Source organism: Hugenholtzia roseola DSM 9546 (assembly GCF_000422585.1).
GTDB classification, from domain to species: Bacteria; Bacteroidota; Bacteroidia; order Cytophagales; family Bernardetiaceae; genus Hugenholtzia; species Hugenholtzia roseola.
Map to the genome: position 1 here is coordinate 50,205 of NZ_KE383881.1, position 57,671 is coordinate 107,875.

39 protein-coding genes (1 of these 39 only partly in view) are annotated in these 57,671 nt (G+C 41.3%); 14 read left to right on the forward strand and 25 right to left on the reverse strand.

Annotation, left to right across the window (positions count from 1 at the left end; genetic code table 11):
- Window positions 1-247: 247 nt before the first annotated feature.
- The 8 genes from G500_RS0113830 to G500_RS0113875 all read right to left on the reverse strand — a co-directional run bounded on the left by G500_RS0113830 (window position 248) and on the right by G500_RS0113875 (window position 10,070).
- Window positions 248-1,150 (reverse strand): DUF2167 domain-containing protein, encoded by a 903-nt coding sequence (locus G500_RS0113830; protein ID WP_027002987.1) that lies wholly within the window; start codon window positions 1,148-1,150, stop codon window positions 248-250.
- A gap of 11 nt (window positions 1,151-1,161) precedes the next feature.
- The gene (locus G500_RS0113835; protein ID WP_154657163.1) at window positions 1,162-1,725 is read right to left on the reverse strand and encodes a SiaB family protein kinase; all 564 of its coding nucleotides are present in this window, start codon (window positions 1,723-1,725) and stop codon (window positions 1,162-1,164) included.
- Between the two features lie 203 nt (window positions 1,726-1,928).
- The gene (locus G500_RS23555; protein WP_051203624.1) at window positions 1,929-2,753 is read right to left on the reverse strand and encodes a lysophospholipid acyltransferase family protein; all 825 of its coding nucleotides are present in this window, start codon (window positions 2,751-2,753) and stop codon (window positions 1,929-1,931) included.
- 107 nt (window positions 2,754-2,860) lie between these two features.
- Complete coding sequence (locus G500_RS0113845) at window positions 2,861-3,841, reverse strand: AAA family ATPase (RefSeq protein ID WP_027002989.1); 981 nt, start codon at window positions 3,839-3,841, stop codon at window positions 2,861-2,863.
- Window positions 3,842-4,013: 172 nt separating this feature from the next.
- Window positions 4,014-5,057 carry a type II toxin-antitoxin system antitoxin DNA ADP-ribosyl glycohydrolase DarG gene (gene darG, locus G500_RS0113855; protein ID WP_027002990.1) on the reverse strand — a complete coding sequence of 348 codons (1,044 nt, stop codon included), beginning with the start codon at window positions 5,055-5,057 and terminating at the stop codon, window positions 4,014-4,016.
- A 4-nt stretch (window positions 5,058-5,061) separates the two neighbouring features.
- Entirely contained in the window at window positions 5,062-5,766 is a 705-nt protein-coding gene (darT, locus tag G500_RS0113860; protein WP_051203625.1) for a type II toxin-antitoxin system toxin DNA ADP-ribosyl transferase DarT, read from the reverse strand.
- Window positions 5,767-5,769: 3 nt separating this feature from the next.
- A complete protein-coding gene (locus G500_RS0113865; protein ID WP_027002992.1) occupies window positions 5,770-6,573 on the reverse strand; it encodes a hypothetical protein in 804 nt (267 codons plus the stop codon).
- A 281-nt stretch (window positions 6,574-6,854) separates the two neighbouring features.
- Window positions 6,855-10,070, reverse strand: coding sequence for a type ISP restriction/modification enzyme (locus G500_RS0113875; protein ID WP_027002993.1), 3,216 nt, complete (start codon window positions 10,068-10,070; stop codon window positions 6,855-6,857).
- Window positions 10,071-10,408: 338 nt separating this feature from the next.
- Between G500_RS0113875 and G500_RS26485 the strand changes: the two genes are divergently transcribed.
- Complete coding sequence (locus G500_RS26485) at window positions 10,409-16,075, forward strand: DUF7948 domain-containing protein (RefSeq protein WP_051203627.1); 5,667 nt, start codon at window positions 10,409-10,411, stop codon at window positions 16,073-16,075.
- Between the two features lie 294 nt (window positions 16,076-16,369).
- Window positions 16,370-18,502, forward strand: a complete 2,133-nt coding sequence (locus G500_RS0113895) for a 7TM diverse intracellular signaling domain-containing protein (protein ID WP_154657164.1) — start codon at window positions 16,370-16,372, stop codon at window positions 18,500-18,502.
- A 37-nt stretch (window positions 18,503-18,539) separates the two neighbouring features.
- Here the strand turns inward: G500_RS0113895 and G500_RS0113900 are convergent, their stop codons facing one another.
- Both G500_RS0113900 and hemF read right to left on the reverse strand, forming a co-directional pair.
- Window positions 18,540-19,331, reverse strand: a complete 792-nt coding sequence (locus G500_RS0113900) for an alpha/beta fold hydrolase (RefSeq protein ID WP_027002995.1) — start codon at window positions 19,329-19,331, stop codon at window positions 18,540-18,542.
- 592 nt (window positions 19,332-19,923) lie between these two features.
- Window positions 19,924-20,865 carry an oxygen-dependent coproporphyrinogen oxidase gene (gene hemF / locus G500_RS0113910; protein ID WP_027002997.1) on the reverse strand — a complete coding sequence of 314 codons (942 nt, stop codon included), beginning with the start codon at window positions 20,863-20,865 and terminating at the stop codon, window positions 19,924-19,926.
- A 436-nt stretch (window positions 20,866-21,301) separates the two neighbouring features.
- Between hemF and G500_RS0113915 the strand changes: the two genes are divergently transcribed.
- From G500_RS0113915 to G500_RS0113935, 5 genes are all read left to right on the forward strand, one after another.
- On the forward strand, window positions 21,302-21,814 hold the full coding sequence (locus tag G500_RS0113915; RefSeq protein WP_051203629.1) for a DUF4920 domain-containing protein: 513 nt from the start codon (window positions 21,302-21,304) through the stop codon (window positions 21,812-21,814).
- 232 nt (window positions 21,815-22,046) lie between these two features.
- The gene (locus G500_RS0113920; protein WP_027002999.1) at window positions 22,047-23,075 is read left to right on the forward strand and encodes a 2Fe-2S iron-sulfur cluster-binding protein; all 1,029 of its coding nucleotides are present in this window, start codon (window positions 22,047-22,049) and stop codon (window positions 23,073-23,075) included.
- A 323-nt stretch (window positions 23,076-23,398) separates the two neighbouring features.
- Window positions 23,399-24,421 carry an agmatine deiminase family protein gene (locus G500_RS0113925; RefSeq protein WP_035757554.1) on the forward strand — a complete coding sequence of 341 codons (1,023 nt, stop codon included), beginning with the start codon at window positions 23,399-23,401 and terminating at the stop codon, window positions 24,419-24,421.
- A gap of 59 nt (window positions 24,422-24,480) precedes the next feature.
- The gene (gene upp, locus G500_RS23565; protein ID WP_051203631.1) at window positions 24,481-25,146 is read left to right on the forward strand and encodes a uracil phosphoribosyltransferase; all 666 of its coding nucleotides are present in this window, start codon (window positions 24,481-24,483) and stop codon (window positions 25,144-25,146) included.
- 11 nt (window positions 25,147-25,157) lie between these two features.
- Window positions 25,158-27,338: an ATP-binding protein gene (locus G500_RS0113935; protein WP_027003001.1), complete on the forward strand. Its 2,181-nt coding sequence runs from the start codon at window positions 25,158-25,160 to the stop codon at window positions 27,336-27,338.
- Between the two features lie 10 nt (window positions 27,339-27,348).
- On the opposite strand, the gene G500_RS0113940 is transcribed toward G500_RS0113935, so the two are convergent.
- The 9 genes from G500_RS0113940 to G500_RS0113990 all read right to left on the reverse strand — a co-directional run bounded on the left by G500_RS0113940 (window position 27,349) and on the right by G500_RS0113990 (window position 38,628).
- Entirely contained in the window at window positions 27,349-28,071 is a 723-nt protein-coding gene (locus tag G500_RS0113940) for a tRNA1(Val) (adenine(37)-N6)-methyltransferase (protein ID WP_027003002.1), read from the reverse strand.
- 185 nt (window positions 28,072-28,256) lie between these two features.
- Window positions 28,257-30,179 (reverse strand): transcription termination factor Rho, encoded by a 1,923-nt coding sequence (gene rho, locus G500_RS0113945; protein WP_027003003.1) that lies wholly within the window; start codon window positions 30,177-30,179, stop codon window positions 28,257-28,259.
- A 912-nt stretch (window positions 30,180-31,091) separates the two neighbouring features.
- Complete coding sequence (locus tag G500_RS23570; protein ID WP_035757488.1) at window positions 31,092-32,066, reverse strand: fatty acid desaturase family protein; 975 nt, start codon at window positions 32,064-32,066, stop codon at window positions 31,092-31,094.
- The gene (locus G500_RS0113965; RefSeq protein ID WP_027003005.1) at window positions 32,047-32,949 is read right to left on the reverse strand and encodes an alpha/beta hydrolase family protein; all 903 of its coding nucleotides are present in this window, start codon (window positions 32,947-32,949) and stop codon (window positions 32,047-32,049) included. The genes G500_RS23570 and G500_RS0113965 overlap by 20 nt, the downstream gene beginning before the upstream one ends.
- 148 nt (window positions 32,950-33,097) lie before the next feature.
- Window positions 33,098-33,943 carry a transketolase gene (locus G500_RS0113970; RefSeq protein ID WP_027003006.1) on the reverse strand — a complete coding sequence of 282 codons (846 nt, stop codon included), beginning with the start codon at window positions 33,941-33,943 and terminating at the stop codon, window positions 33,098-33,100.
- Window positions 33,944-34,106: 163 nt separating this feature from the next.
- A complete protein-coding gene (locus tag G500_RS0113975) occupies window positions 34,107-35,663 on the reverse strand; it encodes an AAA family ATPase (protein ID WP_027003007.1) in 1,557 nt (518 codons plus the stop codon).
- A 169-nt stretch (window positions 35,664-35,832) separates the two neighbouring features.
- Complete coding sequence (locus G500_RS0113980; RefSeq protein ID WP_154657165.1) at window positions 35,833-37,053, reverse strand: glycosyltransferase; 1,221 nt, start codon at window positions 37,051-37,053, stop codon at window positions 35,833-35,835.
- 93 nt (window positions 37,054-37,146) lie between these two features.
- On the reverse strand, window positions 37,147-37,929 hold the full coding sequence (locus tag G500_RS0113985; RefSeq protein WP_027003009.1) for a 2OG-Fe(II) oxygenase: 783 nt from the start codon (window positions 37,927-37,929) through the stop codon (window positions 37,147-37,149).
- Between the two features lie 15 nt (window positions 37,930-37,944).
- On the reverse strand, window positions 37,945-38,628 hold the full coding sequence (locus G500_RS0113990; protein WP_161626141.1) for a methyltransferase domain-containing protein: 684 nt from the start codon (window positions 38,626-38,628) through the stop codon (window positions 37,945-37,947).
- Between the two features lie 197 nt (window positions 38,629-38,825).
- On the opposite strand from G500_RS0113990, the gene G500_RS0113995 reads away from it, so the two are divergent.
- Window positions 38,826-40,094, forward strand: a complete 1,269-nt coding sequence (locus tag G500_RS0113995) for a M16 family metallopeptidase (RefSeq protein ID WP_027003011.1) — start codon at window positions 38,826-38,828, stop codon at window positions 40,092-40,094.
- Window positions 40,095-40,122: 28 nt separating this feature from the next.
- Here the strand turns inward: G500_RS0113995 and G500_RS23575 are convergent, their stop codons facing one another.
- The gene (locus G500_RS23575; RefSeq protein ID WP_051203634.1) at window positions 40,123-40,860 is read right to left on the reverse strand and encodes a helix-turn-helix domain-containing protein; all 738 of its coding nucleotides are present in this window, start codon (window positions 40,858-40,860) and stop codon (window positions 40,123-40,125) included.
- A 139-nt stretch (window positions 40,861-40,999) separates the two neighbouring features.
- Window positions 41,000-41,914, reverse strand: a complete 915-nt coding sequence (locus tag G500_RS0114010) for a glycerophosphodiester phosphodiesterase family protein (RefSeq protein ID WP_027003012.1) — start codon at window positions 41,912-41,914, stop codon at window positions 41,000-41,002.
- A gap of 181 nt (window positions 41,915-42,095) precedes the next feature.
- Between G500_RS0114010 and G500_RS0114020 the strand changes: the two genes are divergently transcribed.
- The 4 genes from G500_RS0114020 (at window position 42,096) to proS (ending at window position 49,004) form a co-directional block, all read left to right on the forward strand.
- A complete protein-coding gene (locus tag G500_RS0114020; RefSeq protein WP_027003013.1) occupies window positions 42,096-43,115 on the forward strand; it encodes a sugar phosphate nucleotidyltransferase in 1,020 nt (339 codons plus the stop codon).
- Window positions 43,116-43,190: 75 nt separating this feature from the next.
- Window positions 43,191-43,610 carry an STAS/SEC14 domain-containing protein gene (locus G500_RS0114025; protein ID WP_027003014.1) on the forward strand — a complete coding sequence of 140 codons (420 nt, stop codon included), beginning with the start codon at window positions 43,191-43,193 and terminating at the stop codon, window positions 43,608-43,610.
- 71 nt (window positions 43,611-43,681) lie between these two features.
- Window positions 43,682-47,356: an AAA family ATPase gene (locus tag G500_RS0114030; protein WP_027003015.1), complete on the forward strand. Its 3,675-nt coding sequence runs from the start codon at window positions 43,682-43,684 to the stop codon at window positions 47,354-47,356.
- Window positions 47,357-47,519: 163 nt separating this feature from the next.
- Window positions 47,520-49,004 (forward strand): proline--tRNA ligase, encoded by a 1,485-nt coding sequence (proS, locus tag G500_RS0114035; RefSeq protein WP_027003016.1) that lies wholly within the window; start codon window positions 47,520-47,522, stop codon window positions 49,002-49,004.
- Between the two features lie 48 nt (window positions 49,005-49,052).
- Here the strand turns inward: proS and G500_RS26035 are convergent, their stop codons facing one another.
- The 4 genes from G500_RS26035 to G500_RS23585 form a co-directional block, all read right to left on the reverse strand.
- Window positions 49,053-49,250, reverse strand: a complete 198-nt coding sequence (locus G500_RS26035; protein ID WP_161626142.1) for a hypothetical protein — start codon at window positions 49,248-49,250, stop codon at window positions 49,053-49,055.
- A gap of 304 nt (window positions 49,251-49,554) precedes the next feature.
- Window positions 49,555-52,389 (reverse strand): excinuclease ABC subunit UvrA, encoded by a 2,835-nt coding sequence (gene uvrA / locus G500_RS0114050; protein WP_245574491.1) that lies wholly within the window; start codon window positions 52,387-52,389, stop codon window positions 49,555-49,557.
- A 252-nt stretch (window positions 52,390-52,641) separates the two neighbouring features.
- Entirely contained in the window at window positions 52,642-53,862 is a 1,221-nt protein-coding gene (locus G500_RS23580; RefSeq protein WP_051203638.1) for a DNA cytosine methyltransferase, read from the reverse strand.
- On the reverse strand, window positions 53,856-54,818 hold the full coding sequence (locus tag G500_RS23585; RefSeq protein ID WP_051203639.1) for a PmeII family type II restriction endonuclease: 963 nt from the start codon (window positions 54,816-54,818) through the stop codon (window positions 53,856-53,858). The genes G500_RS23580 and G500_RS23585 overlap by 7 nt, the downstream gene beginning before the upstream one ends.
- A gap of 394 nt (window positions 54,819-55,212) precedes the next feature.
- Here G500_RS23585 and G500_RS0114070 point away from each other — a divergent pair, with 394 nt between their 5' ends.
- On the forward strand, window positions 55,213-56,544 hold the full coding sequence (locus G500_RS0114070) for a hypothetical protein (protein ID WP_027003018.1): 1,332 nt from the start codon (window positions 55,213-55,215) through the stop codon (window positions 56,542-56,544).
- Between the two features lie 516 nt (window positions 56,545-57,060).
- Window positions 57,061-57,671: the 5' end (the start) of a S8 family serine peptidase gene (locus tag G500_RS23590; RefSeq protein ID WP_051203641.1), read on the forward strand. Its footprint extends 1,180 nt past the window's final position; 611 of the gene's 1,791 nt are visible here — the first part of the coding sequence; its start codon is at window positions 57,061-57,063; its stop codon lies off the right edge, out of view.

Consider the following 57,671-nt stretch of genomic DNA (forward strand, 5'->3'; position numbering starts at 1 on the left):
AAAGGCAAGCTCGAAGCCCGTCGTGAATTAGCAATCTCTTGTTTAAAAAGAGGACTTTCTATAGAAATGACCGCCGAACTCACGAAACTATCCATCGAGGAGATTCGCAAATTGAGTAAAGAACTGTAAGTTTATTAGGTGTATCCCCTTCTGTTGTTTGTATTGTTTCGATACCCAAAAAACCGCCCAAATGTTAGGCTTGGTCGCAGACGAAGCCTTTTCAATTCAAATAGCTTTTTAAATAAGGCTAAATCTTTTTCAAAATCTTGTCAAGCGTTTCGAATCGGATAAGATTTTTCTGTTTGAGCCAATTAGCCTTGATATTGCGCAAGGCGACTACTATCAGAAAAAACCAGCGCAACCATTTGAAGGAGAATGAAAAAATGCCCGCCTTCGTAAGGTATTTGCTTGCAAAGACACCCGCTGCGCCTGCGGCGGCGATTTTATCCATAGCAGGGTCGAAATCTTGATAGCGATAGCCCTCATTGAACTGTATCGCATAACAGAGTTTATCTAATTCCGAGCGCACAAAGGCAAGGCTTTCCGAAGGAGCAATGACCTGCAAATCGAGCGTGCCATATCTGCCCAAAAGTCGCACCTGATAGCGCAAAAACAAGGAATCTTGGTAGTGCAAACGCTCCGCCCAAAGAATACGGTAGGTCTGTCCTTCGTATGTAGGACGAAGCCACCAGCCCAAAATTGCTGCCTTTTCAAGGGAGTCTTCCTGTGGTGCGTGTTTTGGTAGGGGTAGGGGCGCGATATTTTTTTGCTTTTCTTTTAAATCATCTTGTAAAATGGCAAGCCAATCTTGCGCCTCTAATTTTTCCATCTCTGCCAAATTGACATGCCCGATAGGGCGATAGTGCAAAAAGATGCGGTAGCTGTGTGTAGAATCGTCTGCATTGCGCTCTAAAATGCCCAGCGCACCCATCGAAGCCCAATAGGGCTGATAGTGCGTTGCTTGTGTGCTATCTTGCTGAAAATCAATGAAATGATAGCCACGCGGTACTTGCAACCTGCCTGCGCCCTCTGCCAAGCTAATCGTACCTACCTGCCAAAGCTGCGTGATAGGGGTTGCTAAAACGAAGTGGATACAAAACAAAGTTGAAAAAAAAACAAAAGAGAAGTTGAAAAAATAAAAGCGTTTCATAAAAGAAAAGATTAATTAGGCACTACTTTTTTCCACTCTTTTTCTATTCGAACTGAAATGCTAAAAAAGTATAGACCCGAAGGGGATTCCTCGAAGCGTACCGCTAAGGGATTGCCTGAACGTCTGACCATATCGATAAGTCCTACGTGTGCGCCCTGTGTTTTGCCTTTGGCAAACTTGCGCTCCTGTCGATAATATTCGGCTAAGGCTTCCTTATCGAGGTGATTGATGTAGGCAGTGCGTTGTTCGAGTTTTTCCTTTTGTGCTTTCGTAACCCAATTTCCACCAGAAACCATAAAAGAGTCGGCACTTTGTGTTATCATCACGATTCTTGCTCCGATTGTTTGCCCCTCTGCCATCTGCTTTTCGGCAGAGTGGTGGTAGATATTCTGTGCCACTTCTATAAAAACGGCAAAGACCTTGTTTTTCACCGCTTCGGGGATTTGGGTACGCTCTTTAAAACCCTCTGCGATGTCGGCTAAAAGTTCCTGCGAAATAGCACCTTTGAAAATAGCCCAGACTCCGTCTTTTTGTAGGCATTGGTGGTATTCGTATAAATCGAGTGCGAAGTCCATTTGTTTGCGAAGTGTGTGGATTGGGTAGGGAAACGAAAAAGAGGAGGGCAAAAAGTTTGTACTTTTCCCCGTTTGGATATTAAAGGCTAAAAATAAGTTTTTTTTTAGATTTCGCCAAAAAAAAGAAGGCGAAAAAGAAAAAGAAGCGAAAAAAATTGCGTTTTCGCTTCTTAGACCGTTTTTAGGGCTTGAAAGTTGGGCGTTTATGCCAAGACCAGTGCGCCAAGTTGTTTTTGAATCGCCTCCTGACAAAGCTCTATAATTTGCGTTTCATTCTTGCCGTTTGGCTCGATAAAGGGCAGAATCGTAACCGAAAGCGGCATCGCAAACGGAACGGGTTTGAATTTGAAACGCTCGATTTGCCAGAAATTTTCCAAAGCGATAGGCACGATTAGCGCGTCGGGCATGTATTTGAGCATCATTGCCAAACCTGCGGGCTTGAAGGCACGCATAGAGCCATCGCGTGAGCGTGTGCCTTCGGGGAAGATGCAGCCTGCGTATTTATTTTTGCCCAAATAGATGGCAAATTCTTTCAAGGCAGTAAGGGCTTGTAGGCGATTGTTGCGGTCTATGACCGCCGAGCCGCCGTTGCGTACATTAAAGGAAATGGCAGGGATGCCCTTAGATAGCTCTTTTTTGGTTACGTATTTGGGGTGATGGTGGCGAAAGAACCAGCCAATGGCAGGAATGTCGTACATGCCTTGATGGTTGCTTACCAAAATTAGCGGTCGGTCGGTGGGTAGCTTGCCTGCTAAGTTGTGGTAGCGAACTTTGCTTCCGATACAGCGAAGTGCGCCCAAAAGCCAAATACAAAGCCAATCGACGGTTTTTTTGTGTGCTTGATAGCCAAAAAAGCGAAAGGCAACAACCTGACAGAGGTGATTGAGCAACAAGACCCCAAAAAAGGCAGTGGCAAAGAGTGGCGTAAAGAGCCAACCTAAGAGGCGATTGCGTGCCGAAACAGGGCTTGGCGAAGGGAAAGACTGATTTTCGAGCATCATAGCAGCATCATAGAAAAAGGGGAGCAATGGCAAAACGTTTGACAGAAAAGGGCTTAAAGAGAGAGAGGCAGTATCGAATCCTAACCAAATAGACTTTTTAGAATTTAACTATACTGCCCCTATGCACGTTGTTTTTATTTGTTGATAGCCACTTTTTTGAGCATCGTATCGATGATATTGCGCGAGGTAATGCCTTCGGCTTCGGCTTCGAAGTTGAGGATAATTCTATGATTAAAGACATCGGGAACGATACTTTTGATGTCTTCGGGTAAGACAAAATCGCGTCCGTCCATGAAAGCGACTGCCTTCGCCGCACGATTGAGGGCAATGCTGGCACGTGGCGAAACCCCAAATTGGATATAACGCGCTTCCTCTTTCAGACCGTAATCTTGGGGGAAGCGGGTAGCAAAGATAAGCTCGATGATGTATTCCTCCAAAGAAGGATTGATTTTGACATCATTGATAGCACCTGCAATGGCACTAATTTCGGCTTTGCTCAACACAGGCTCTACGCCCCCTTTGTAGTCCAGATTCGACATGCGGCGCATAATCTCTAATTCTGCACTTTTGGCAGGATAGGAAACATAGACCTTCATCATAAATCTATCCACTTGCGCTTCGGGTAGCGGGTAAGTTCCCTCCTGCTCGACAGGGTTTTGGGTCGCTAATACCAAAAAGGGCTTGTCTAATTTGTAGGTCTGCTCGCCAATCGTAACCTGACGCTCTTGCATGGCTTCTAAAAGTGCCGACTGCACCTTGGCAGGGGAACGGTTGATTTCATCTGCTAAGATAAGATTTGAAAAAATGGGACCCTTCTTGACTTCAAATTCGCCGCGGCTTTGGTTGTAAATCATCGTACCGATAACGTCGGCAGGAAGAAGGTCAGGCGTAAATTGAATCCTCTGAAATTGAAGTGCTAAGACGGTAGATAAGGTATTGACCGTCAGGGTCTTTGCCAAGCCGGGGACACCTTCCAAAAGCACGTGTCCGTTGGTAAAAAGTCCGATAAGAAGGCGATTGACCATCTGGTCTTGCCCTACAACTACCTTTCCGACTTCCCGATACACACGTTGGATTTTGAGTTGTAATTCCTGAATATCAGCAGCTTGTTCCATCAAGGGGACAGATTTGGGGTGAATATAAATAATTGTGTCTAATGACGATAAGGGGAAGCGGCACAAGTGCCTGCTTTGTGGCTTTTTTGCAAAACAAGGGGCAAGATGCGAAAAAAAAGTGGGCTTTCCAAATTTTTAACAACTCTTATAGCCAACGCCAAAGAGATGCGCCTTATGAGCAGGGCAGCGACTGTGATTTGAGGTGGTTTAAGCCAATTTGAATAAATTTGGGGTTATTGAATAGTGTTTTTTTTCGGTCGCTCCAATTTTCTAATTCTCTTTTGATGGCTTCTTCGGTATCTACCTTTTTTTCCAACCTAATAAAGTCTATGGTAGAAAGCAGTTCCAAACCGAAGGCTGAATAAAAGCCCGCCAGAAATAGTTTTGTGTTTTCTACAATAAGTTTATTTTTTGATTGTGCAGGGTCGTCTAAAAAGGCAATTATTTCCCTTTCTGTTTCGGCAATAAGTTCTAAGGTTTCAAAAGGTTTTTTGTCTTTCGAGCTATATCCTACAAGATAACTCCCATTGAGATAGTGCAAAACATGTCTTACTTTGCCCGAATAAGGACCATAAAAATTAGGCTTAAAGTCGAGTTTAAAGACTTCTGCTGCCCCAAATCTTTGCAAAAAATAAGCAACTTTTTCTGCCGCAAATTCTGATACAAATTCGCCCTGATGAACCAAATCGTGCAGAACGGCGAGCAACATGGCTCTTGCAGGGGTTAGGCTGACGCGCTCTTTTTCGAGGGCTTCAACTATTTGGGTTTGAGGCTGATAGATGTAAATTTCACAATTTAGGTCGCCTAAATATTTTTCTAATAATTGCTTTATATTTTTCCATTCTAAACCGCCCTGTCCCGCCCCAAGCGGTGGAATGGCAATAGACTTGATACTACTTTCTTCTATTGTCTTGACAAGTGCCGCCAGCCCTGCTTCTATGTAAGGATATTCGGAGGGGAGTCGCCAATGCGTTTTGGTGGGAAAGTTGATGATGATTTTCTCGCCTGATAGCAAAGATTTATCTTTTGTAACTAATAATTGACCAATACGAAGTTCTTTGTTTTTACAAACTTGTGCATATTTTTTAAAATTATTAGGAAACATTTTTTTAAACTGCAAAGCAATTCCCTTGCCCATCACCCCGACAAGATTAACGGTATTGACCAACGCCTCTGCTTCGCTTTCTAATAAGTTTCCTGTTTTATAGTGTATCATATTTTTAAAAATAATATTCTGGTTTTACAACGACTTTATCGGCTGACGCGCCAAAGCCTATCATTTTTTCGCAGGCTTTTGTGTTATAGACAACATATCCCAAAACTGCTTTTGGAGGAAGGTCACCCAAGATTAAAAATTCGGCTTCTTTCCTACGCTTTTTGTCCAAATCTTGTTCGTCCTGCCAATATTTGGCTCGAATGGCGGCGTAGTCTATAAGCATCTCAATATTTCCTATGTCTGCCCTTGTGTATTGCGAACTGAATTTATCCACAGCATGCCCATCTGTAAAGATAAAATCTAAGTTCAAATTGATAATTTCTTGAATGGTAGTTACACAATAAACAATATCGCCTACGGGGATAGCTTCTATTCCATTAAAGCCTTTTTGAATGACATAGAGCATTGGCATGCGATAGCCAAAGTAAAAAGGAACGTAGTCCCCTAAACGTCTGCCATTTTCTAATAACGTAAGGTTTCGTCGCACAATCAAACGTTTATCACCGATAGGGACAAAATCAGGATTCGACTGCGTCGAGGTTGAATGGGTAATGCCATTTTGGAGAATATGCGGAATATTCTCTATATGGGTCATTCTAAACAAATACTTTTTATCCAGATTTGGCATTTTAGGTAGGTCTAACGTCAGAAAACCACTTTGCAAGCTACCAAATCCCGACGAAATTGCCAAATTTTGTAGCCAAAACATTTTTTAAGGTTCTGCCTTGCCCAAATCTTGATGAAAACGCGCTATCAAGTTCCAGATATGATTTTTTCTGTATGTTTTTTCTTTTGTCGTAAAAGCTGGTTTAGAATATAAAATTTTGTTTTTGTATTTAATTTGTATGATTCTATTTTCTATGCCCAAATAATTGCCGCTTCGGATAAAATCGGGCTGACGGGCATTGAAGTTGGTATTTTCAAAAAAGACCCTAATTTGGGGAAAGGCACTGCGAACCCAGATGCGTGAAGTCGTTATATAAAAATCGCCTGCTGTGTCTTCTATGATAATTTGCAGTTTGATGCCTGTGTTGGCAAAAGTGGCGATAAGATTTACAAAATCCGAATGATAATCGTATAAAAATTGATGATTCCAATTTGTTACTGCCTCCAAAACCGAAGGAAAAACCGCCTCGTGCGGACTGTATTCTATTAGTGCAATCTCTTTTCCCAACGTAAAATAAAGGGGCAGACGGCGCAAAAGAGAAGGGAAAAAGTGTTTGAAATTAGAAAAATGCCGCTTGCGATTGGGCTGATAATTTCCTAAATACCAAACTTTATTTTTTTGGTGCAAAATAAGTCCTGATTCATACCTAATTTCATAACTGCCTACTTTATTGAGCAGCACCAAACCAAAGGGCTGACGGCGGCAGATAAGTTTTGCCAAAAAACATAGCGTCGCAGGATTGGGAAAACTGTAAGCCGCTATATTTTCGCCTACATTATTCACCAACTCGCGCTCGGCTATCTCGATAAGAAGGGACTTTATCTTTTTAAAGGGCAGTTTTTGTAACATGTAGATTCAAATGTAGGGACAAGGCAATGCCTTGTCCGCTTGGCAAGATTGAAAAAATTTGTTGTTTTATTTGGATATAGTTTGGATAATGGGGTAGGTTTTTTCTACGAAAATATACGTGATTGAAAAACATGGTTTGGACAACGCGGTGCGTTGTCCCTACAAAAGTGCAGGTGTAGGGACAAGGCATGCCTTGTCCGCAGGGCAAAATTGAAACAAAAAAAGGATTTAGCCCAAATTTTATTTCGTTTCTAATTTGAAAAAAGGCTTAGAATTTAGAACTACTCCAAACTCCGCACAAGCCGCACCGTTTCCACACTTAGATAAATTACCTTTAATAGCAATTCGATAACTTCTTCCTTGTAGGCAAAGAAATCGTAGGTATCGAAATGCGCGGCGATACTCTCATCACGACTTTTCGAGGGCTTGTATTGATTCAAAACCCACTCCACTGCCGTCCGATTGCCCAACTTGTATTCCCAAACTTCGGGCGCAATGTTTGAAATGCTCGTTAGCTCGTCTATTTCTATTACGCCGTCTTTTACGCGAAGTTTGATGTCGGGTTTGATTTTTTGTAGTAATTTTTGGTCTTCTAATGCTATTTTATTATTATCGAAAATATCTGTTTCGGTCTTTTTGCGCTTCGGCAAAAGTGTTTCCAAAGGTTTGCGATTTACTTTTGCCACTTTATCAAGGGGCAGCGTTTCATAATGCAAATGCAGCTCCATCAACTTTTCGCCCCAATGTGCCCACTGCCAAAAGTTTTCATAAAGGGGGATTCGCGGAAAATCGCGCTTCAAATCTATCTCGTATTTTTTACGATAGGCGGGCTTGTGCAATACGGCATAGACGTAGTGAAAAATAGCTAACTTGCTGATTTTCTCGTCTTTATATTCCTTTTGAAACAACGCCAATGCCCAATCGGTGATGTTTTCCTTTCTTTCCCCATTTTCATAGCGGTAAAGAGGAAGGCATTGCGTACCTCCATTGCCCATTTTTAAATAACTTAAATCAAATACTTTATTAGCTCCTAAAACAACTAACTGTTCAGCACTAACACATCTAAAACCAATTACTTTATTTTCAAATTGATTTTTAAAACCAAATATTTTGCTATTCTGATAAATTCTATGCGTATAAATCTTATCAAAATAGAAATACTTTTTGACAAAAGGACGATAAAGAGAAGTAGTAATATTTTTACGATTGTACTTGAAATTCAAATACTTTTGTAAAACTTCTTTCATTTTGCGTATTTTCTCTCTTTTCCCATTCGGTGGCAGGCTTTGCAAATAGGCTAATTCTTCTTCCAATTCTGCAAATTTTACCAAATGAGCCTCTAATTCGGAAGTCCATTTAATATTTCTATTCACAAAATCGTTGCTTGATTGTGTTTTATCAGACTGTTTCCAACGTTCTTTCTCTTGATGAAAGAAATCAATAAAAAACTTCGCTTTGGCTTCTAATTGCTTTTTGTCAAAATCGTAGCTCCAATCATCACGACTTGTTACAACACCAAGAGAATATAACTCAAAAATCGTATTTTCTCCTTCTTTTCCTAATTTTCCTTCTTTGTTACAAACAGGTATTAACTCCTCAAAATCGCTTTTGCTTATATTGAGCCAATTTCCTTTTTCGTCGGGTCTTATCCTTTCAAAAGGGATTTTTTCAAAATCATTAGCCCTTAGCCAATCCAATTTTTCCTCTTTTCGCATTTCGTCGGTGAGCGTGTAATAGAATATTTTAGCTTTCTTTTCTGCATTTGTTTCTTTTTTAATCAAAAACATGATTGCCACGCCTGCTTGTATGCCAAAAATATTATGCGTTGTGCCTGCAATTTTTGGATTTTGCCTTACGTCTGATTTCGTATCTAAAATATAAATTTCATCAAATTCACGCTGCACAATTTTTCTAAAACCGTCGAAAGTACGACTATCTATAAAACTGCGGTTGGTAATAAAGGCAATTACCCCATTTTTATCAATTCTATCCATTGCCCAGCGGTAAAAACGGGCGTACATATCGTATAGTTTTGTTTTTTGTGCGGTACTTTCTTTAATAAAAGTATCTTTAATTCGTTTGTCTAATTCCTTATATTCTCTATTTTTATTGTTGTCGTTTTCGTTTTGTTGGTTGGCATTATAGGGCGGATTTCCGATAATAACGGAAATTTTGTGGTCGTTTTGCGCCTTGATGCGCTGCGCATTTTCGGCTAAATTTCCAAACATGCCCGTCTGTTTTCCTGCATATTTCAAGACTTCTACATTGTCGAGGGTATCTACCCAACAAAGGTTATCGAAGGTATGATACGTGCCGACTTTCCTTTGGTAGGTATATTCGATGTTTAGATAGGCGATATAATAGGGCAGAATCGCCACTTCGTTGGCATGAATTTCGTTTTTATACTTTTTCTTAAACTTTTCTACATCAAGGGCAGGCAAATACTCCAATAAATCGGTGATAAAAGTGCCTGTTCCTGTGGCAGGGTCTAAAATATGCACATTTTCATCAATCAAACTTTTATCAAAATGTTTTTCTAATAAAAAATCGGTAGCCTTAATCATAAAATTGACCACTTCGGAAGGCGTATAGACAATACCCAACTTATCGGCGTTTTTGGGGTTGTACGCCTTGTAAAATTCTTCATACAAATACTTTAAAAAGTTTTGCTTTTCCACATGCGTATGCAGCCCCGAAGCATGGTCTTTGATGACCTCGTAATAAGGGCGCATTTTTTGTACAATTTCCCTTTTAAATTCGCCTATAAAAAAGGTTTTTTCTATGGCAATTAAAGACTGTGCAATGTTGTTTTCTTCATGAAATTGGGTATCGGCAAAGACATTTTTAAAAATATCTTCGGTCAGGATATGTTGGATAATCATTTCGTTTATATCACCCAATAAAATATGCGGATTGATACAAACTTTACAAAGTTCGTGAAAATTTTTCCTTTTTTGTATAAATTCAGTTTCATTGTTTTTCTCCAAATTTTGCATCATATTTTGCAAAACTTGTATAATTTCGGGAACGTCTTGCGTAAATTTAGAAAGTGCCTCTTTAAAACTTCGCGCCTCTTGGCTTTCGTAATTGACAAACTTGGTAATAATGGTATGCAGGGCTTTGGCATCAAGCATATCGCAGGTTTCCCTTTGGTCGTCTTGGTACAAAACGGCAGTATTCGAATCCTCGAAAAGGATATTAAAAGTAGGGTAGCCGTCTTTTATCTTCTTTTCAATTTCTTTTTCCAACTTATCGCCCAAATCTTTCGCCTCCCAATAGCCGACGACAAAATGCCCTTCCGCCACTAAGCCGCCATCTGCTATCCGACTGGTGTTTTTAATCGCAAACTCGTCTATGAGCCTCAACTTTTTGTTTTCGGCATAAAAAGAGAGCAAATCTGCAAAGTAACGTCTGATAGAAGACTCTTTCTTTTTGCCGCCAAAGGCAGGAATTTCCGCCACTTTTCTGTAATACTCGTTTATTTTTTGGATAGACATAGAAACTAAGGCAAAGATTTAGGGTTATGAAAAATAAGAAGGCAAATATAATAAAAAAAATGCTTTGTTGGAAAAGGCTAAAAATGCACCCCGCCCCTATAATGCAAATGTAGGGACAAGGTCTGCCTTGTCCGCTTTTACAAAAGATTTAGGATTTAGGTGTTTTGATTTTTTATAACCTTTGCAGCATCTCATAGGTTTGAAACGTTTGGAAAGACAATGAAATCGCTTATATTTGTAAAATCTTGAACGCCTAACCGACTCTGCCCTTTCAAACGCAAGGCAATCTGAAAGTCCTTTTTGTTTGGAAAACATTTTACTAAGCCCATTTTGATAAAATGAAAAATACCTACTTTTTTACGCTCCTCTGTTGGCTTGCCTGCTTTGCCCTTGCTGCGCAAAATACGGCTCACCTTCACGACCATGACCATGACCACTCACATACAGACGCGCCTCTTGTGGCAGGCGAACCCTTCGCGCCCCTGCGTGCGCCCCACAAAGAGGCACAGCCCTTGCGTTTTATCGAAAACAAAAAACAATGGGAGCAGGGCGTTTTGTATCGTGCCGAATTGCCGTCGGGCTTTCTCTTTATAAGGGAAAACGCCTTGCAATATTCGTTTTATAGTGCCGAAGACCTCGATAGGGTGCATCAGCTCTCGCATGGGGGGGCAGCCGAAAAAGCCGAAGCTCAACAGATTCGCGCCCATTCCTTTTTGGTGCGCTTTGTAGGGGCAAATGCCAATCCTATCCTCAAAACGGGCGAAAAACACCCGACTGCCTACCACTACTTTTTGGGCGACGACCCCGCCAAATGGGGAACAGAGGCGGCTGCTTACGACCAAATCGGCTATCAGGCACTTTATCCGTACATAGATTTGACTTTGTATCTGAAAAATTGGCAACTCAAATACGATTTTATTGTCAAGCCCAAAGGCAATCCCGACCAAATACAGATGCACTACCAACATGCCGACAAACTCGCCCTCGAAGAAGGTAATTTGGTCATCACCACTTCGGTAGGAAAGGTTACGGAATTAAAGCCTTATTCCTATCAAATTATAGCAGGAAAAGAAGTAGAAGTGCCTTCGCGTTTTGTTTTGAAGCGCGGCAATCTGGTGAGCTTCGAATTTCCGAAAGGATACGATAAAAATTATGATTTAATCATAGACCCTGTCTTGGTCTTTTCTACCTTTTCTGGCTCTTTTGCCGACAACTGGGGAACTACCGCCACACACGACGCAGCAGGCAATCTCTATGCAGGGGGAACGGCTTTTGGGGCTGGTTTCCCTACTACGCCCGGTGCTTTTTCGCTCAATTTTTCGGGTGTAGCCGATGTTAGCATCTTGAAATTCAATCCCACAGGCACTGCCCTACTCTATGCCACTTATCTTGGTGGAGCTTTGCCCGAAGTGCCGCATAGTTTGATTGTGGATAATAGCAATCAGCTTGTTATCTTAGGTACGACAGGCTCTAACAACTTTCCCGCCCTGCCTTCGAGTTACGACAACTCTTTCAATGGCGGCGTGCCTTCCCAACAGATGAACGTCTATGCCTTTCAGCAGGGTACGGATATTTTTATAGCCAAACTCAATGCTTCGGGTAGTAATCTCTTGGGTTCGACTTTTTTTGGGGGTTCAAATAATGACGGTCAGAACGTCTTGGGCGAAGCACTTTGTTACAACTACGGCGACGAATTTAGGGGCGAAGTAGCCCTCGATGCACAAGGCAATATCTATATCGCCTCGATGACGCGCTCTAACAATTTTCCACTGCAAAACGCTTCCCAAACAACTTTTCGCGGCAATCAGATGGGCATTGTAGCCAAATTTAGCCCCAACTTAAATAATTTGCTTTGGAGTACCTATATTGGGGGCAATGGCGTAGATGCAGCTTATTCTTTGAAAGCAGGCTCGAATGGAAACCTTTATGTAGCAGGCGGAACAACCAGCGTGGAATTTTTCCCCGCCTCTGCCAATGCCTTCCAAACGATAAATGCAGGCGTTACTGATGGTTTTTTGGCGCGTTATGATGCAAATTCGGGCGTGTTACAAAATGCGACCTTTGTAGGAACGCAATTTTACAACCAAGCCTACTTTGTAGATTTAGACGAAAACAACAACCCTTACATTTTGGGTCAGACGCGCGGACCTTATCCTATCTCGCCAAACCGATACGGAAACCCTGGTAGTGGTATTTTTATTCAGCGTTTTCGCCCCGATTTGACAGGCTCTATTTGGAGTACAGTCGTGGGTTCGGGCAGGCTCACGCCTGATATTTCGCCTACGGCTTTTATGATAAACAGTTGTGGCAATATTTATTTGGCAGGTTGGGGGGGCGATATCAACAACCTACCCGGCTATGGCGGCGCAAGCAGCACGCAAAATATGCCGACAAGTACAGACGCTTTTCGCACCCAAACCGACGGCTCGGATTTTTATATGATGATTTTGAGTACCGAAGCCTTTAACCTCATCTTTGCCTCTTATTTTGGCGACTTTGGTGGCAGAGGCGACCACGTAGATGGCGGCACTTGTCGTTTTGATAAGCAAACGGGTACGATTTATCACTCGGTTTGTGCCTGCGGAGGGAGCAATTTCCCTACTACGCCCGGTGTTTGGTCAAGTACCAACAATTCCAATAATTGCAACAATGCCGCCTTTAAGGTCAATTTGGGGCAACTTGTGGCAGCCTTTACCACAAACCCCTCGCCTGCACAGGGCTGTACGCCTTTTACCGTCAATTTTATCAATCAGAGTCAAAACGCTTCGAGCTTTACTTGGGACTTTGCAGGTTTGGGTACTTCTACCGCTACCAATCCTACCTTTACCTTCACACAGCCCGGCACCTATACCGTAACGCTGACGGCGCGAAACCCTGCCCTTTGCGACCAAGAAGAAACCGTTTCGATGGACATCGAAGTCTTTGAAGCCAATTTCGACGTATCCGACGCAGAAACCATTTGTAAGGGCGAAAGTGTGCAGCTTCAAGCCTCTGGCTCTACTTCCTACCAATGGTTTCCTACCACAGGACTTTCTAACCCTACTATCGCCAATCCGATAGCCTCGCCCGAACAGACGACGACTTATTCGGTTTCGGTACGAAATGCAGGCGGCTGTACCGATACCCTTTCCGTAACGGTTACGGTTTTGCCCGAAATAGAACCCGATTTTGACATCAATTTCCTCAATCCTTGTGATGAGTTCCCTACGGTTCAAATTGTGAATAATACCCAAAATGCCAATTCCTACCTTTGGGACTTTGGAAACGGACAAACCTCGACGGCACAAAATCCGCCGCCTTTCCAATACAATGCACAAGGCACTTATACCATCACCCTAACGGTAACGAATACGAATTGTAACCAAACCAAAACCGTTTCTGAAACGATTACGATTCTGCCCAATAATTTCACCACCAGCGACAACGCAAGCATCTGTTATGGCGAAAGTGTGCAGCTCTCTGCCACAGGCGGCACTGCCTACCAATGGACTCCTGCCTTTGGGCTTTCCAATCCGAATATCGCCAATCCGATAGCCTCGCCTTTGGTTACGACTACTTATACCGTCAGCATTACAGGCAATAGCGGCTGTGTGGAAGAACGCCAAATTACCGTAACGGTAAGCCCTGAACTTATCCCCGATTTTGATGTCGAACTGATTGCCGTCTGTGGCGAACCTACGATTGTGCAGATTTTGAATAATTCGGTAGGCGCAACTACGCATCTTTGGGACTTCGGAAATGGCATTACTTCTACACAAGCCAATCCGATAAATTTTAGCTATGACGAGGTTGGCACTTATACCATTACCCTGACCGTAGGGCAGGGCGATTGCCAACGCACCCTTTCCAAGACGGTAAATATTACCGAAAGCGGCTTCGATGTGCAAGTGCCGCCTGCCGTCTGTGCAGGGCAGCAAGTGAGCCTTTTTGCAAGTGGAGGCGTGAGCTATGAATGGACACCTGCCGCAGGGCTTTCCAACCCCAATATCGCTACCCCGACGGCTACCCCTACCGAAACGACGACGTATTCGGTTACGATTATTGGTCTGAATAATTGTAGGTTTGATACCACCGTAACGGTAGAAGTGTTCCCCGAAATTTTGGCAGATTTTGAGGTCAATTATCAGGGCGATTGCGACCAAGTGCCTACCCTGACGCTGGTCAATCAGAGCGTTGGCGCAACCAACTTCCTTTGGGATTTGGGCAACGGACAAACTTCTACTTCGCCAAATCCTCCCACCTACACCTTGCCACAAGGCGGCACTTATACCATCACCCTGCGTGCTTGGAACGAAAACTGCGCCGATTCTACCGAAAGAACCATCACCGTAACGCCCACAGGCTTCAACATTTCGCCTAACCAAAAACTTTGTGTAGGGCAGAGTGTCCAACTGCAAGCCGACGGCGGTTCGTCCTATATCTGGACTCCTGCCACAGGGCTTTCCGACCCCAACGTTTCAAATCCTATCGCAAGCCCTACCCAAACGACGACTTATTCGGTGCGCATCTTAGGGCGTGATGGTTGTGAAAAAGATACCACCGTTACAGTGGAAGTGTTCCCCGAAATAGAGGCGGATTTTACCCTGACTCTTTCCGACCCCTGCGACAACAATCCTTCTGTTACGGTGCAAAATAATTCCGTAGGCGCGACGAATTTTCTTTGGAATTTTGGCAATGGCACTACCTTCAACGGTGCAAATCCGCCTACTTACACCTACACGCGCCCTGGCACTTATACTGTTACTTTGATTGTAAGTAATGATAATTGTGTCGATTCTTTAAAGAAAGAAATCACCATCTTTAATAACGAATACAGTATCGTACCCGACATAACGATATGTAAAGGGCAAAGTGTGGCTTTGGGCGCACGCGGTGGCGTGAGCTATGAATGGTCGCCTGCCGAAGGATTGAGTGCTACCAATATTGCAAATCCAACGGCAAGTCCCGACCAAACCACGACTTACACCGTCCGCATTACAGGTGCAAGCGGTTGTGTGGTAGAACAGACCGTAACGGTAACGGTGCTACCCGAACTAACGGTAGATTTTTCGGTAGAAATTACGGAGCGTTGCGATAGGTTGCCTATTGTCGTGATAACCAACAATTCCGTAGGCGCAACTTCCTATTTTTGGGATTTTGGCAATGGCGATACCTCGACGGCTGAAAATCCGCCGCCTTTTTCCTATGATGAAGAAGGGCGATATGTCATTACCCTGCGTGTGGCAAATAGCCTTTGCGAAGACTCGCTCAAAATTCCGCTCGATATTTTCATCGACTCTTTTGACGATTTTATCCAAAATGTAAGCATTTCTGATAACCTTTCTATCTGCAATGGCGATACGGCACAGTTAGCCGCTACGGGGGGCGAAATTTACCTTTGGCAGCCTGCCGCAGGGCTTTCCGACCCCACTATTGCCAATCCTTTGGCTAACCCTACCGAAACTACTACCTACACCGTCCGCATTGCCAACAAAGACGGCGGCTGCTTTGTAGATAGCTTAGTAACCGTTACGGTAGTGCCTAAGATTGTCATTGATTTCGAGGTGCTTATCTCTTCGGACTGTGGCAAGCCTTCCGAAGTTAAGATTGTGAGCCGAAATGCAGGTTTAGATGCCTTTATTTGGGACATGGGCAATGGCGATACCCTTCGCACGCGCGACCTTACCGAGTATGTCTATAATGAAAGTGGCGAATTTGAAATAACGGTCAGTGGCAGCAATGGCGTTTGTGATGAGAGTCAATCGGTGCGCGTTGCCGTTGATAACTTTTTGCCGCCCAATGTCATCTCGCCAAATGGTGATGGCAGAAATGAGAATTTTGTCATCAACAAAGGGCGTAGCGGTTGGAAATTAGCCATCTACGACCGTTGGGGCAAACTGGTTTATGAATCCGACGACTATCAAAACGATTGGGGTAGCGAAGTAGAAAAAAGCGCGATGTACTACTATCTGCTCACCTCGCCCGATGGCAATACTTGTAAGGGTTGGCTGCACGTATTGAAATAGTGCCGCAAAATTGAAACGCCGTCTTGTGTAGGGATAAGGCACTGCCTTGTCCTATGCCCCAAACCCTAAGGGTCTTGAAGACCCTTAGGGTTTAAGTCCAAATTTTATTTTGCTTCAAATTTGAAAAAACGGTAATAAAACAAGACTTTTCACAGCACTTAACAGCACTGCCTTTGTCCTTGCAAAACACAACTTTAAACCTTTGTAGGCGCGTCTTAGCGTTTGCAAGGGTTTAATTTTTTTGTATATTTGTGTGCAGTTGCGCTATCGCCGTTGGGCTTATTCTCCTTTTATATGCTTCAAAAAAAAATTTACCTTATTTTATTGCTATTGTCCAATTTTCATTGGCTCGATGCGCAATCTATTGTCCTGACACAAGAGCAGACAAGCAGAGATTTTGAAGCAGGCGAATTTTATTTGTATCCAGATTCTGCCTTTTTACAAAAAGTAGAGGCTGTGGCACAAAAGCCTTTCGCGCCTAATCAGGTAGCAGTGCCGAGTTTGGGCTATGTAAAAGTGCCTATTTGGGTGCGCTTCGAGGTAGAAAATCAAAGTTCGCATACCGATTGGGTCTTGCACTATAATTGGGTTTTTAGCGATACCGTAGAGCTTTATGCCCAAGATGCAAAGGGCATTTGGCAGCTCAAATACCGCGCAGGCTATACGCTGCCTTTTCAAAATCGTCCGTTGGATTATCCAAGCCTTGCCTATCCTTTGGGTTTGGAAAAGGGGCAGAAGGCTACTTTTTATGTGCGCGTATGGAGTGCTGCACCTATTGGCTTGCCTTTTTCTATCAAACGCCCCGAAACTTTGCAGGCAGAGCAGCGCAGAGCCGATTTGCTTTATGGTATCTACTTCGGTACGCTTATCGTGATGCTACTCTACAATCTTGCCATCTGGATTTCTTTGCGCGATAGGAGCTACCTATATTATACCTTCACAATCGTTTCCACTTTGGCTATTTTTTCGAGCATCAGCGGCTACACAGGTCAGTTTTTGTTTTACGATTATCCGAAAGTCAATGCCTATTTTGCCAAAGTTTTTATCGGGCTTATCGTCATTACGACGGTGCTTTTTGCCAATGAATTTTTAAACACGAAAAAATACGCGCCTATTTTTGTCAAGATTTTTCGTCTGATGATGCTTTTGGCGGGTATTTCTATTTTGCATGTCTTTTACGACACTACTTCGGGTTGGAGCAATAAAGTCGTGAGCCTTCATACGCCGCTTTTGCTTGCGGTCGGCATTTGGGTTTGGTACAAAGGCAATCAGGCAGCGCGTTTTTTTGTACTGGCATGGTCGTTTTATATCGTAGGCGGACTTATCATTACGCTTTCCAATTCGGGTGTGCTACCTGCTACGGGCATTTATCGCCACTTAGCCGAAGTTGGTTCGGCTTTGGAAGTGGTCTTGCTCTCTTTGGCTTTGAGCGACCGCTACCGTATGTTTAAAAAGGAAAAAGAGGAAGCGCAAAAGCAAGCCCTCCTTGTTACTGAAAGCGCAAAAGAAGAACTCGAAGAAAAAGTAAAGCAGCGCACCAAAGAAATTTACGAAAAAAATGAGGAGCTAATTGCTTCCGAAGAAGAAATCAGGCAGCAAGCCGATGAGCTAATGTACACCCTGCAAGTGGTAGAAGCCCAAAAGAGCGAGATTGAGAAGAAAAACGAAAACATCACCGCTTCCATTACCTACGCGCTTCGTATCCAAAATGCGATACTCCCCAAAGAAGCCGATTTGCAGACACAGCTCAATGGCTTTGTCTTTTTCAAACCCAAAGACATCGTTTCGGGCGATTTTTATTGGTTTGCTCAAAAAGAAAACTGCAAAATTTTGGCGGTAGCCGACTGCACAGGACATGGCGTTTCGGGTGCTTTCATGACCATGATTGGCAACAACATCTTAAACCAAATCGTGCATGACCTGCACATTTACGAGCCAGACCTGATACTCAATAAAATGCAGTTTTTATTAGAAAAGACCCTTTCGCAGGCAGAGAGCAAAGTGGCAGACGGCATGGACATTGCCATTATCAAAATAGAACAAAAGGCAGCCCAGCAGGTAGTTACTTATTCGGGGGCAATGAATCCGCTCTATTACGTTCAGAATCAGGAGCTAAAAGAAATAAAGGCGAGCAAAAAGCCCATTGGCGGCAAAACGTTACAAAATTTTAGTTATCAAAGGCATGAAATAAAGATAGAAACCGAAACTACTTTCTATCTTCTTTCAGATGGTTTTCAAGACCAATTTGGCGGCGCAGACAACAAAAAATTTATGACCAGAAATCTGAAAAAGCTCCTTGTCGAAATTGAACAGAAGCCTTTATCCGAGCAAAAAGACATCTTAGCGACTACTTTTGAAGATTGGAAAGGCGACGAAAAACAGACTGATGACGTTTGTATTGTAGGTTTGAAAATTGCGCCCAAATAAAAACTTCAATAGCCGTTGGATAAAAGTTTTTGCCTTTTTAAAACTGCTTCCAAAGCCCCAAATGGCTCGCTTTTATGATTTTGAGTTGGATATAAGGGCGTTTTTTTTGCCACTTTTTAAATTTTTTTACAAATAAAAGTGCGTCGCTTTCGGCTACGATAAGTTCGGTTTCGAAGCCCTGCCAAGCCGCCTTATTTTTTGAGGCAGGAAATAATTGTTTTCTATTCTCTCGCGCCTCAATTTTTGCATATAAAAGCCATTGATTTTCAAGTTCTTGCGTCTTTTTTTCAGATTGTAGGAAAAACAAAACTTCTCTGAACAGCAAAAACTTGCCGCCTAATTTTTTGGAAAAATCTAACCCTGAAAGAATAAGTTTTGAAAAAAAATGCTTGTTTCGCTCTAATTTCAAAAAGATTTGGAAAAGAGGGCTGCCCCAAAAAGAGGTAGCGGCGCGATACCAAAAATTGGGCAAGATGCCGTCGGGAGCGAGCAGAGTCAGTTTTTCTACCTTTTCGGGAAAAAGCAGGGCTACTTCCATTGCCAAACGGCTGCCCAAAGAGTAGCCCAGCAGGGTGAAGGTTTGAATTTGATACAAGTCAAATAAGTTTGAAAGACAAAGTTGAATTTCTCTTTTTTCCAAAACCTTTCCCACTTCGTAAAAATGAGGCGTAAAGATAAGCAAGTGCCTATCGGGGTAGCGCGTTTGGAGTTTGAGGTGAGCGGCTTGCTGCCCCAAGCCACCGAAGAAGATGAGGTACTTTTTTGCTTTTTGTTGAGAAGATTTAAAAAAAGTAAAAGGTAAGATTTGGTTTGCACTTAGATTTTTCATATTTTAGTGGCGATATTTTCGCTTGCGCTTCTATAAAGGTAGGCAAAAATAGGCGTTGTTACAACGATAAAAGCCTTAAATGCACCCCACCCAAACCCCGCCCCTATTATGGCGGGGCTTTGATTCGGAATCATTTTTTTTGCATTTATGCAAAAAAAATGATTTGGTTTTCGAACCCTCCCCTATGGGGGGAGGGCAGGGTGGGGGTTCAGCAGGTTTGCACCAAGCACAAAACCCCGTTTTTTGACCTTCTGACCGTTGTAATAACGCCCAAAAATAAAAAAAAACACACCACTACCAGTGATGCGTTTTTTTGGTTGAGCTAATGCTTGACCCAAACCAATCCTATAATCGAGCAGTTTAGTGAGAAATTAAACCCCAAACTCACTAAGGTTGCATTAGCGTTTGTTGAGACTATCGTCCAGACCTGCAAGTCCAACTTTCTGACGGTGAAAGACTTGTAGGTCTTTTTGTTGAAGTGTTCTGCTTAGGTAGTATCGTTAGAAAGGCGCGGTTGCCTCTGTGTTTTTTTGTTTCAGACCTAAAATTTAAACCCAAATTAGACCCAAATTAGACTCAATTTAGACCCAATTTAGACCAAAGAATGGCTTTTTTTGGTATCCCTTTCCAACCAATTCACGCCCTTTTTGAGTAGCGAAAGCGTATTTTGGGCTTCTGCGTCGTCTTCGGGCTGATAGTTGTAGAGCCACTGCGCCATAGGAGGCATGCTCATCAAAATAGACTCGGTTCTGCCGTTGGTATCCAAGCCAAATTTTGTACCCTTGTCATAGACCAAGTTAAATTCTACATATCTGCCTCTGCGTACCATCTGCCAATGCTTTTCCTTTTCGCCAAAAGGCAAGTCCTTGTTTTTGAGCATCAAATGGCTATAAATGGGCGCGAAAGCCTCGCCTACGGCTTGGACAAATTCCCAAATTTGCGTCTTGCTGTGGGTTGCATCTTCTTTGAGGTGGTCGAAGAAAATGCCGCCGATTCCGCGCGTTTCGTTGCGGTGTTTGAGGAAAAAGTAGTCGTCCGCCCAATTTTTAAATTTTGGATAATAACCTATATCAAAACGATTGCAGACCTGCGCTAATTGCTCGTGAAACCAAATGGCATCTTCGGGTGCAATGTAGTGAGGCGTGAGGTCTATACCGCCGCCAAACCAATACACGCCGTTGGACATCTCAAAATAGCGCACGTTCATGTGTATGATAGGCACGCGCGGACTGCGTGGGTGCATGACGATAGAAACGCCAGAGGCAAAAAAATCGGCAGGCTCTAAATGTAGGGCTTGTAACATCTTTTCGGGTGCTTTGCCCCAAACAGCGGAAAAGCCAACGCCTGCTTTTTCTAAAATAGCACCATCTTGCAAGATGCGCGTTTTGCCGCCGCCGCCGCCTTCGCGCTGCCAAGCATCTACACCGAAGGTAGCCTTGCCGTCTGCTGCCGCAATCGCATCACAGATGCGCGTTTGCAAGCCTTCAAACCAAAGGGCGGCTTCGTTTTTAAAAGTGGGTGCTTGTGTGTTCATATTTTTTAGCGTTTGGGTTTCGAAATAAGATTTGGAAACAAGTATCTGCCTACCTTTTTTAGAAACTGAAAACAAGGCTTTTGGTTGTTTTGCGCTATGCTTTTTCGCGCTTTGTTTCGTTTCTTGATGCAAAGTAAGGGAATTGCAGCCACACAAAATCTGATACATGTCATCTTTTCGAAATTTTATCGAAAAAAATTAGACTTTTGAGAAGCCGCCGCTACAAAAACTTCGGATAGGGCATTTTCTAAAAAAACGCTACTTTTGCAGCAGCAAGTAAAGTCCTTGAAGTTGCCTTTGATTTACCTTATGGCTTGTCAAATAGTTTTACGGTGAAAGTGGAACTTCGCACACCTTTGTTTTGACTCAAAAATTCCCTATCTTGGGCTTGTTTTTAGGGTTGTTTTCAAAATCTTTAAACTGCAATTTATTTATTATGCAAAATTTCAAAATCCAAATCACACGATTCCTTTCTATAACCTTTCTGATGTTTGCTTTTTGGGCAGTAGCCGCACCTTTGCAAGCCCAAGAGAAGGGCAAAAAAGAGAAGAAGAAAGGCAAAACAGAATATTACGGTGAAAAAATCTCTGCCAAAGGTGCAGTAGCGGCTTCCCAAGTGCCTACTATTTTGTCGGGCAAAGATTCGGCAAATGTCAAGGTGAAGGGTACGATTGCCGAGTGTTGTACCAAAAAAGGCTGTTGGTTGCGCGTAGAATTGGGGCAGGGCGAAGATATGCTGGTCAAATTCAAAGATTACGGCTTTTTTGTACCCTTAGATTCTGAAAGTCGCCAAATTATTATGGACGGAGTGGTCAGGAAAGAAACCATTTCGGTAGAAACTTTGCGCCACTATGCCGAAGATGCAGGCAAGACGGCAGAAGAGATTGAAAAAATCACAGAGCCACAGACCAAATACACGTTTTTGGCGCATGGCGTGATTTTGAAATAAGGGCTTTTTCAAAGGCTGCCTTCCGACCAGATTTTGGGTCTGAAAGCAGCCTTTTATCTCAATCTAACTTCGCGTAAGGCTCTTGTTTCTATCATATCCGTATCACACTTATTGAAACGCCCCAAAAGACAGCCGCTAAGTTTTTGCACAATGATAGGGCTTAGGTTTTGTAAAAGAATTTGTACGTATTTTTGCAGCCGAAACCATTTACCAACACTTTAAACGTAATTTCATGGCTATTAAATATCATACTTTGAAGGTAAAGGAAGTCGTGCGTGAAACTGCCGATACCATCAGTATTCACTTCAAACAACCGCTATTCAAGAAAATAAGCTACCAAGCGGGGCAGTTCCTCACCCTTACCGTAGAGGAAAATGGCAAAAAATACCGTCGCTCTTATTCCCTCTCGTCTGCACCTAATTTAGATGATGCCTTAGCCGTAACGGTCAAGCGTGTGCCTTCGGGTATCGTCTCGAATTGGCTCAACGACCAAGTAAAAGAAGGCATGAAGATGGAAATTATGGAGCCAATGGGAAATTTTACCCTCGTTCCCAATAGCAGCCGCAGCCAAAGGTATTTGCTCTTTGCAGGCGGAAGCGGCATTACGCCTCTTATGTCGATGCTCAAAACGGTGTTGTCTTTTGAGCGTAATAGCTTTGTGCATCTTTTTTATAGCTCTAAAAATCAGGCAGATATTATTTTCAAAAAGCAGCTCGACTTTTGGGCGCAAAAACATGGCGATAGGCTTCAAATTCACCACTTTATTAGCCAAGACCCTGCCGCCGACCAAATGGGCAGGCTTACAAGCGAAACCCTACAACGCCTTTTGGCTGACCTGCCCCAAGATTTGAGAAAGGAAGCCTATCTCTGCGGTCCCCAAGCCTTGATGCAAGCCATCGAGGGCGAATTGGAGAAGGCAGGCATTACCGAAATCTTCAAAGAAAACTTCTTTGCGCCTGTGCCTTCGGAAGAAAAGGCAACGGGCAGTGATGCGGTTCAGATTAAATTGAGCGGTACAGACCACCATTTAGAAGTGCCTTCTAATAAAAGTATCTTAGATGCAGCCTTAGACGCAGGAATCGATATGCCTTATTCTTGCCAAAGCGGACTTTGTACGGCTTGTCGTGGCAAGTGCGTGAGTGGAAAGGTGAAAATGGATACCAATGAAGCCCTTTCTGACGAAGAAATTGCAGCAGGCTATGTCCTGACCTGCCAATCGCACCCTGTAAGTGAGGGCGTTGTGATTGATATGGACGCATAAGGGGAAAAAGCGTTAAATTCTAAAAATTAGGTCGAATGTAGGGACAAAGCATTGCCTTGTCCTATGCCCCAAACCCTAAGGGTCTTCAATACCCTTAGGGTTTAAGCCAAATTTTATTTTGTGAAAAAGCCAAAAATGCAAGATTTTAAAAGTTTTTCATAAGACTTTCTGTTTTTCGCCTGAATCGCCTTCAAGATTTTGTTGCGATTTCAAACACTAAGCAAACACCAACACTAAGGGTCTTGAAGCTCTTAGTGTTTTTGCTCAAAAGTTGTTCTTTTATCATTAAAACCATTCTTTTTTATTACTCTTTCTTGCTTCTTATGACTACTATCTCACGTCGCCTGCCTGCCGAATGGGAGCAGCAAAGCATGGTACAGCTTACCTTTCCGCACCTGCAATCTGATTGGGCAGAGGATTACGAGGAGGTTTTGCCTATTTTTATCAAAATCGCCGAGGAGATTGCCAAAAGGCAAAAACTTTTAGTCGTTTGTCAGGACAAAGAAGCGACGGCAAAGGCTCTATCGCACCTAAGTCCGCAGCACCTGACTGTGGCTGCCATACCTTCTAACGACACTTGGGCAAGAGACCACGCGCCGCTTACGGTGATTGAAAACGGTAAAAAAGTTCATTTAGATTTTACCTTTAATGGTTGGGGTAATAAATTCAAAGCCGATTTAGACAATCAAATTACGCAGCACCTTTCGAAGCGCGATTTTTTAAAACACAAGGTAGAAATTGTAGATTTTGTCTTGGAAGGCGGCGCGATAGAATCGGACGGCAAAGGCACTATCCTGACCACAACAAACTGCCTGCTTTCAAAAGAGCGCAATCCGAAGTTTTCAAAAGAGGAGATTGAAGAAAAAATAAAGCATTTTTTTGGGGCAAATCGCGTACTTTGGTTACAACATGGGCATCTGGAAGGCGACGATACTGATGCGCACATCGATACCTTAGCTCGCCTTTGCACCGAAGATACGATTGTGTATGTTGCGCCGCCCGAAGATAAAAGCGATAGCCACTACCAAGAACTCGAAAAAATGCAGGAGGAGATAAAGCGTTTGCGCACAGCCGAAGGCAAGCCCTACCGCCTCTTTGCCCTGCCCTTTGCAAAGCCTGCCTTTCACCCAAAAGATAGCCATCGCCTGCCTGCTACCTATGCTAACTTCTTGATTATCAATGGTGCAGTCTTAGTTCCTACCTACCAAGACCCTGAAAAAGATGCGCAAGCACTTGCCCTGCTTTCCGAAGTTTTCCCTGATAGGGAAATCGTAGGCATAGATTGTTTGCCCATTATCCGTCAGCATGGCTCGCTACATTGCCTCACGATGCAATATCCTGCTTAATTTTTATACCCTATTTCTATTCTAATTCTACCTCAATTTTTACTCTAATTTAAAAACCTATGTCCTTATTTGTGCTAAACCAAAACCCTTCTATCGCCCTTCAATATTTGTATGAATTGCGACATAAAGACATACAACAGGATAGGCTTCGTTTTCGCTACAATTTACAGCGGCTGGGTGAAATCTTGGCTTATGAAATTTCCAAAACCTTTGCTTATCCTACCCAAAAGATAGAAACGCCGCTGGCTACCATAAACGCACCTTCGCTCGCACAAGTGCCTATTTTATTGCCTATTTTGAGAGCGGGATTGCCTTTTTATGAAGGCTTTGCGCGTTTTTTTGATGGGGCAGATAGCGGTTTTGTGGGTGCTTATCGACAGGCACATCAAGCTGATTTGAGTTTTGATATTGATTTATTATATGCAACTTTGCCCTCTTTGGAAGGGCGCACCCTGATTTTGATAGACCCCATGCTCGCCACTGGTAAGTCGCTTTTGAAGGTCTATCAAGCCTTAGAAAAGTTTGGAACGCCTGCACAGCTGCATATCGCTGCCGTTATTGCAAGCCAACAAGGGGCGGATTTTATTGGTCAGAAAATTCCACAGGCTTCCCTTTGGACTGTCGGGCTTGACCCTCACCTGAACGACCATGCCTATATCGTACCCGGCTTAGGAGATGCAGGGGGATTTGGCTTTTGGTACAAAAATATAGAAAATTTATTTTAATATCTTCAATTTTGAAACTGCTTTTCACTTTTTTGGATATAGGCTTAGAAGCAAATGCAGGTATTCGCCCAAAATACCAACTTCGCATGCTCAATGCGCTTTCTTTGTATATGCTGCTAACCAACTTTTTCTGGGGCTATCTCTTTCTATTCGAATACCAAATTTCGGTAGGTGCGACTGCTTGGATTTTTGCCTTTTTATACCTTCTGCCTTTGCTTTTCAATTATTTTGGCAAAACATTATGGGCAAAAAATAGCTACTTGCTGCTTTCCTTTCTGGGAACTTTTTTATACCAACAACTTTGGCGCGAACTCGAATCGAAGACCCTTTATTTGGGGTTGCTTATCTTAGTTGTGTTTTTGTATGATAAAGATAGCGAAAAAAAATACTGCTTTACTTTCTTATTGGCAGGGGTGATAGGCTTTTTTATCTCTGATTTCTGGACGCTTCAATTTTTCACAAGTTTTGAGTTAGAAGCACAGCTAATTAGAAGTATGTACTATCTCAATTGGCTTTCGGTGCTTACCTTTTCTATCCTTATCACGATGCTGATGATGTATGCTTGGCAGACTTCTGAACGCTTTTTAGGAAAGGCAATAGAAGAATCCCAACAAAAAAATGAAGAATTGCAACAGCAAGACGAGGAATTGCGTCAGAATCAGGAAGAATTGCAGACCCTAAACAGTGAGCTATTGCGTCAGCAGGCTCTTTTGGAGCAGCGCGTAGAGGAACGCACACAACAGCTTAAAAATCAGGAACTTATCCTTATTCGGCAGTTGGGTATTTTAGAAAAATCGCGCAATCAGCTCAATGCCAGCAAAGAGCGGCTTTTCAAGATTTTAGACCATATCCCTTTTGGAATTTGGGTAGTGCGCCCCGATTTATACTTTCTTTATTGCAACAAAACTGCCCTCACTACCTTCGAACTCGATTTGGGAGAGGTAGCAGAGCAGCGTGTTACCAACATTTTGGAGCGGCGCAAGGTTCGTTTTCCTTCTCAAACGGCGCATCAGTGGCAGGATTTTCCGCTGCAAAAAGCCCTACAAGGCAGGGAAGGCAATCAGACTTCTTCGCTTCTTTTTCAGGTAGGAAGGAGCGATTTGCCGATAGAAATGACCGTTGCCCCTATTCGCGATTCGGAAACGGGGGAGGTAGAGTATGCCATTGCCGTTTTGCAGGATATTAGCGAGCGCAGGGGCGCAGAGGAAGTTATCAAACAAGCCTTCGAGGATTTGAAAGTTTCTGAAAGAGCTTTGCGACAGACCGCTACCCAACTGCAAGCCGCCTTAGACCGCGAAACAGAAAGCGGAAAAGCCCTTAGCAAGACGCTTTCCGAACTTAAAGAGGCGCAGTCCCAACTCATACAGTCGGAAAAAATGGCTTCTATTGGGCAAATTACGGCAGGTATCGCCCATGAAATCAATAACCCTATCAATTTTGTCAAAGGTGGCATTTTGGCTCTCCAAACGCATCTCGACGAACTATTAGAACTTATAGACCAAGAACTTAGAAAACAATTCGAGCAGCCAAACGCCGCAGAAGCAGCGATAACAGCAGAAAAGGCGCGTAACGATTCCCATAAAAAAGTGGAAAGTCATCTGAAATTATACGGGCAGGAAATTTCGCAACTTTTGGCTGATATAAACACAGGGGCAAGCCGAACTGCCGAAATTGTGAGGGCTTTGCGCAATTTTTCGCACGTAGAAAACGAGGAGCAGATGCACCTTGCCGACCTTGCCGAGTGTTTGGATACTGCCCTTCTTTTGCTCAAAGCCGAAACCAAAGACATCGATATCCTTTTTCAAGAGGAGGAAATGCCTACCCTTTACTGTTTTTCGGGGCAGATTCAGCAGGTTTTGATGAACATTCTCACCAATGCGAGCCAATCCATCAAAGAGGCACAAAAGCAAAATATCATAGAAAAGGGCGTAATTCAAATTCGAACCGAAAAAAAGGCGGATTGTGTCTATATCTACCTCACCGATAACGGTTTGGGCATGAGCGAGGAAACACAAAAGCGCATCTTCGAGCCTTTTTATACCACCAAACCCGTAGGCGAAGGCACAGGACTGGGCATGGCGATTTCCTACAACATCATACGCAAACACAGGGGGCGCATTTTGGTAGAAAGTGCCGTAGGGAAGGGCGCGACGTTTATTCTTGAATTGCCTTTGTTTTTAAAAGAAGACTAAAAATTAGAAACTAAAAAATAAGATAAAAATCTTTTAAAAGAAGCTGCATTTGTTCGGTATAAAGGGGGCGAGCGGCTTTTTCTTGGTGAATATAAAAAAAGTCTTCTTTGATATTTGAATCAGAAACAAAACTTTCTTTTCGTTTCAAAATTTGAATCTGACGAATGGCTTTCCCTTCGGGGTTCTGAAAAATGACCAACTTTTGGCAGACTTCTAAGCCATATTCTGCTGCCTGTGTCGCAAAAAATTGACTTTCGTAGGGGGGCAGCAAGATGGCAGCCTTGCCTTGTGGCTGCAAAAGTCGGACAAGGGAGGCGAGCAAATCTTGAAAAGGGAGGCTTTCGTTGTGCAGTGCCAAGTGGCGATTTTTGTCCTGTGCGGGTGTGTGGTTTTGGAAAAAAGGCGGATTGACGATAATAAAATCATAACCCCATGCTGGTTTGAAGGCTTGTATGGGCGTGTGAAAAAGGCGGATTTTATGAGCAAAAGGGCTATGCTGCACATTTTGAAGGGCTTGAAAATAAGCAGTGGCTTCAAATTCTACGGCTTCTATTTCCGTCAGGGGCGAACTTCGCTGTGCCAACATCAATGCCAAAAGTCCTGTGCCTGTGCCGATGTCTAAAATGCGCCGCGCACTACCGAGCGGACTCCACGCGCCTAAGATGCAGGCATCTGTGCAAACCTTCATGCCTACTTTTTCTTGATAGATTCGAAATTTTTTAAAGGCAAACATAAAAAATATTTTGCGTTTATTTTAAAAATCCTAAGCATTTTTGAAAATACTTAGGACTTTTAGGATTTCATGCGGTAAGTTAGGCGCAAATGTAGGGAAAAGACATTGCCTTATCCTATGCCCCAAACCCTAAGGGTCTTCAAGACCCTTAGGGTTTAAGTCCAAATTTTATTTCGTGATGGAAGTTAAGCGTCCATAGAAGCCAAAAACTCTTCGTTGGTTTTGGTATTGCGCAAATATTTGAGCAGCCAATCCATAGCTTCTTGCGAGTTCATGTCCGACATTTTTTTGCGTAAAATCCAGACGCGCTGCATACTTTCTTTGTCCATGAGTAGGTCTTCGCGCCTTGTTCCAGAGGCGGGAATGTCTATGGCAGGATAGATGCGTTTGTTTGCCAATTTCCTATCCAACTGCAATTCCATATTGCCTGTGCCCTTAAATTCTTCAAAAATAACTTCGTCCATCTTCGAGCCTGTGTCGATAAGGGCAGTGGCGATAATGGTGAGCGAGCCGCCATTTTCTACATTTCGCGCTGCGCCAAAAAAGCGTTTGGGCTTTTGCATGGCGTTGGAATCTACGCCCCCAGTCAGGATTTTACCCGAAGAAGGGACAACGGTATTGTAGGCACGTGCCAAGCGCGTAATGGAATCTAACAAAATCACGACATCATGCCCACATTCTACCAAACGCTTTGCCTTTTCCAAGACCATGCTGCTGACCTTGACGTGCCTTTCCGCTTGTTCGTCGAAGGTAGAAGAAACGACTTCGGCTTTTACGCTGCGTTCCATGTCGGTTACTTCTTCGGGGCGTTCGTCAATGAGCAAAATGATGAGGTAACATTCGGGGTGATTTTCAGCAATGGCATTGGCTACCTGCTTTAAAAGTTCGGTCTTGCCCGTTTTGGGTTGTGCCACAATCATACCGCGCTGCCCCTTTCCGATAGGTGCAAAGAGGTCTAAAATGCGGGTAGAATAAATGTTGGGCTTGGTAGAAAGTTTGAGCCTTTCTTCTGGAAAAAGTGGCGTGAGATGTTCGAAGGCTACTCTATCGCGAATTTGGTCGGGGTGCTTGCCATTGACATCTTCTATCGAGATAAGTCCGTAAAAACGCTCGCCTTCCTTCGGGGGGCGAATCGTGCCGCGAATGGAGTCGCCTGTTTTGAGTCCGTAACTCTTAATTTGAATCGGCGTTACGTAAATATCATCGGGGCTTTCCAAATAATTGTAGTCGGCAGAGCGCAAAAAGCCGTATCCTTCATTCATGACCTCCAAAACGCCATCTGCGCTTACTACGCCCTCGAAATCTTTAATGGCTTTGGCTGCATTTCGTTTGAAACTGCGCATCAGTTGGCTGCCTGTTTCGGGTTTTTCGCGCTCGTTTTTCTCTGCTTTTTCGAAGGCTTTTTCTGCCTTTTTGTCCAAATAATTGCCTCTTTCAGAAAAGCGTTCAGAAAAACGCTCGAACTTGCGTTCGCCAAATTTAGACTCCTGTCCGTATTTGTTTTCGCCAAATTTATGTCCGCCACTGTTTTCGGTTTTGTCAGACTTTTCGCCTTCTTGTGGGGGTATGATATTGGCACGCTCACGCTTGATGAAGCTATGGGGCGGATTTTGAGCAGGTGGATTGTTGGGAGTCTGTGGTGTATTGTTTTCCACTTCCGTTACATTTTCGCGCTTCATGCGTCGGCGGTCAAAAAAATTGCCTCGCTCGGTCAGACGTTTGCTTTCGAAGGGCTTATTTTCGGTAGGTGGCTCTTTGTGGTGATTCTCTTTGTTGGAATCCATGTGTTTGTGGGCTTGGGGAAAAAGTGGGGGTAGCACACTTTTAGTGGGCTTGACATCTTTATTTTGTACCTTCTGCGGCTCTGCAAGGGGTACTTCGGTGGTATTTTCTTGGGGGCTATCCGCTTGAAGCTCTGGCAGTTTGGCGTTTGCGGGAGTCGTTGTGGTGGTTTGCGTTTCGGCGTTTGTGGCTTGTGTTTGATGATTGACAATTCTATCTACCAAATCTTGTTTGGTCAGGCGGCTATAATTTTTGATGCCAAGCTCGTTGGCGATAGCGCGTAGTTCGGATAGAAGTCGGTCATTAAGATTGTCTATGTTATACATACGATTGGTGAGAAAGTTCAGAAAGATTTTCAGCGCAAAGCAGAAAAAGGCAAGTTGAAAGAACCCAAAGTGCTAAAAGTGTAAAAATGTAGTGTGGTGAAAAAAGAAGGTTGCATCTGATAAAAAGTAATCGTAATAAAAGCATTTTCCTGCCCAAGGTGCAGAAAAGTTGGAAGGCACAAAAAAAAGAGTGGAAAGTGAAAGTTTAGGTGCTTTTTTGAAGCATAAAAGCCTACAAATAGGGGCTTTGTTTTCGTCCTGCTTTCAAAAAAGCGATAAAAAGGGTTGAGGTTTTGGGGGCGAATCTTTGGACACAATCTAAAAAGAGGTAGTCACTTTTCAGTAGGATTGTATGCCAATGCTGCTTTGGGCTGCTCTTTTCCTCTGTCGTATCGGGCAGCGAGGCGACAAAATTAGTACGCAAAATTAGTACAAAACTTGTCCCACAAGTAGGGGCAGGGAAGGGCAAAGATTCAGAGAGGGGGCTGTCTAAGTTTTAAAATAAGAAGTGCGCCAGAGGAAGGCTGCACAAAGGGAGGCTATTTGTTCAAATAAGGGAAGCGAACCAAAAGGCGTTTATTTTATACGACACAAAAGGCGGAGAAGTGGCTCTTTGAAAGGATAGAGGCACTGCATCTGTGCCAAATGCCTTTGGGTTTTGTCTAAGAAAGGGTAGGTAGCACCAAATTTAGAACCAAGTTTAAAAACAGTCGGACTTTAAAAGATAGGCGGGTAAGCACAAAAATCGTACTAAAAAGTAAGTAAGTAGGCACTACCTTCAACAAAAGGGAGAAGTAAAGAAGGTTGCCCATAGGTTTTAAAGCCCTACATGTAGCCACAAAGATACTCTTTTTTTTTGAAATACAAACCCCAACGCAAAAAAAAACACGAAAAGAGAGCGTGAGGGGAAATTTAGAAGTAGTTTTTCATCTTATTTTCGTCGTTGTCCCAATAATGGAGTCTTAAACAGGCAATAATGCTTGAAACAGACCACTCCACTACTGCTACTTGTTGTAATGTTTTGATATTTTTGAAAGCTTTGGGAAGATTGTAAAAGGGTATTTGGGCATTTAGGTGGTGGATGTGGTGATAACCTATATTCCCAGTGAACCAATGTAAGACTCTTGACATCTTAAAATAACTTGTCGAATATAGTGCTGCAAAAAAGAAATCCCATTCCGTATTGGGTAATAACTGCATTTGAGGAAAGTTGTGTTGAACATAAAAGAGGTATGCCCCAAGTAGGGAAGATATGAATAAGGGTAACCAAAATCCGTACAAAAGAAAGTGAGACTGATAATGAATTCCTAAATATAAGATAGTAAAGTGCAGCACTAATGCAAGCAGGGAGTCCCAATGTTTAGTAGGCTTTTTAATAAAAGACATGAAACACATTCCTACCATAAAAATAAAAAAATAACCAAAAAAAATAGTAAATGGACTACGAATTAGAGTGTATTTAACTTTTTCCTTACGGCTAAAATTTTGGTATTCTTTTTTGGTAACAATTGGATAACTACCTATGTCAGAGGCATACACCTTACTATTATTTTTGTGATGGTGGTCGTGAGAACGCCGCCATATAGAAGGAGGATTGAGAACTAATAAGCCGTATAGTTTCATAAAAAAAATGACAAGAATATGTTTTTTAAAAATAGCTTGATGCATCACATCGTGGTAAATTGAAAAAAGACGCACAAAAATAAGCGAAAGCAAGACAGACAAAAGAAGATTGGGTATCGTATAAGGTGTAAAAAATACAGATACCTCCAATAATATTAGGGTCAGTAAAGTGGTAATGAGATGGAACCAACTTTTGTGTTTATCTTCTTGTGCAAAAGGCTTTAATGCCTCCATAAGATTTTTATCAAAATAAGACCTTTTCATTGTTAAGTTTTTGGTTTATCCAGTTTAGAGTATTAGCCCAATAAATTTTACTTGTTTTTGGATTAAAAAAACCCATGTGTCCAATTTTATTGTTTTGTCCACTTTCTTGAACATTGATGTATTCTTGTGTTATGGCGCAATTTGCGAACAATGGTAGCAGATGCGCGATTGCTCTTCTAGTACCCCATTCATCATCAGAAAAGTTCAGTAGGAAGACAGGCTTTTTTAAGTTTTTAAAATGGTTGAAGTCTGGATTTTTTTCTAGAAAATCAAGATTATATTTTGGATTGCTACACCATTCTGCAAATTGTGATGCTACTCGGCGTGGCAAGTCTTCGCCCAATTTTAGCTTCTTAGCGGGGAAATATCCTAAAATAGTAGTTAAAAAAGGGATTAGTAAACGATAGAGGATAGTTAGTTGTAGGCGCGTCATTGCTGTCGGGGCATGACCCAAATAGCCACTTTGTAAGGATATACAGTAAATGCCAAGTACTTGTGGGAGTGAAAAGGTGGGGTGAAACCCAACAAATTGCGCCCCTATACTATGTCCTATAATCACAATAGGTTGCTTGTAGTTTTTTATTATATAGTTTAAAACGGTGTTGGCATCTTTTGCCCAATCGTGTAAAGTATTTTTGACTTTCGTGATAGATTGTTGTTTTGACTCTCCTATTCCAGCATAGTCAAAAGTGAAAACTTGTAAGTTTTCATTTGCTAAGTAAGTAGCGAAGTGCTTGTAATAACTTTGTTTGACTGCGGTAGCAGGAATAATTAGTATTGAGCCTCTTGGCTTTTCAGACTGATTTGAAAAAATATTTACTATCAAAGAGTTGTTTTGTTCAAACTCGTTTTTGATAGAAACGGCTTCTCTTTTGACTCCCATTCTATTAAATATTTTGATATTGAAAGAGATGAATCCTGAATGTGTAAAAGTTTGTGGTATAAAGTTGTTTTCCCATTGTTAAGGATTTTTTCTAAGTATAAAAAGCCAATCGCCCTGCTGACGATTGGCTTTGCGATTTAAAAAATTATTAATAATCGCCGAGTGTTTCGGGTAATTGTGCTAAGGCGCGTGCAAGTTGTTCGTCGTTGGGTGCTACGCCGTGCCATTTGTGCGTGCCTACCATAAAATCTACGCCATAGCCCATTTCAGTTTCGAGCAAAACTACCACAGGTTTGCCTTTTTTAGACAAATCTTGTGCTTTTTTGATACATTCTACCACACAAGCCATGTCGTTTCCTGTTTGGCAACTATGCACCTGCCAACCGAAGGCTTCCCATTTGGCTTTGAGGTCGCCCAAATCGAGTACGTCTTTGGTATCGCCATCAATCTGCCTACCATTGTAATCTACAAAGGCGATAAGGTTATCAACCTGATTGTGCGCTCCAAACATAGCCGCTTCCCAAATTTGCCCTTCCTGCATTTCGCCGTCTCCCATCAAAACATAGACCCAACGCGCATCTTGATTGAGTTTTTTAGCCAAAGCCGCCCCAATCGCTACGGAAAGCCCTTGCCCCAAAGAGCCAGAAGCTATCCTGATACCCTCCAAGCCCTCCTCTGTGGCAGGGTGTCCTTGTAGGCGCGAATTGATTTTGCGAAAACTATTGAGTTCTGATACCTCAAAATAGCCGCTACGTGCCAAGACGCTATACCAAACAGGCGAAATGTGTCCGTTGGAAAGGAAAAATAGGTCTTCGCCTTTGCCGTCCATCGAAAAAGGGCGTGGCGTGTGGTGCATCATCTTTTGATAAAGGGCGACCAAAAGTTCGGTGCAGCCCAAAGAGCCACCAGGGTGTCCCGATTGTACGGCGTGAGTCATGCGTAGAATGTCGCGGCGAACTTGGGTTGCAAGTTGTTCTAAGGCTTGGATTTCCATTGAAATAGGCGATTTGAATAGAAGAAGTTTAGTTTTTGCCTGCAAAGATAAGCCTTTTTTTCAAACTCGCTCTTTCTTTGTCGCCTTCATGAAAGGCAGCGGAAGGGAGTGGAAGCCAGAAGCCTTTAAAAAACTAATGCAATTTAATTTAGATTGAAAACGTTTATTTTTTGTTTTCCAAACCTAAGTAATAATGCTGCATTTTTTCGGCTTGCAGGCGCAGCTCGTGCAGGGTATTTATCGTATCAACCATATTAGCCCGTACAATTTTAGATAAACTTTTAGGCACAAAAAGATTATCGTCTAAATGTTGCAAATGTTGAGGCGGATTTTGGTCTATAAAATCGAGTTGTTTATCGATATAGCCCAATATTTGCGTGATTTGTTCGTTCCAATATTTTTTCAGAAGCGTGTGCGGAGCTTTGTATAAAATCTCATCTCTTTCTACCTGATGGGTACGCATCTTCAAAATAAGCGTTTGGGCGTTGTGCTGAATTTCTATTTCATTTTCGGCTAAAGCGCGTTTGGCTTTGATGCGATAAGTCATTTTAAAATTTTCATCATAAATGCTAACCGTCTGCCATTCTTCGCGCTCTAATTTATCAAACTCGGCGCGTTTGAGATACTTTCCTTCTAAGTGCGACTCTAAGTTAAGTATCTGATAATAAAGACGTTCCACAGGATAGAGTTCCTCTTTTGTGCTTTTGTAGCGGACTTGGGTTTCAGATTCTATTTCAGTTTCTAAATCTAAAACTTCATGTTTTAAAGCCGAAATTTGCAGGGCTACCGTATAGCCATGCTTGCGAATGGTCTCGGAAAGGGTCTGGCGAAGAAAGTCTATTTGTGCAGGGTCGTTCCAAAGCACATGCACAAGCAGGAAGCAATCCATCAAATCTACTGCCTCTCTGCCATTTAGAAAAGCCGCCGTCTTTAAAAGCCGCGCAATTTTTTTCCAACGCCTATCGTAAATGGCAAAAGGTAGGTCGGGATTTTGCTCATCATGTTGTTGTAATTTTAGTTTTACAATTTGCAGCGTACTCAAAACTTCGTCGGGAAGTACCACTTCTTCTATCTTTTTTTCCCAATTAAGTATTTCTTCCTGTGAAATTTTTAAATCATTGGGAATATTATCTGCATATACGTCTTGCGTTTGGGTGAGGAGGCGAACAAAGTTGCCATTTTCTTTAATTTCTGAAATGATATAGCGCAATAAAAATCTATCCCAAAGGGCTTCTAAGCCCTCATTTTGCGGAGGGAGTTCGTTGGAGGCTGCCAAAATACCATGCAACTGCAAAGCCAATTCTTGCTCGCCATTTTTATATACTTTTTCGTTTAAAACGGTAAGTAAAGTATTTTGAATCGAGGCACTGGCTTTCCAAATTTCATCTAAAAAGACCACTGTTGCGCTGGGCAAATACTGTTCTGTAATTCGTTCATATTTGTCTTCATCTTTGAGTTTTTTGATGGAAATGGGACCAAAAATTTCGTCAGGCGTGCTAAAACGGTTCATCAAATATTCAAAGGCTTGTCCTTTCTCAAAAGCAAATTTCAACCTACGCGCCAATAGGCTTTTGGCTACCCCCGGAGGACCCAACAAAAACATGCTTTCGCCTGCCAAAGCCGAGAGCAGGGCAAGCTGCATGGCTTCTTCTTTTTCAAAAATAGGTTCAGAAAGAAGTTCTAATAATTTTCTAATGCGTTCTTTGCGCGAAGTTTCCATTTTAAATTGATAAGGTTAAGAGTTGCTTCAAAGGGCGGCAGCACAAACCTAAAACAAGCATCTCTCTATTTTGTTTTGAAGTCTGAAAAAAGGGGAAAGGCTAAAAAAGACACGATTCATAAATTTTATGATAAATTTTTTTAAACATTTTTTATGAAATTTTAAAAAATTAAAATAAGGCTAATATTTCTTCTAAAATCTCACGTGCTTGTGTGATGCTACGATATTGCAGTGCCACCTGCCGACAACGCGCACGAATTTCCTTCGGCTCTTCCGATAGTAGGGCTTGCATTTCGGCGCGTATTTGCTTTGCCGCCTCTTCTGAAAGGTCTTGATAGACGATACCAACCTGATGTTGTTTGGCTATTTTATCATCATCTGCAATATTTTCTGCAATAATATAAGGCAAACCGCAGGCTAAATAGTGTCCTACTTTGATAGGCGTTCTATATTTTTGGGCAGGCAGGGGCGGAATGGCAACCAGACCGATGTCGGCGGCGGAGATGTAGCCGCTTACCTCTTCGTAAGGCACGCGCCCCAATACGCAAAATTGAGCAGCCTCAACCCCTGCCTGACGGTAAGCCAATTCTACTTCCATTTTCGGCTGTGGCGAAATAATAAGCAGAAAATAATCGGGATTTTCATTAACTAACTGCTTACAAAAAGCCGCCATTTCGGGTAGTTCGTAGTAAAGTCCGCCAAATTTGCCTAAGTATAAGATTACTTTTTTATCTTCTATCTTTAAGTGTTGGCGAATTTGTTCGCGCTTTTGGGCTTCAAATTGGAAAAAAGTGGTATCCACCGAAATAGGTGCTGTCCAGATTTTCTTGGCGCGTGTGTGCCACTGTTGCACCAAATCGAGGGTGTGAGAAGTAGGCACGACCAAATAATCGCAGTCTGTGGCTTCCTTTTTCTCAAAAAAATTGAGTAGTTTGTATTTAATAGAATTTTTTGTCCAGATATTAAAATCTATCATATAATCGCTATGCGGCTCGAAGCAGTAAATCGCCAAGGGCAGCCGCAGAATTTTGGATAGAATCCAGCTGAAAGCCCCTGCAATGGTCAGAAAGCCAATAATGGCAGCAGGACGGTATTTGATTTTAATTTTTAATGCGACTAAAAAACTAACAAAAAAATCATATCCTTTTTTTAATAACAAAAAACGCCCCGTATGGTACTGTATGGGGTGCCATTTCAGATTGTAACGGTTTAGCTCTGCTATAAGTTGTGCCTTTTCAAGTTGGTGAAAGGCATAATCATCTTGTTCATACGTGATGAGATGAAATTGATATTTGCCATCTTTATTTAGCTCTTTTAAATAGGGAAGCATCAAACCGCCAAAAAGAGGGTCTTTCATACCCAGAAAGGAATACACAATAAAGGTTTTCAAACTTGTCAAAATTTAGATATAAATTGTAAAATAAAACAAATAAAAAGCCCTAAATAGCGTTTGATTTTCAACTACTTAGGGCTTTTGTGCCAATTACTGTTTATTGATACGCTCTAAAAACGCCCTGACCCCAGAGGTAAAACGTTTTACCTGACCTGTCGCGCCCTCTGTATTGACATAGATGGTATTGTGTCCCTCTGCAATTTCGTGAGCGGGTCTTTCTTTGGTGTAATAATAGGTAGCAATAGATTTGCGATTGATTCCCTGAGGTGTTTTCAGGGGCTTCGGATGTCCATGAAAAGAAATTTCGTTTGTTTCGAAGATAACACAACGATTAAAAGAGGGGGCATATTTGCCTAAAAGTACCTTCTTTTCGCCCGTCAAATCCCAAAGTTCGAGGTGTCCTTCGTATTCGTCTTTCCAATCTTTGTTCATATAAACCAACACGTTCAGACGACGGTGAAATTGCGTCTTGGGGTGAATGTTGTAATCTACGTGTACGTTTAAAAATGCCCCATTGATGGATTGGTGCAGTCCGCCTCCAAAAAGTTGTTCATCGCCGATAAGCTCTTCTTCTATTTCTGAAATTTCTTGAATCCAATTCAAAAAGGGCTTGCTGTTTAGCTCTGTAAAAAGTTGGTGCATTACGCTGCCTGCTTCAAAATCAGTCTTCTGAAATTTGTTCTTTTGGTCGAGATAAGTTGTGCCGTCCCAAAGTCCATCTGCTATCGTCGGATAATTTTGATGAACCAATTCGGCAACCTCTGCCTCAAAAAAGTTTTCAAACATAACGTAGCGGAAGGGCTTTTTAGACTGATAATCAGCCTTAATCGCCTCTGTTCGGCTTTTGAGTGCTTCTAAATTGATAAGTTGCATAGGTGAAAAGAAAGTTTATTTGGTAAGTTCAACGTACATGTTTAGTCCGATTTGAGCCTCGCGCGTATCCACGCCTTGTAGTTCGGGGTATTTTGATTGTCCATATTCGAGAAACTCTACGTGGCGAAAACCCAAGTGCTTTGCTACCAATTCTATCTCCGCCTTGCTATAAAAGTGAAGATGGCTATAACGGGTATAGGCTTCCTCTTTCGCTAAAAGGGCAGTTTGGTAGCGATTATCGGGATAGTGCTTGTTCAAAACCCCTTCCAAACAAGGAAAGGAAAGCCGCAAAACCCCATCTTTTTTGAAAGTCCGATAAGCCTCACTTAAAAATAAGAGCGAATCTACTTGCATCAAATGCTCCATCATATCTTCCGAATAGCCAAACTCAAAACTATTGTCGGCAAAAGGATGACGGCGAATAAGATTTACAAAGTGATATTTATATTCGTTTAAATCATACTTTGTCGCTACCTTTTCTTTTGGCTCATAATCTACATTGAGCCAGCCTTTTTGCAATTTATACCAACCACAAGAGTAGAGAACTTTATTCAGACCATAGGTATCGAGTTGTGTGCCTTCGGGAATTTCGGCGGCGCGTTTTGCCTCAAACGCTAATTGTTGGTGATTGACATAAACGATGTCGTAGCCTTTTTGGTATAAAAAACTACGAATTTGTTTCTTCAAAGATGCAAGCATAAACTGATAAAAAATTAGTAAGGGTACGTTCTGGCTTGCAAGATAAGCATTTCTTTCGAAACAATAGACAAGAAACCGCGCCGTTTTTTTTGTGCCACCAACCAACATATACGAAAAAAACGTATCTTTGATTTTGCCACCGCTTTTTTATGAAGTTCGAGGGGCATTTCTCTCATCTTTTCCGCTTTCTAAATTCTATGCTCGACCGCACGCAAGCACCTGCTGCCCAACCTTTGGCGCACTTCACACTCCCAACGGCTCATAGCTTCTCTTTGGCTAATCAGTTGAAAGTCAGATACAAATCCCATCAGGCACAACCCGCCATTCAGCTTTTATTGGTCTTTGAGGCAGGGCGCACACGTGCCTATCAGCGCGGGCAAGCCGAACTCTACGTGCAACTTTTGATGGAAGGAACGCAAAAAATGTCGGCAGAAGCCTTCGCCCAAGCACTTGCCGATTTGGGAACGTACCTCGACGTAAATGCAAGCGATACGCAGGTCATTTTTTCACTCACTACACTCAAAAAATTTCTCCAGCCTTCGCTCGAACTGCTTTTACAACTCATCGAAGTGCCACTTTTAGAGGAGGAAACCTTGCTCATGCTCAAAAATATTCAGATACAAAACCTTAAAGTACAGCAAGAAAAAACAGCTTTTGTCGCAAATAGAATTTATAGGAAAACTATTTTTGGACAAGATTCGCCCTTTGCGCAATTTGCTGAAATTGAAGACGTGGAAAAAATCACGACACAAGACTTGAAACAATACCACCAAGCATATATCGCAGGCAAGCCCTTTTCTATCTTTATGGCAGGAGATATAGAACAAAATGAATTAGAAATTGTAAATCAATATTTAGGACATTTAAAAGTAGAAAACCAAGATATAGAGCCGCCTTCAATAGAAAATTATGAAAATAGCGAAAGTTCAAGATTTTATTTCAAAAAGAAGGAGGCTTTGCAAACTTCAATTCGCATAGGACGACGCTGCATCGACAAAACTCACCCCGACTATGTAGCCCTTAGAATACTCATAGGGCTATTGGGAGGCTATTTTGGCTCACGCCTGATGCAGAATTTGCGCGAAGAAAAGGGACTCACCTATGGCGTTCATGCCCAAATCAACAACATTCGCGGGAATACTTTTTTTACCATTCAAACCGACGTGAAAAAAGAGCAACAGGAGCAAGCCGTTTCGGAAATTTACAAAGAAATAGAACGACTTAAACAAGAAAAAGTACCAATCACCGAATTAGATTTGTTTAGAAACTATCTAATAGGCTCATTTTTAGGCGTTTTGGCTACTCCTTTTCAAATTATGCAGCAAATTAAAGTTTTATATGATGAAAATTTGCCCTTAGACTATTACGATAATTTTATTCAAAAAATCAAATCCACAACCCCCGACGAACTACAAAAAGTGGCGCAGGAGCATCTTGTCGCCCTGCAGGAGGTCTTGGTAGGATAAGCGGCTTTCTTCTGCCAAAAGAGAAAACCTATTCAGGTTTCTCTTTTGGCGCAAAAGCACCGTCTTTATTTTCAGGCATCTGCGGACTGATATAGGCTGCAAAACGCCAAATTTCATAAATCATTTCCATATCAAAACGTTCAGAATGAGGCACTTCGCGCGAAAGTCCTACTTGTAGGCTGCCTTTTTCGAAGTCATTTTTATAAATAAAACGACACAAAATACCAACCTTTTCTATTACTAAGATACAAAACTCGCCCTCTTTGAGCGTGCGCCAGTCTTCTACATATTCGCCAATAAAAATGCTACCGCGAGGCAATCCACTTCCAAGTTGTGTGATTTCAAAAGAGCGATAGGTGCGTTCCTGTGGTAAAAAAGGCAACTGATACTTTGGTAAGTCTAATAAAAATTCAGGTTTATCATGCTTTTCTAAATAGGCTTCTTGCTTATCCTCTTTTACCAACTCTATATATTCCTGATTTTCAGCATCTAAGCTAATACTCAAAATGCGCATTTTTTCAGCAGACACATATTTTAATATATCAAAAGTCGACACGCTTTCTAAATCTTCTGTAAGCAAACTGTGAATAGATATTTTACAATCTAATGCTATTTTTTGTAAAATATCGTACTTAGGATTTGCATGTCCTTGCTCATAAGAACCTAATTTTTTGGTTGAAATGGCTAAATAATTGGCAAATTCGGTTTGCGTTTGTTTGTAATATTCTTTACGAATAAACTTTAAATTTTTAGCAATAAATAACATATTTTTAGTTGGATAAAGATAAGATATGGGAGTAAGATTGCCGTTTTGTTAGCAAAAATCATACAAAAAGCAGAAAAAAAGAAATTCACCCTTAGAAAGCAGGGCTTTTTACTCTTTTTTTGCTAATTTTTCGTGGAGTTTAATATCTTGCCCCCAAACCTTGCGACTCAAAGAAAATTGCCATTTCGGTAGGATAGTCTGTGATAATGCTCTGCACGCCTTGTTTGTAAAGTTTCAAAGACGTAGGAAAATCATTCACCGTCCATGTCCAAATGTTTATATTTTTTTCTAAAAAATAAGCGATTATATGTTCATTCAAAATGGAATAATTAGGTGCAATACCATCTGGAACAAACGAAAGTGCTTGCATTTTTTTCAAAAGTTGGTCTTTGCCTTGCACACCTTCCACTAAAAAAGTAAGTGCCGCTTTTTTTTCTTGTCGCTTGACCTCTTCCAAAATTTGAGGATTAAAACTTTCTATACAGAAACAATGAAAAGGTAGTTTGTAATTAGATATAATTTCTAAAACTTTTTTTACTGCAAAATCTGCTTTTGGTTGCCCTAAATCACGCCAATTAGATTCATATTTAATTTCAAAGTTAAAGAAAGGGTATTTTTTATATTTTTTTAAAGATAAATCTATACAAAGAGCTAAAACTTCGCTTAAAAGCGGCTTATAGGTTTGTAGTTTTTTTTGTAAGGGAAAACGTGGGTGCGGTTTCGTACCACCGTCAAATTTTTTGATTTCTTCATACTTCATTTTGAAAAAACTATAAGAAAGTTCATTTTTAGGTTCAATATCTATGCTATTGTATTCAGAAGTGGCAATTCTAACATAGTCCGAATGTGGATAAGGCTCATGGCTTACCAGCACTTCACCCGAAGGCAAAACAATTAAATCCAATTCTATTGCTAAAATATTATTTTCTATACAAAAAATAAAACCTTCTATTGAATTTTCGGGCAAATAGCCGCGTGCGCCGCGATGTCCTTGTATAAAAAAGTTGGGCGAGAGGCTTGGAAAAAAAGGCGACTTTTGGGTAGTTTGGGACATAAAATGGGCGAAAATATTTTGAAACTTGACTTAAAAAGTTTATATTTGGACATCTTCTTTCCCCAAAGGTACAAAAAATGCGCATTTGAGCCACCCCAAATATGCAAAAATAAGGCAGCCCTATGAGGAAGAGTCATTTAAAACAAATACTTTAAAATTTATCTAAAAAAATAAATTTTTTATGACAAAAGTTGTAATTCCTGTGGCGGGGGCAGGCACTATGTTGCGTCCGCACACGCACACACAACCTAAACCGCTTGTTCCGATTGCGGGCAAACCCATTTTGGCGCATATCATTGATGCTTGGCGCGAAAATGGCATCAAAGAATTTATCTTTATTACAGGATATTTAGCCGATAAAATAGAAACTTTTGTAAAGGAAAATTATGGTACAAAAATAAATGCTACTTTTGTATATCAAGAGCCGCGCAAAGGTTCGGCGCATGCCATTTGGGTTGCTAAATCGTTTTTAGAAAAAGAAGACTTTTTTATTATTGCCTTAGGCGATACGATTGTAGAAATGGATTTTCAGCAATTTTTTAAGCATACTGAAAACTTAGTGGCTCTTAAAAAGGTTGAAAAGCCAACTGCTTTTGGAATTGCTGTAATAGGAAATGAAGGCGAAGTTATACAATTAGTAGAAAAACCGAGAATCCCGAAGTCTAATATGGCATTAGTGGGAGTCTATAAAATTGCTTCCGTACCACTTTTTTTTGAATCTATACAATATCTTTTAAATCATAAAGAAGAAGAAAAGCCATCACATTTACCTTGTGAGTATCAACTGACAGAGGCTTTGATGCAAATGTTGCGCAGGGGTGAAAAAATTGCCTACATTGAGGCACAGCGTTGGTTTGATTGTGGAAAAAAGGATACTTTATTAGAAGCAAATGCAACTTTGCTTTCTCAAAGAAACTTTGAAACTTCATTATCCCAACATTATCCCACTTGCATTATCCGTCAGCCTGTCCGTATTGGGGCTAATTGTGAGATTTCAAATGCGATTATCGGACCTCATGTAGCGATAGGAGATAATACAAAAATTCAAAATTCTATTATTTCTAATTCTATCATTGGTTCGTATAGTCAAATAGAAAATGTCGTACTTAATCAGTCTATTATTGGAAACGACTCTATATTGCAAGGCATGGAGCAAAGCCTTAATCTGGGAGATAGTGCAGAAATTAGCTTTAAAAGCTAACTTTTATTGTTGTTAAAAAAAACAAAACAATTTTCTTTATGAGCAGTTTATCAAGCAAACCTAACCTTTTTGATTATGCAAGTATACAAGAGCAAGTATAAAAAAATAGATTTCCATCAGGCAGAGTCGGTAATGGAAGTTACGTGGCTGCCTCAAACGGCTGATATGTCTGCACAAGAATATCAGGAAGAAATGCTAAACTACATAGAAATTGCACGTAAATACAAACCGCTTTATGCTTTACCCAATACAGCGGAGCTTTTTTTTACGATTACGCCTGAAATTCAACAATGGATGAACGCACAGATTTTTCCAGTTTTTGCTCAAATCGGTATGCGTGCGGCAGCTTTTGTGGTAAGTCAGGATATTTTTGCGCAACTTTCTATTGAGCAAACGATGGAAGAAGAAGTAGGGCAGCGTTTTCAAAGCCGTTATTTTGTTAATACAGAAGAAGCTATGAATTGGCTGCAATCTTTTTCTAAAAATTTAAACTAAAAAATTACGGAATAAGTTTCTAACTTATTCCGTACTTCATATTTTAATTCCTAAAACGCTATCCAAATTCTATGAAAATTCTTTGCATTTCTCTAAAAAACTTACATTCGCTATTAGGTGAGCATACGATAGATTTCAGACAAGGCAGTTTGGCAACTACCTCACTTTTTGCCATTACAGGAGAAACGGGAGCGGGCAAAACAACCATTTTAGATGCCATCACTTTGGCACTCTACGCCAAAACAAGTAGGCATGAAAACTTAAATTACAATATAAAACAAGATGAAATATGGGAAAATGTAGTAAGCAAAGGAAAAGAGCAAGCATACGCCGAACTCATATTTGAGGTAGAAGGTGAAGCGTATGCGGCAAGATGGGAAGTTAGGCGCAAGCCGCGAGGTTTTGAATATAATAGATTTTTTAGTTCATTAAAACGAACAAATTTTATCTTTACTATGATAAAAGAGGTAGAAATTAAGATACAGACTATCATACAACTGACCTACGACCAATTTCTACGCTCTATTATGCTGGCACAAGGCAATTTTATGAGTTTTCTCAAAGCAGAAGAAAAAGAAAGAAAAGAATTACTTTCTAAAATAACGAATACGCATATTTACGAAAAAATAATTCAAAAAGCAAAAGAAAAATTAAAAGAAGAGCGACAAAAAAAGGAAAGGTTAGAAGAAGGCTTACAAGGTATTGATTTATTAAGTGAAACAGAGTTTGAAAATCTGAAACTTAAAAAGGCTTTCCTGACACAAGAAGTTTTGTCTTTGGATAAGGCTTGGGTAAATCATAGCAATATCTTGGAAAAAACTAAAAAACTTAATGAATATCTTATGAAGTTAGCTACTAATGAGCAAGAAAAAGCACACATTCAGGCACAAATCTTACATCATCAAGAAGATTTTAAGAGGCTAGCTTCTTATCGAAAAGCAGTGCCGATAGCACCTTCTTGGAAGGTTTTTCAAAAACTTGATAACGAAATTGCTAATATAGAAAATCAAAAAATAGTAGCAGAAGAAAAACTAAAAGAAGTTATTTTAAATTTATCAACTTATGAAAACTTATTGAAAGAGGCTCAAAAAAATTTAGATGCGACAACTCAAAACGCAGAAAATTTTGAAAAATGGGTACAAACAGAAATTGCACCATTGGAAAAAGAGATAGAAAGTTTAGAAAAAGACTGCAAAACGGAGTTTGCCAATATGCAAAATGAGCAGAAAAAAGTGCAAGATTCTGTAAATAATGTAATAGCTGTCAAACAAGATATAGAAAAGTTAAAAGAAAATAAAAATAATTTTACCTTATATTTGACAAAAAATAGCTACATTAAAAATTTTAATAAGGAAATTTTTAAAACGCTTTTAGAAAATAGAAAAACTTTTTTATTCGAGTACAGCGCAAAGCTAAAATATGCAGACGAACTAAAAAATGATATTTTAAATAAACATAAAGAAGCCTTGCTTCTGTTGCAGCCTACTATGCAAAGCGAGGATTTTGAAGAAAATTATGATTCTATTTTAAAACAACTACAAAACAGTAAGATAACTTTTGAAAAGATTGAAAAAGAAAAAAAGCAGCTTAATGCAAAAGAAAAGGAACAAAAAGAAAAACAAAATAGACTGCATCAGACTGAAAAACAATTACAAAGTATAAAAGAAATTATAGAAATCATAACAGAAAAAAACAAAAAAATAGCGGAAAATACACAAATACAGCAAGACTTGGTCTGCCTGACGCAGGATTTAAAAAAGGCACAGGCGGAATTTGATAGGGCAGCCGATAGTGTATATCAGCAGGAGCGAATTTATCTTTTGGAGCAAAAAGTGCTTGATTTAGAAGAAGATAGAAAAAAATTAAGGGAAGACGAACCTTGTCCGCTTTGCGGTTCGTGCATACACCCTTATCGCGAGGAAGGGCATGATATTCAACTCTCTAAAACCGAACAGAAATTAGAACTTTTAAAGGTGGAGAAAATAAAAAGTGAAAAATTGTTAAAACAAATACAATTAGATAAAAATAAAAAAGAAACAGAAAACGAAATTTTAAGAAAAGCGATAGAAAAAAGCGAAATAAATAGGGGCGATAAGGTAAGGCTTTTTCTGGCTCAAAATTCTTTTTATGCCGTATCGGTACAAACTTTGGATTGGGAAAACGAGGCTGCGATTAAAGATTTTACATCTTTTTTAGAAAAAAATATAGAAGAGGAAAAAACTGAAATAAAAAAAGCAGAAGGTGAAATTATGGCTACAAAATTAGAAATAGAAACATTAGAAAAAAAGCAAAATTTGTATCAAATATTGAGTGCGTATGCAAAAGAAAAAAACGATTTGCAGGCAAAAGTAGCAGAAGGAAGAAAAAATTTCAAACTTTTGCAGGAAAACTTCTTAAATTTTAATCAAATAGTAGATAAGAATTCCGATTTTGAGCTAATATTGAAAAATTTGGAGCAGGAAAAGCAACAATTTGAGCAGATACAAAAGCAGTTGGAAGGTGTGAGTCAGGCTGCGGCTGCGGCAGAGGCTACTTTAAAAGCGATTGAGAAAAACAATCAGGATTTAAACCAAAATTTAGAACAAATACAAAAAAAGTACAACGCATTACAAACAGAAAAAGAAAACAAAGAAGTTGAAAAAAGGGCTTTATTGGGCGAAAAAAGGGTAGAAAACGAACGGGAATTTTTCAAAAAAGAAAAAGAAAAGATACAAGAAAATCTCGCTTCTGCAAAAGAAAAGGTAGAAAAGTATCGGAATTTAAGGATTGAGAATGAAACAACAATAGCAACGCTTTACCCTCAAATTGAGGAAAAGTCGGCAGAAAAACTAAATATTGGAAAGGAATTAAGACAAAAATTCCTACATTTGGGGTTTACTTCTCTGGACTTGTTTCAGCAGACACTGGCTTGGGAAAAAGAAGCAGAGCAGTGGGAAATTTTAGAAAAAGAGTTGCAAGAAAAAGTACAAAAATTAGACATTGAACGAAATAATTTTGAAAATGAAATAAAAAGAACAAAAGAAGACATAGCAGATAAGTTGCCACAACAAGGCGAAAGCATTGCAGATTATATTCAGAAATTAGAACAAGAAAACAAAGAAAATAAATGTATTTTAGACCAAAAAAGAGAAGAAAAAGGAATTTATGAGCAAAAAATAAAAGACCAAATGCAGAAAATAGAAAAATTTGAACAAAAATTAAGAGAAAAAGACAAGCAAGAGTCTATAATGCGACATTGGGAAACACTTTGCGAAGTGCTTGCGCCAAAGAGTAGAGATGGTATAGATTTGAATGTTTTTGCACAAGGCATTACGTTGGGTTATTTGATAGATTTAGCGAATGAGCGTCTGTTACAGCTCAATCCGCGTTATATTTTGAAGCGAAAAGATACAAAATCGCTTAACTTTGTAGTAGTAGATTTACATCAAGACCAGCAGGAACGTTTGGTGAGTAGTCTTTCGGGCGGCGAAAGTTTTTTGGTAAGTTTGGCGTTGGCGTTGGCACTTTCGGAGCTAACGAGCCATCGGCGTTCCCTACAATCGCTTTTTATAGACGAGGGCTTCGGCACATTAGACCCCCAAACTTTGGAAATGGCTCTGGACGCACTTGAAAAATTGCAAGGGGAGGGAAAAATGATAGGTATTATTTCACACGTGGAACTAATTAAGAGCCAAGACCGTATTCCTGTTCAGATTTTGGTGCAAAAAATGGGGGGAGGGCGCAGTAAAATTGTGCTGCCTGCATAAAGGGTAAGCAATTTAGCGGCATGGTTTGGTAAAAATCTCTATCTTTGTGGCGCGATAGTCCCTTGTTGTATGGTGGATAAGAGCGTCCCAAGGGGCATCTATTTTAAAAAACATATCAAAAATAAAAGTCAGTTTTTTTACTGATAGCAAACACAATTCTTTTATGAGCAGCACCAAGGGATTGCCTAAGCGCAGCGAAAATTATTCAGAGTGGTACAACGAGCTGGTCAAACGTGCTGACCTTGCCGAACATTCGGCGGTTCGTGGTTGTATGGTCATCAAACCTTACGGCTACTCTATTTGGGAAAAAATGCAGCGCGTTTTAGATGAAATGTTTAAAGAAACAGGTCATACAAACGCCTATTTTCCGCTTTTTGTCCCTAAAAGCCTTTTTGAAGCCGAAGAAAAAAATGCGGAGGGCTTTGCCAAAGAGTGTGCCGTAGTTACGCATTATCGCCTCAAAAATGACCCCAATCAGAAGGGAAAACTTATCGTTGACCCCGAATCGAAGCTCGAAGAGGAACTTATCGTGCGCCCTACCAGTGAGGCTGTGATTTGGAATACGTATAAAAATTGGATTCAATCGTATCGTGATTTACCTATTTTAGTGAATCAATGGGCAAACGTAGTGCGTTGGGAAATGCGCACGCGCCTTTTTTTGCGCACTGCCGAATTTTTGTGGCAGGAAGGGCATACTGCACATGCGAGTAAGGAGGAAGCGGTAGCGGAAACCAAGCAGATGTTGGAAGTTTATGCCAAATTTGCCGAAGAATATTTGGCTCTCCCTGTGGTAAAGGGGGTGAAAACGCCTAATGAGCGTTTTGCAGGTGCAGAAGATACCTATTGCATTGAGGCTTTGATGCAAGATGGGAAGGCTTTGCAGGCGGGTACGTCGCACTTTTTAGGGCAAAATTTTGCAAAAGCCTTTGATGTCAAGTTTGCGGATAAGGAAAACAAGTTGGAATACGTCTGGGGGACTTCGTGGGGCGTGAGTACGCGCCTGATGGGTGCGCTTATTATGGCACATTCTGATGATAGCGGCTTAGTTTTGCCGCCCAAATTAGCTCCTTTTCAAGTGGTTGCTGTTCCTATTTACAAAAATGAGGAGGAATTGGCACAAATTTCCGAAAAAATCCGCCATATTCAAGCGGCTTTGAAGTCCAAAGGGATTGCGCTTAAATATGACGACCGCGACACACATCGTCCGGGCTTTAAGTTTGCCGAGTGGGAGTTGAAAGGCGTGCCGTTGCGTTTGGCTTTGGGTATGCGTGACTTGCAAAACAATCAGATTGAAGTAGCAAGGCGCGATACTTTCGAGAAAACTACCCATAGTTTGGATACGATTATAGACCAAATTCCAGAACTTTTGGCACAAATCCAAGACCATATTTATCAGAAAGCCCTTCTTTTCCGTGAGCAAATGACAACCCCTGTCGATACTTTTGAGGAGTTTGAGCGCGTTTTAGACCAAAAGGCAGGTTTTGTAAGTGCGCATTGGGACGGCACTGCCGAAACAGAGGAGAAAATTAAAGAGCTTACGAAAGCTACCATTCGCTGTATTCCCCTTGATGCCAAAGAGGAAGCGGGGACTTGTGTGTTTTCGGGCAAACCTTCGCAAAGGCGCGTTCTTTTTGCAAGGGCGTATTAGAATAATTTTTTGCTAATTTTTGTTACTTTATCTTAAAATAGAAGCAAGTTATCTTGCTTCTATTTTTGTTTTGTCCAAATGCTTTGCAGGTGAGCATTTTGCGATAAAATCAAGTGGGCAGCGAGATTTTGATGGTAGAAATAGGGCAATGCCTTGTCCCTGCATTTGTATCTGATTTTTAGAACTTAATACCACAGAAGTTTGGGGCAATAATGTTAAGCTCTGTGAAAAACCTTGTTTTGTCAAATTATAGACGAAATAAAATTTGACTTTGAAATCCTCCCTTTGGGGGCAGTAATGTTAAGTTCTGCAAAAAGTCTTGTTTTGTCAAAATTTTGTCAAAATTGGCACGAAATAAAATTTGGACTTAAACCCTAAGGGTCTTGAAGACCCTTAGGGTTTGGGGCATAGGACAAGTCAATGCCTTGTCCCTACATTCGAGCCTAATTTTTAGAATCTAATATATCACTGGGGTTTGGAATTAGGTGCATTTGAGGGCTTTTATCGTCGTAACAACGCCATTAGCCCTTAACGCCACTGCTGTCAAAGTCTATGCTTTTAATTCTGCTCTTAAAAACTTAGCTGTGTAGCTTTCCTTGTGTTGTGCCACTTCTTCGGGCGTACCCTGACAGATGAGCGTACCGCCTGCCTGTCCGCCTTCTAAGCCCATGTCGAGGATATAATCAGCAACCTTCATAACATCTAAGTTATGTTCAATTACCAAAACAGTATTTCCTTTTTCTACGAGCTTATTTAATACTTCTAATAAAAACAAGACATCTTGAAAATGCAATCCTGTGGTAGGTTCGTCTAAGATGTAAAAAGTTTTTCCTGTGTCTTTTTTAGCAAGTTCGGTAGCCAACTTAACGCGCTGCGCCTCGCCTCCTGAAAGGGTCGTGGCGTGTTGTCCCAAGGTGATATAGCCGAGTCCTACTTCGTGTAGGGTCTTGATTTTTCGGTGAATTTGGGGGTGCTTCTCAAAAAACTCCATCGCCTCTTCTACGCTCATATCCAAGACATCGGCAATGGATTTGCCCTTGTATCGCACTTCGAGCGTTTCGCGGTTGTAGCGTTTGCCCCTGCAAGTGGGACACTCGATGTGAACATCGGGAAGGAAGTCCATTTCTATAATTTTTCTGCCGCCGCCCTGACAATCTTCACAACGCCCTCCCTTGACGTTGAAGGAAAAACGCCCCGGTTTGTAGCCTCTAATTTTGGCTTCGGGCAATGCCGTAAAAAGGGTGCGGATGTCGGTAAAGACGCTGGTGTAGGTAGCAGGATTCGAGCGCGGTGTTCTGCCTATTGGCGATTGGTCTACTTCAATGACCTTGTCTATATTTTTTAGCCCCTCGATGCTATCGTGTTCGAGCGGATTTTTGAGTGCCTGATAAATGTATTTGTTCAGGATTGGATACAAAGTTTCGTGAATAAGGGAAGATTTGCCACTGCCTGAAACGCCTGTAACACAAATGAATGTACCCAAAGGTAGCGAAATAGAAACATTTTTCAAATTATTGCCTTTCGCACCTTTTAGTTCTAAAAACTTACCACTTCCCTTGCGGCGTTGGGTAGGAATGGCGATTTGGCGTTCATTTTTTAGGTATTGCGCCGTTAGGTTGTTGCCTTTCAAAAAATCGGTAGGCGTGCCTGCTGCCACTACTTTTCCCCCTTGCTTGCCTGCCCCAGGACCGATGTCGATGAGATAATCGGCGGCAAGCATCATATCCTTGTCGTGTTCTACTACCAAGACGGAATTACCCAAGTCCGCCAAATTGCGCAAGGCTTTGATAAGTTTGACGTTATCGCGTGGGTGCAAGCCAATGCTGGGTTCGTCTAAAATATACAAAACGCCGACAAGTTGTGTGCCGATTTGGGTAGCCAAGCGGATTCTTTGCGCCTCGCCGCCCGAAAGGGAGCGCATTTGTCTATCCAAAGTGAGATAGTCTAAACCTACATCTTCTAAGAAGCCTACGCGCTTGCGTATTTCTTTTAAAATTTCTTTGGCAATGGCATTTTGCTTTTCTGTAAGCCTGCTTTCTAAGTTTTGAAACCAGCCTGAAAGGGCGTTTATGTCCATTTGTGCCAAGTGAGAAATGTTTTTTCCATCAACCTTGAAGTGCAGCGATTCTATTTTAAGGCGTGCGCCGCCGCAGGTAGGGCAAGGGCATTTGCTCACAAAATCTTGCAAGAGATAGCTTTTGCGCCCCCTTGTAGAGCCAGATTCGGCATTTTCTTGTTGTGAGTCTAAAAGTGGAATTACGCCCTCGAAGGTGCTACGCCATTCGCGGTCGGAGGTCTTGGCAGTTACTTTTATCTCTTCGCGGCTATCTTTCGAGCCGTATAGAATTTCTTGTAGCACCTCTTCGGAAAAATCGCTAAGGGGCTGACTTAGGCTTAGGTTGCGTTTTTTCAAAAAAGCCTCTAATTTTCTGAAAATGTAAATATCGCGCCATTCGCCCAAAGGCAGAATCGCGCCTCTGCTCAAACTTAGGCTGCGGTCGGGAATGAGGTCTTCGTTTTTTAGCTCCTCTATGTAGCCCAAACCGTTGCAGGTTTGGCACATGCCGTAGGGCGAATTGAAGGAAAAAAGGTTAGGGGCAGGTTCGTCGTAGGCGATACCTGTGGTAGGACACATCAAAAATTTGGAGAGAAATTGTACTGTGCCTGCTTCGTCTTCGAGCATCAAAATACCATTGCCTTCCTTTAAGGCAGCCTTTATTGAATCGCGTAGGCGTGTTTGGTCTTTTTCCTTGACTTGCAACCTATCGATGACAACTTCGATGTTGTGGTTTTTGTACCTATCGAGCTGCATCTGCGGCACTAATTCCTTCATTTCGCCATCTACGCGCACTTTTACATAGCCCATCTTTCTAAGTTGGACAAAAAGTTCGCGGTAATGTCCTTTTCTGCCTTTGATAAGGGGGGCAAGCAGGGTTATTTTCTGGTCTTGGTATTTTTCTGAAATCAAATCTATGATTTGTTCTTCGCTTTGTTTGACCATCTCCTCCCCTGTGAGGTAGGAATAGGCGATACCTGCACGTGCAAAAAGTAGGCGCAGGAAGTCGTAAATTTCGGTAACCGTACCCACAGTAGAGCGCGGATTGCGAGAGGTGGTTTTCTGTTCGATGGAAATGACAGGGCTTAGTCCTGCAATTTTATCCACATCAGGACGCTCCAAACCGCCCATAAAAGTTCGCGCATAGGCAGAGAAGCTCTCCATGTAGCGGCGTTGTCCTTCGGCGTAGAGGGTATCGAAAGCCAAAGAGGATTTGCCGCTGCCACTGATACCCGTTAGGACAACGAGCTGATTGCGTGGAATGGTTAGGTCTATATTTTTGAGATTATGCTCTCTTGCGCCATAAATCTCGATATTTTCTTCTTGCAAGGCGATGGGCTTTTGGGTACAAAATGCGTAAAGACTACATAACAACTGCAAAAATAACCTTTTTTTCCTGATTTTGGTTTGTCCAAGTCCTTTATTTTGTAGGTAGATTTTTTGGGGGGGCAGGCGGAGCAGCCTTCAGTTCTAAAAAATTATTTACGGGTGTAGGGAGAAGGCAGTGCCTTGTCCTGAGTGAGATTGAAATAAAAAAATACGTTTTTTGCTAAAAATTGTGTTAAGTACATTTTTTATATTTTAAAACAAACTTAATTTAACTTGCTCTTTTTGAATAACTTGATTCTTAAATTTTGGGATAAACTCAAAATCGCAACAATCTAAATACCTCGAATAAGGTATTATGTTGTTTTTCTCTCTTTTTGCGTCGTAATTTTCTTCGTGAAAGTCTATTAAGGTTCTTCCTGCCACATACCCTAAGCCAACAGGAACCGCATTTCCTATTTGTTTGTAAATATCTGTAAGTTTGCCCACAAACTTCCAATTATCAGGAAATTGTTGGATACGCGCGTATTCCTGCACCGACAAGGCACGCATTTCGGTTGGGTGCGCCAATAGTGTAGCGTTCATTATCGGACTCGTGAGTAATGTAGGTGAGGGTTCGGAAAAAGAAAGCCGCCTAAAAAAACCTGTTTTGCCACCTACCAATTCGAGGGAATTACCCATTGCTTCTTTTTGTACTTCTGGAGGCAAATCCCGCCAATTTTGTCCTTCTTTCAGATAGGTCAGATACTTTTTTATTCGTTGTGGTATTTCCAAATAGTCTTGTTTTACATTTTCAAGCCCCTGAAAAGCCTCTTTTAAAGATGTCCATTTCTTTCCCGTTTCTTGCCCTGTTTGGCTATGTGTGGGAGTTGGCAGCGGTATTCTGCCCTTTTTACTGCCGAAAATAATGACTCTCTCTCTGGCTTGCGGAACACCATAATTAGCACTATTGAAGAGTGTAAAACTTAGCTGGTAGCCTAATTTACTAAACTCCTGCCAAAGAAAATACATCATACTACCCTGCATCTCTACAATATGATTGTATTCTTTTTCATATTCAGGTGGAACGACATTTAGGGGGGTTGATAAAATTCCCCTTACGTTTTCTAAGATAAAATATGGAGGACTAATTTCTTCTATAATCTGCAAGTACCTGATAATAGCATTGCCTCTAAAATCTTGCAAAGACAATCTTTTCCCTGCTGTGCTAAAGGCTTGACAAGGCGGTCCCCCTACGATTGCGAAAACCTCCTCTTTTGAGAGGCTTGCCGTGGTTAGTATTTCGTCAGTGGTAATTTTGTTTATATCGTTTTCAATAACAGGAATGTTAGAATTTGCGCGAATGGTCTTGCAAGCCAATTTATCCATCTCTACACAAACGGCAACTTTCATGCCCGCTTTTTCAAGTCCTAAATCCAGACCCATGGCACCTGAAAATATTGAAACAACATTGTAGCTAAAATTATTTGTTACCATAAAGATTTTAAAAATTGGTCGTAAGAAGTGTATTTTGTTTGAAAACTGTCTAAAATGGGTTCCATTCGGCTTTCTATTTTATCGATAATCGTCTGATTTGATAGGACGTGCTTTGAGGCACTTAACAGCATTTCTACCAACTTATGGTGGTAGTCTTTGTCATCAGTTATGAAGCCCCATAGTTCTTTTCCTATCAAAGTGCGTTTGTCCCAGTCGGGCAGATACTGCTTCATTAAACCGTGTGTAACGGTTTTATCCTCTCTTTTTCCGTAGGTTTCGCCGATAAAAGCCCTAAAGCCTTGGTTTTCTATTAACTCTATTTCGCGTTTATAGTGCTGCATTTGTGTTTTGTTCACATCATTGGTTCCACTCTTAATTTCCAAGTAGGCTTTTACCTCATTAACCTTTTCGACTACAATATCCCATTTTGTTTGTTCCCCAAGTTCGTCTTCTTTTCCTTCATGCACGTACTCACTTGCATATAAAATCAAGTTTTGTACCAAAAAGCCTACCGAGGTAACAACACTGCGAGAGATAGCCTGATAGACATAGTAGCGAATCAAATCTTTTTCATTATCCAAATTTAAGGCACCTGCTAAAATAGGATTTATATTTAATGTTTCTAATTCTAAGTTCTCAATCATTTGCAACTGACGATTTACAAATTCGCTAACCAATACCTTAATAAAGTTCTCTCGTATGCTTAGTTTGCTATCAAGCAAACCACTGCGTTGAAAGGCGATAATTTTTTCAAAGTCTGACTCGGTTAACTTGATAGCTTTTTCGCCACCTATAAAAGTAATGTTTTCAAAGTCTTCTCTCTTTGCAGCTAAAAAACTATCGAGGCTGCCAAAATGATGGGCAAGAATATCTATTTTTTGTTTAAATGCGCCCGAAAGTCCTTTCAAATGCACTGAAAAGCCTTTTTTTATTAAGGTCTGTACCGTTGCTGCCATAGCTTAGTTCAAATTATCGTGATAATTTTTATTTCTAAAGGTTAGTCGTACAGTCTTTATATAGGAACGAGGCAGGGGTATCACAAAATAGTTGCTTTAATAACGCCCTACAACCGCCCAAAAGCAATTCCATTTTTACCTCTATCCTCATAATTTGCTGTTTTTTCTTTCTGCAAAGATAATCATTTTCTTCAAACGATAAGGTTTCTAAAATCTTATGGGTTTGAATGATAGGTTTTTCGGGCTGCCCCTTTTATTTCTTTTGCCTTTTTTATGATTTCTGCCAATAAATTCGCAATTTTGTTTCGCAAGATGCCTTAGCGCAAAAACTCAAAACGCTTCTACCCCTCTCTTTTCTACACTCCCATTCATCTTTTACCAATCCCCTGATTTTATGAAACATACTTCGCTTTCCCTTACCTGCCTACTGCTCCTTTTTTTGCTTGGGATAGGCACGCCTGCCGCCTTGCATGCACAAGATAGCCTTAGCACCGCCCAACTTTTCAAGATGTTGCAAGAAATGCAGCAGCAACAACAACGACTAAACCAACAAAATCAAAGCTATCAATCGCTTCTCAATTTATTGCAAGACTCTTTAAAAAATAGCACTAAAAAAATCTTAGACCTTTCTTATACCGTAGAAACCCAACGCAGTGCCTTAGAACGCAACGAAGCCATTGTAAAGGACGTAACCAAAAGAGTAGAGCTTTCCGACGAGGCGCGTTACAAAATCATCAAAACCAACTTAGTTAGCTCTGCCGACCTCTTCGAGCAGCTCAACGATAGGCTCAATACCCTCTATGCCATTAGCCAGATAGAAAGTTATCGCAACCTTTTGGCAACCCTAAACAACCCTGCCGACCAGAGCATGGGCTTTTCCTACAATGAAAAAATGCTCAAACTCATCGAACAGCATATCGCCGTAGGCAAAGACCGAAACAATGGGCAGGTCATGCAAATTGCAAAGGCAATTTTAGAGCAGCCCGCTGTCAAGACCTTTACCTCTGCCATTCCGATTGTCAATGTCGGAACTTCGCTTTTGAGTTATGTTTCTGGAATTGCGGCACAAAGGAAAGACCTTTCTGCAAACAATATCCTGACTTTCAAGACCGAAATGGAAAAATATACAGGTTATTATAGCCAGCTCAATCAGCTCAATATGCGTTTTGCCTCCAACTTGGAAAGCTATCAGGTACAAAATGCAAGTATTCATAATACGCTTTTAGAACTAACTACTGCCTATGCTACTTCGCTCAAATTCCAAACAGGCTCTTTTGACGAAAACGGAAATGTTCCCGTAGGCGAGTATCTTTCTACCGTCTTTCGTAGCTACAACAAAGACGAAGTGCGCCGCTACTTAGAGGGCTTGGAAAAAGCCGCTACCAAAAATGGAAAGGTAGATTACGGTTTGGTGCTAAAACAAAATCCGCACCTCTTAGATGCCAACAAAAACACTGAACGAGCCGCACATTTATACCGCCAATTCGAGAGCCTTTATGGGCAGTATATCTCGATGTTAGAGGAAAATAGTCGTGGTACGATTAACGTCTTAGAGAGTGCTATTGAATTGGGTTTGAGCAGCGACAATACCAAAATCAAAGCCCAAGTGGATATTTTGCGCACCCGCAAAACAGAGGCTATCGCTGGTATTCGCCGCGCCATCAATATCGAGCGCATGAAAACAACGGTAAATAACTTAGACGGCTTCTTTGGGGGCGGACTCTAAAAAGTTAAGATTTCAGAAAAGTCTATTTTCCTATAAACTTCTTGCTTTCAAGTGCCGTTTTTGATTTGACTAACTGTCTTCAAGGTGCAGTCTTGTTAAGTTTTGAAAATCTCACGCCAACGTAGGGACAAGGCACTGCCTTGTCCTGACTTGGATTGAAATAAAATTGTTTATTCAGACCCAAAATAAGATTGTATCCAAATTTTATTTTGTTAAGAACTTGAAAACGCAATATTTTGCTAAAACTTAACGCTGTGCAGGGGGTTAAATGCTAAAAAAAAGTAGCCAACGTAGGGACAAGGCACTGCCTTGTCCTAAGCGAGGTTGAAACAAAAAAGGGTTTTTAGCCCAAATTTTATTTCGCTTCAAATTTGACAACCTAAGAGTTTGCGCAGGACTTAACATTGCGGTTTTGGTGCAAAGTGCATTTTGGGCTTTTTCGCTACTATAAAGCCTAAAATTTCCAAAAAATGCTTGTGATTCACTTTCCTATTGATAAAAAATGCGATTAAAAAGATGAAAAAAAAACAAATTGCTCCTCCTTTAAGCTATTTTTCAAAAGTATCGCTCCTACTTTCTGTGAGCCTTTTTCTATCGGCTTGGGTTTCGGCACAAAAAACACAACTTGTCCTTTTTAAAGACAAAAACGGAACGCCTTTCAACCTACAAAATCCGCGTGCCTTTCTTTCTCAAAAAGCCATAGATAGGCGAATAAAACAACAAATTAGCCTTGATGAGCGCGATTTACCCGTCAATCCCGACTATTTACGACAAATCGCCGCCACAGGTGCAGAGATACTTTATCCGACCAAATGGCAAAATGGTGCGTTGGTCTTTGCCACAGAGGAGGTCTTTGCACAGATTCAAAACCTGCCTTTTGTCCTTAAAATCGAACAAATTGCGCATCAGCAGCGAAAAAGGGCTTCCTTTTTAGAAGATTACGAAAAGCACCAAAATCGCACAGGCTTGGCAAGCGAGGGGCTGGATTTGTCCTTGCCCGACTTGTTCCAAAATCCTACCCTTCTTAGCACTTCTTGGCAGAAAGTAAGCCGCACCCTACAAGATTCGGCAACTTTTGGCGCAGCCAACGACCAAAATAAGATGGTTGGCATAGATAAAATGCACGC

Bases quoted from the DNA above. Each gene is read 5' to 3' on its own strand.
- G500_RS0113995 (WP_027003011.1), top strand. From the start codon at position 38,826: ATGCTCGACCGCACGCAAGCACCTGCTGCCCAACCTTTGGCGCACTTC.
- G500_RS26485 (WP_051203627.1), top strand. From the start codon at position 10,409: ATGAAAAATACCTACTTTTTTACGCTCCTCTGTTGGCTTGCCTGCTTT.
- rho (WP_027003003.1), bottom strand. From the start codon at position 30,179: ATGTATAACATAGACAATCTTAATGACCGACTTCTATCCGAACTACGC.
- G500_RS0114070 (WP_027003018.1), top strand. From the start codon at position 55,213: ATGAAACATACTTCGCTTTCCCTTACCTGCCTACTGCTCCTTTTTTTG.
- G500_RS23585 (WP_051203639.1), bottom strand. From the start codon at position 54,818: ATGGCAGCAACGGTACAGACCTTAATAAAAAAAGGCTTTTCAGTGCAT.
- G500_RS0113920 (WP_027002999.1), top strand. From the start codon at position 22,047: ATGGCTATTAAATATCATACTTTGAAGGTAAAGGAAGTCGTGCGTGAA.
- G500_RS0114010 (WP_027003012.1), bottom strand. From the start codon at position 41,914: ATGTCCCAAACTACCCAAAAGTCGCCTTTTTTTCCAAGCCTCTCGCCC.
- G500_RS0113875 (WP_027002993.1), bottom strand. From the start codon at position 10,070: ATGTCTATCCAAAAAATAAACGAGTATTACAGAAAAGTGGCGGAAATT.
- G500_RS0114025 (WP_027003014.1), top strand. From the start codon at position 43,191: ATGCAAGTATACAAGAGCAAGTATAAAAAAATAGATTTCCATCAGGCA.
- G500_RS0113865 (WP_027002992.1), bottom strand. From the start codon at position 6,573: ATGTTACAAAAACTGCCCTTTAAAAAGATAAAGTCCCTTCTTATCGAG.
- G500_RS23575 (WP_051203634.1), bottom strand. From the start codon at position 40,860: ATGTTATTTATTGCTAAAAATTTAAAGTTTATTCGTAAAGAATATTAC.
- hemF (WP_027002997.1), bottom strand. From the start codon at position 20,865: ATGAACACACAAGCACCCACTTTTAAAAACGAAGCCGCCCTTTGGTTT.
- G500_RS0114020 (WP_027003013.1), top strand. From the start codon at position 42,096: ATGACAAAAGTTGTAATTCCTGTGGCGGGGGCAGGCACTATGTTGCGT.
- G500_RS0113900 (WP_027002995.1), bottom strand. From the start codon at position 19,331: ATGAAAAATCTAAGTGCAAACCAAATCTTACCTTTTACTTTTTTTAAA.
- G500_RS0113925 (WP_035757554.1), top strand. From the start codon at position 23,399: ATGACTACTATCTCACGTCGCCTGCCTGCCGAATGGGAGCAGCAAAGC.
- G500_RS0113895 (WP_154657164.1), top strand. From the start codon at position 16,370: ATGCTTCAAAAAAAAATTTACCTTATTTTATTGCTATTGTCCAATTTT.
- G500_RS0113940 (WP_027003002.1), bottom strand. From the start codon at position 28,071: ATGTTTGCCTTTAAAAAATTTCGAATCTATCAAGAAAAAGTAGGCATG.
- G500_RS0113835 (WP_154657163.1), bottom strand. From the start codon at position 1,725: ATGGACTTCGCACTCGATTTATACGAATACCACCAATGCCTACAAAAA.
- G500_RS0113990 (WP_161626141.1), bottom strand. From the start codon at position 38,628: ATGCTTGCATCTTTGAAGAAACAAATTCGTAGTTTTTTATACCAAAAA.
- proS (WP_027003016.1), top strand. From the start codon at position 47,520: ATGAGCAGCACCAAGGGATTGCCTAAGCGCAGCGAAAATTATTCAGAG.
- G500_RS0113915 (WP_051203629.1), top strand. From the start codon at position 21,302: ATGCAAAATTTCAAAATCCAAATCACACGATTCCTTTCTATAACCTTT.
- upp (WP_051203631.1), top strand. From the start codon at position 24,481: ATGTCCTTATTTGTGCTAAACCAAAACCCTTCTATCGCCCTTCAATAT.
- darT (WP_051203625.1), bottom strand. From the start codon at position 5,766: ATGTTTTGGCTACAAAATTTGGCAATTTCGTCGGGATTTGGTAGCTTG.
- G500_RS0113975 (WP_027003007.1), bottom strand. From the start codon at position 35,663: ATGGAAACTTCGCGCAAAGAACGCATTAGAAAATTATTAGAACTTCTT.
- G500_RS0114030 (WP_027003015.1), top strand. From the start codon at position 43,682: ATGAAAATTCTTTGCATTTCTCTAAAAAACTTACATTCGCTATTAGGT.
- G500_RS0113970 (WP_027003006.1), bottom strand. From the start codon at position 33,943: ATGGAAATCCAAGCCTTAGAACAACTTGCAACCCAAGTTCGCCGCGAC.
- darG (WP_027002990.1), bottom strand. From the start codon at position 5,057: ATGATACACTATAAAACAGGAAACTTATTAGAAAGCGAAGCAGAGGCG.
- G500_RS23570 (WP_035757488.1), bottom strand. From the start codon at position 32,066: ATGAAAAGGTCTTATTTTGATAAAAATCTTATGGAGGCATTAAAGCCT.
- G500_RS0113985 (WP_027003009.1), bottom strand. From the start codon at position 37,929: ATGCAACTTATCAATTTAGAAGCACTCAAAAGCCGAACAGAGGCGATT.
- G500_RS0113965 (WP_027003005.1), bottom strand. From the start codon at position 32,949: ATGGGAGTCAAAAGAGAAGCCGTTTCTATCAAAAACGAGTTTGAACAA.
- G500_RS0113845 (WP_027002989.1), bottom strand. From the start codon at position 3,841: ATGGAACAAGCTGCTGATATTCAGGAATTACAACTCAAAATCCAACGT.
- G500_RS0113830 (WP_027002987.1), bottom strand. From the start codon at position 1,150: ATGAAACGCTTTTATTTTTTCAACTTCTCTTTTGTTTTTTTTTCAACT.
- G500_RS23580 (WP_051203638.1), bottom strand. From the start codon at position 53,862: ATGGTAACAAATAATTTTAGCTACAATGTTGTTTCAATATTTTCAGGT.